The 55314-nt window shown below is 68.0% G+C and carries 61 protein-coding genes and 1 pseudogene (1 of these 62 cut by a window edge); 26 read left to right on the top strand and 36 right to left on the bottom strand.

The window, feature by feature from the left end:
* The 3 genes from ACIBGM_RS22085 to ACIBGM_RS22095 all read right to left on the bottom strand — a co-directional run.
* Positions 1-419 carry the 5' end (the start) of an IS110 family transposase gene (locus ACIBGM_RS22085; protein WP_396386809.1) on the bottom strand. The gene continues 805 nt to the left of window position 1, outside the view, so 419 of the gene's 1224 nt are visible here — the first part of the coding sequence; the start codon lies at positions 417-419; the stop codon falls past the left edge of the window.
* A 424-nt stretch (positions 420-843) separates the two neighbouring features.
* On the bottom strand, positions 844-1521 hold the full coding sequence (locus ACIBGM_RS22090; protein ID WP_396386609.1) for a hypothetical protein: 678 nt from the start codon (positions 1519-1521) through the stop codon (positions 844-846).
* Entirely contained in the window at positions 1518-2024 is a 507-nt protein-coding gene (locus ACIBGM_RS22095) for a SigE family RNA polymerase sigma factor (protein ID WP_396386610.1), read from the bottom strand. Before ACIBGM_RS22095 ends, ACIBGM_RS22090 begins: the two co-directional genes overlap by 4 nt.
* A gap of 1065 nt (positions 2025-3089) precedes the next feature.
* On the opposite strand from ACIBGM_RS22095, the gene ACIBGM_RS22100 reads away from it, so the two are divergent.
* Positions 3090-4034, top strand: a complete 945-nt coding sequence (locus tag ACIBGM_RS22100; RefSeq protein WP_396386611.1) for a hypothetical protein — start codon at positions 3090-3092, stop codon at positions 4032-4034.
* Positions 4035-4285: 251 nt separating this feature from the next.
* On the opposite strand, the gene ACIBGM_RS22105 is transcribed toward ACIBGM_RS22100, so the two are convergent.
* Entirely contained in the window at positions 4286-4603 is a 318-nt protein-coding gene (locus ACIBGM_RS22105) for a hypothetical protein (protein ID WP_396386612.1), read from the bottom strand.
* A gap of 472 nt (positions 4604-5075) precedes the next feature.
* Here ACIBGM_RS22105 and ACIBGM_RS22110 point away from each other — a divergent pair, with 472 nt between their 5' ends.
* Positions 5076-5744 (top strand): Type 1 glutamine amidotransferase-like domain-containing protein, encoded by a 669-nt coding sequence (locus ACIBGM_RS22110; protein WP_396386613.1) that lies wholly within the window; start codon positions 5076-5078, stop codon positions 5742-5744.
* 586 nt (positions 5745-6330) lie between these two features.
* On the opposite strand, the gene ACIBGM_RS22115 is transcribed toward ACIBGM_RS22110, so the two are convergent.
* The 3 genes and pseudogenes from ACIBGM_RS22115 to ACIBGM_RS22125 all read right to left on the bottom strand — a co-directional run bounded on the left by ACIBGM_RS22115 (position 6331) and on the right by ACIBGM_RS22125 (position 8529).
* Positions 6331-6657 (bottom strand): hypothetical protein, encoded by a 327-nt coding sequence (locus ACIBGM_RS22115; protein WP_396386614.1) that lies wholly within the window; start codon positions 6655-6657, stop codon positions 6331-6333.
* A 520-nt stretch (positions 6658-7177) separates the two neighbouring features.
* The gene (locus ACIBGM_RS22120; RefSeq protein ID WP_360539088.1) at positions 7178-7576 is read right to left on the bottom strand and encodes a hypothetical protein; all 399 of its coding nucleotides are present in this window, start codon (positions 7574-7576) and stop codon (positions 7178-7180) included.
* Positions 7577-7637: 61 nt separating this feature from the next.
* Positions 7638-8529: pseudogene (locus ACIBGM_RS22125) on the bottom strand (IS5 family transposase).
* A 380-nt stretch (positions 8530-8909) separates the two neighbouring features.
* On the opposite strand from ACIBGM_RS22125, the gene ACIBGM_RS22130 reads away from it, so the two are divergent.
* Complete coding sequence (locus ACIBGM_RS22130; protein ID WP_360536991.1) at positions 8910-9521, top strand: DUF4240 domain-containing protein; 612 nt, start codon at positions 8910-8912, stop codon at positions 9519-9521.
* 351 nt (positions 9522-9872) lie between these two features.
* Here the strand turns inward: ACIBGM_RS22130 and ACIBGM_RS22135 are convergent, their stop codons facing one another.
* Positions 9873-10598 carry a class I SAM-dependent methyltransferase gene (locus ACIBGM_RS22135; protein WP_360536989.1) on the bottom strand — a complete coding sequence of 242 codons (726 nt, stop codon included), beginning with the start codon at positions 10596-10598 and terminating at the stop codon, positions 9873-9875.
* 135 nt (positions 10599-10733) lie between these two features.
* Here ACIBGM_RS22135 and ACIBGM_RS22140 point away from each other — a divergent pair, with 135 nt between their 5' ends.
* Positions 10734-11369 (top strand): hypothetical protein, encoded by a 636-nt coding sequence (locus ACIBGM_RS22140; RefSeq protein WP_396386615.1) that lies wholly within the window; start codon positions 10734-10736, stop codon positions 11367-11369.
* A complete protein-coding gene (locus tag ACIBGM_RS22145) occupies positions 11366-11779 on the top strand; it encodes a DUF6086 family protein (RefSeq protein ID WP_360536985.1) in 414 nt (137 codons plus the stop codon). Before ACIBGM_RS22140 ends, ACIBGM_RS22145 begins: the two co-directional genes overlap by 4 nt.
* An 844-nt stretch (positions 11780-12623) precedes the next feature.
* Here ACIBGM_RS22145 and ACIBGM_RS22150 read toward each other — a convergent pair.
* Together ACIBGM_RS22150 and ACIBGM_RS22155 are read right to left on the bottom strand one after the other, a co-directional pair.
* Complete coding sequence (locus ACIBGM_RS22150; RefSeq protein WP_360536983.1) at positions 12624-13079, bottom strand: hypothetical protein; 456 nt, start codon at positions 13077-13079, stop codon at positions 12624-12626.
* 73 nt (positions 13080-13152) lie between these two features.
* Positions 13153-14580 carry a cytochrome bc complex cytochrome b subunit gene (locus tag ACIBGM_RS22155; protein ID WP_396386616.1) on the bottom strand — a complete coding sequence of 476 codons (1428 nt, stop codon included), beginning with the start codon at positions 14578-14580 and terminating at the stop codon, positions 13153-13155.
* A gap of 194 nt (positions 14581-14774) precedes the next feature.
* Here ACIBGM_RS22155 and ACIBGM_RS22160 point away from each other — a divergent pair, with 194 nt between their 5' ends.
* A complete protein-coding gene (locus ACIBGM_RS22160; RefSeq protein WP_396386617.1) occupies positions 14775-15728 on the top strand; it encodes a cyclase family protein in 954 nt (317 codons plus the stop codon).
* A gap of 26 nt (positions 15729-15754) precedes the next feature.
* On the opposite strand, the gene ACIBGM_RS22165 is transcribed toward ACIBGM_RS22160, so the two are convergent.
* Positions 15755-16576, bottom strand: coding sequence for a uracil-DNA glycosylase (locus ACIBGM_RS22165; protein WP_396386618.1), 822 nt, complete (start codon positions 16574-16576; stop codon positions 15755-15757).
* A 17-nt stretch (positions 16577-16593) separates the two neighbouring features.
* On the opposite strand from ACIBGM_RS22165, the gene ACIBGM_RS22170 reads away from it, so the two are divergent.
* Complete coding sequence (locus ACIBGM_RS22170; RefSeq protein ID WP_396386619.1) at positions 16594-17115, top strand: flavoprotein; 522 nt, start codon at positions 16594-16596, stop codon at positions 17113-17115.
* Here the strand turns inward: ACIBGM_RS22170 and ACIBGM_RS22175 are convergent.
* Complete coding sequence (locus ACIBGM_RS22175; RefSeq protein WP_396386620.1) at positions 17095-18531, bottom strand: MFS transporter; 1437 nt, start codon at positions 18529-18531, stop codon at positions 17095-17097. The two genes, ACIBGM_RS22170 and ACIBGM_RS22175, sit on opposite strands and share 21 nt — an antisense overlap.
* 129 nt (positions 18532-18660) lie before the next feature.
* Between ACIBGM_RS22175 and ACIBGM_RS22180 the strand changes: the two genes are divergently transcribed.
* Positions 18661-19230, top strand: coding sequence for a helix-turn-helix domain-containing protein (locus tag ACIBGM_RS22180; protein ID WP_360536971.1), 570 nt, complete (start codon positions 18661-18663; stop codon positions 19228-19230).
* A 96-nt stretch (positions 19231-19326) separates the two neighbouring features.
* Here ACIBGM_RS22180 and ACIBGM_RS22185 read toward each other — a convergent pair whose 3' ends face one another.
* The 6 genes from ACIBGM_RS22185 to ACIBGM_RS22210 form a co-directional block, all read right to left on the bottom strand.
* Entirely contained in the window at positions 19327-20232 is a 906-nt protein-coding gene (locus ACIBGM_RS22185) for an exopolyphosphatase (RefSeq protein ID WP_396386621.1), read from the bottom strand.
* 63 nt (positions 20233-20295) lie between these two features.
* A complete protein-coding gene (locus tag ACIBGM_RS22190) occupies positions 20296-20796 on the bottom strand; it encodes a DUF501 domain-containing protein (RefSeq protein ID WP_396386622.1) in 501 nt (166 codons plus the stop codon).
* Positions 20793-21398, bottom strand: coding sequence for a septum formation initiator family protein (locus tag ACIBGM_RS22195; RefSeq protein ID WP_396386623.1), 606 nt, complete (start codon positions 21396-21398; stop codon positions 20793-20795). Before ACIBGM_RS22195 ends, ACIBGM_RS22190 begins: the two co-directional genes overlap by 4 nt.
* Before the next feature lie 6 nt (positions 21399-21404).
* Positions 21405-22685 (bottom strand): phosphopyruvate hydratase, encoded by a 1281-nt coding sequence (eno, locus tag ACIBGM_RS22200; protein WP_396386624.1) that lies wholly within the window; start codon positions 22683-22685, stop codon positions 21405-21407.
* Positions 22686-22764: 79 nt separating this feature from the next.
* Entirely contained in the window at positions 22765-23304 is a 540-nt protein-coding gene (locus ACIBGM_RS22205; protein WP_396386625.1) for an RNA 2'-phosphotransferase, read from the bottom strand.
* Positions 23301-24143, bottom strand: a complete 843-nt coding sequence (locus ACIBGM_RS22210) for a LysR substrate-binding domain-containing protein (RefSeq protein ID WP_396386626.1) — start codon at positions 24141-24143, stop codon at positions 23301-23303. Before ACIBGM_RS22210 ends, ACIBGM_RS22205 begins: the two co-directional genes overlap by 4 nt.
* Before the next feature lie 69 nt (positions 24144-24212).
* Between ACIBGM_RS22210 and ACIBGM_RS22215 the strand changes: the two genes are divergently transcribed.
* Positions 24213-24728: a hypothetical protein gene (locus ACIBGM_RS22215; protein WP_396386627.1), complete on the top strand. Its 516-nt coding sequence runs from the start codon at positions 24213-24215 to the stop codon at positions 24726-24728.
* Here the strand turns inward: ACIBGM_RS22215 and ACIBGM_RS22220 are convergent.
* The 6 genes from ACIBGM_RS22220 to ACIBGM_RS22245 form a co-directional block, all read right to left on the bottom strand.
* Positions 24645-25484, bottom strand: coding sequence for a phosphotransferase enzyme family protein (locus ACIBGM_RS22220; RefSeq protein WP_396386628.1), 840 nt, complete (start codon positions 25482-25484; stop codon positions 24645-24647). The genes ACIBGM_RS22215 and ACIBGM_RS22220 overlap by 84 nt on opposite strands.
* A 151-nt stretch (positions 25485-25635) precedes the next feature.
* Positions 25636-26631 carry a MazG family protein gene (locus tag ACIBGM_RS22225; RefSeq protein ID WP_396386629.1) on the bottom strand — a complete coding sequence of 332 codons (996 nt, stop codon included), beginning with the start codon at positions 26629-26631 and terminating at the stop codon, positions 25636-25638.
* A 9-nt stretch (positions 26632-26640) separates the two neighbouring features.
* Complete coding sequence (locus ACIBGM_RS22230) at positions 26641-27261, bottom strand: hypothetical protein (RefSeq protein WP_360536953.1); 621 nt, start codon at positions 27259-27261, stop codon at positions 26641-26643.
* A 29-nt stretch (positions 27262-27290) separates the two neighbouring features.
* On the bottom strand, positions 27291-30917 hold the full coding sequence (mfd, locus tag ACIBGM_RS22235; RefSeq protein ID WP_396386630.1) for a transcription-repair coupling factor: 3627 nt from the start codon (positions 30915-30917) through the stop codon (positions 27291-27293).
* Positions 30914-31489, bottom strand: a complete 576-nt coding sequence (gene pth / locus ACIBGM_RS22240; protein WP_360536949.1) for an aminoacyl-tRNA hydrolase — start codon at positions 31487-31489, stop codon at positions 30914-30916. The genes mfd and pth overlap by 4 nt, the downstream gene beginning before the upstream one ends.
* A gap of 40 nt (positions 31490-31529) precedes the next feature.
* Positions 31530-32183, bottom strand: coding sequence for a 50S ribosomal protein L25/general stress protein Ctc (locus ACIBGM_RS22245; RefSeq protein WP_360536947.1), 654 nt, complete (start codon positions 32181-32183; stop codon positions 31530-31532).
* Between the two features lie 303 nt (positions 32184-32486).
* Between ACIBGM_RS22245 and ACIBGM_RS22250 the strand changes: the two genes are divergently transcribed.
* Positions 32487-33098 (top strand): hypothetical protein, encoded by a 612-nt coding sequence (locus ACIBGM_RS22250; protein WP_396386631.1) that lies wholly within the window; start codon positions 32487-32489, stop codon positions 33096-33098.
* Here the strand turns inward: ACIBGM_RS22250 and ACIBGM_RS22255 are convergent.
* Positions 33091-33852 (bottom strand): DUF1932 domain-containing protein, encoded by a 762-nt coding sequence (locus tag ACIBGM_RS22255; RefSeq protein WP_396386632.1) that lies wholly within the window; start codon positions 33850-33852, stop codon positions 33091-33093. The genes ACIBGM_RS22250 and ACIBGM_RS22255 overlap by 8 nt on opposite strands.
* A 39-nt stretch (positions 33853-33891) precedes the next feature.
* On the opposite strand from ACIBGM_RS22255, the gene ACIBGM_RS22260 reads away from it, so the two are divergent.
* Positions 33892-34077 carry a hypothetical protein gene (locus ACIBGM_RS22260; protein ID WP_396386633.1) on the top strand — a complete coding sequence of 62 codons (186 nt, stop codon included), beginning with the start codon at positions 33892-33894 and terminating at the stop codon, positions 34075-34077.
* Positions 34078-34080: 3 nt separating this feature from the next.
* Here ACIBGM_RS22260 and ACIBGM_RS22265 read toward each other — a convergent pair whose 3' ends face one another.
* Together ACIBGM_RS22265 and glmU are read right to left on the bottom strand one after the other, a co-directional pair.
* On the bottom strand, positions 34081-35061 hold the full coding sequence (locus ACIBGM_RS22265) for a ribose-phosphate diphosphokinase (RefSeq protein WP_360536939.1): 981 nt from the start codon (positions 35059-35061) through the stop codon (positions 34081-34083).
* A 13-nt stretch (positions 35062-35074) separates the two neighbouring features.
* Positions 35075-36550, bottom strand: coding sequence for a bifunctional UDP-N-acetylglucosamine diphosphorylase/glucosamine-1-phosphate N-acetyltransferase GlmU (glmU, locus tag ACIBGM_RS22270; protein ID WP_360536937.1), 1476 nt, complete (start codon positions 36548-36550; stop codon positions 35075-35077).
* A gap of 175 nt (positions 36551-36725) precedes the next feature.
* Here glmU and ACIBGM_RS22275 point away from each other — a divergent pair, with 175 nt between their 5' ends.
* The 3 genes from ACIBGM_RS22275 (at position 36726) to ACIBGM_RS22285 (ending at position 38466) form a co-directional block, all read left to right on the top strand.
* Entirely contained in the window at positions 36726-37484 is a 759-nt protein-coding gene (locus ACIBGM_RS22275) for a hypothetical protein (protein WP_396386634.1), read from the top strand.
* An 89-nt stretch (positions 37485-37573) separates the two neighbouring features.
* The gene (locus ACIBGM_RS22280) at positions 37574-37993 is read left to right on the top strand and encodes a hypothetical protein (protein WP_396386635.1); all 420 of its coding nucleotides are present in this window, start codon (positions 37574-37576) and stop codon (positions 37991-37993) included.
* Positions 37994-38133: 140 nt separating this feature from the next.
* Positions 38134-38466, top strand: coding sequence for a VOC family protein (locus ACIBGM_RS22285; protein ID WP_360536933.1), 333 nt, complete (start codon positions 38134-38136; stop codon positions 38464-38466).
* Between the two features lie 39 nt (positions 38467-38505).
* On the opposite strand, the gene ACIBGM_RS22290 is transcribed toward ACIBGM_RS22285, so the two are convergent.
* Complete coding sequence (locus tag ACIBGM_RS22290; RefSeq protein ID WP_396386636.1) at positions 38506-38988, bottom strand: hypothetical protein; 483 nt, start codon at positions 38986-38988, stop codon at positions 38506-38508.
* 91 nt (positions 38989-39079) lie between these two features.
* Here ACIBGM_RS22290 and ACIBGM_RS22295 point away from each other — a divergent pair, with 91 nt between their 5' ends.
* Together ACIBGM_RS22295 and ACIBGM_RS22300 are read left to right on the top strand one after the other, a co-directional pair.
* Positions 39080-39625, top strand: coding sequence for a cadmium resistance transporter (locus ACIBGM_RS22295; RefSeq protein ID WP_396386810.1), 546 nt, complete (start codon positions 39080-39082; stop codon positions 39623-39625).
* A gap of 46 nt (positions 39626-39671) precedes the next feature.
* Complete coding sequence (locus tag ACIBGM_RS22300) at positions 39672-40322, top strand: uridine kinase (RefSeq protein ID WP_396386811.1); 651 nt, start codon at positions 39672-39674, stop codon at positions 40320-40322.
* Positions 40323-40565: 243 nt separating this feature from the next.
* Here the strand turns inward: ACIBGM_RS22300 and ACIBGM_RS22305 are convergent, their stop codons facing one another.
* A complete protein-coding gene (locus ACIBGM_RS22305; RefSeq protein WP_396386637.1) occupies positions 40566-41339 on the bottom strand; it encodes a DinB family protein in 774 nt (257 codons plus the stop codon).
* A gap of 251 nt (positions 41340-41590) precedes the next feature.
* Here ACIBGM_RS22305 and ACIBGM_RS22310 point away from each other — a divergent pair, with 251 nt between their 5' ends.
* On the top strand, positions 41591-41824 hold the full coding sequence (locus tag ACIBGM_RS22310; protein ID WP_396386638.1) for a bacteriocin immunity protein: 234 nt from the start codon (positions 41591-41593) through the stop codon (positions 41822-41824).
* A 92-nt stretch (positions 41825-41916) separates the two neighbouring features.
* Here the strand turns inward: ACIBGM_RS22310 and ACIBGM_RS22315 are convergent, their stop codons facing one another.
* A complete protein-coding gene (locus ACIBGM_RS22315; RefSeq protein ID WP_396386639.1) occupies positions 41917-42093 on the bottom strand; it encodes a hypothetical protein in 177 nt (58 codons plus the stop codon).
* Positions 42094-42613: 520 nt separating this feature from the next.
* Here ACIBGM_RS22315 and ACIBGM_RS22320 point away from each other — a divergent pair.
* Positions 42614-42886, top strand: coding sequence for a MafI family immunity protein (locus ACIBGM_RS22320; RefSeq protein ID WP_360525216.1), 273 nt, complete (start codon positions 42614-42616; stop codon positions 42884-42886).
* 84 nt (positions 42887-42970) lie between these two features.
* On the opposite strand, the gene ACIBGM_RS22325 is transcribed toward ACIBGM_RS22320, so the two are convergent.
* From ACIBGM_RS22325 to ACIBGM_RS22335, 3 genes are all read right to left on the bottom strand, one after another.
* Positions 42971-43414, bottom strand: coding sequence for a hypothetical protein (locus ACIBGM_RS22325; RefSeq protein WP_360525219.1), 444 nt, complete (start codon positions 43412-43414; stop codon positions 42971-42973).
* Positions 43415-43547: 133 nt separating this feature from the next.
* Positions 43548-43997 carry a DUF4304 domain-containing protein gene (locus ACIBGM_RS22330; RefSeq protein ID WP_360525221.1) on the bottom strand — a complete coding sequence of 150 codons (450 nt, stop codon included), beginning with the start codon at positions 43995-43997 and terminating at the stop codon, positions 43548-43550.
* A 122-nt stretch (positions 43998-44119) separates the two neighbouring features.
* A complete protein-coding gene (locus tag ACIBGM_RS22335; protein WP_396386640.1) occupies positions 44120-44587 on the bottom strand; it encodes a hypothetical protein in 468 nt (155 codons plus the stop codon).
* Between the two features lie 105 nt (positions 44588-44692).
* Between ACIBGM_RS22335 and ACIBGM_RS22340 the strand changes: the two genes are divergently transcribed.
* Positions 44693-45097 (top strand): NUDIX domain-containing protein, encoded by a 405-nt coding sequence (locus ACIBGM_RS22340; RefSeq protein ID WP_396386641.1) that lies wholly within the window; start codon positions 44693-44695, stop codon positions 45095-45097.
* 169 nt (positions 45098-45266) lie between these two features.
* Here ACIBGM_RS22340 and ACIBGM_RS22345 read toward each other — a convergent pair whose 3' ends face one another.
* On the bottom strand, positions 45267-45461 hold the full coding sequence (locus ACIBGM_RS22345) for a hypothetical protein (RefSeq protein ID WP_396386642.1): 195 nt from the start codon (positions 45459-45461) through the stop codon (positions 45267-45269).
* Positions 45462-46496: 1035 nt separating this feature from the next.
* On the opposite strand from ACIBGM_RS22345, the gene ACIBGM_RS22350 reads away from it, so the two are divergent.
* From ACIBGM_RS22350 to ACIBGM_RS22375, 6 genes are all read left to right on the top strand, one after another.
* Entirely contained in the window at positions 46497-47498 is a 1002-nt protein-coding gene (locus ACIBGM_RS22350; protein ID WP_360525270.1) for an acyl-CoA desaturase, read from the top strand.
* A 57-nt stretch (positions 47499-47555) separates the two neighbouring features.
* Positions 47556-48197, top strand: coding sequence for a TetR/AcrR family transcriptional regulator (locus ACIBGM_RS22355; protein WP_360525273.1), 642 nt, complete (start codon positions 47556-47558; stop codon positions 48195-48197).
* Between the two features lie 125 nt (positions 48198-48322).
* Positions 48323-49507, top strand: coding sequence for a sensor histidine kinase (locus ACIBGM_RS22360; RefSeq protein ID WP_396386643.1), 1185 nt, complete (start codon positions 48323-48325; stop codon positions 49505-49507).
* Positions 49504-50172 (top strand): response regulator transcription factor, encoded by a 669-nt coding sequence (locus ACIBGM_RS22365; protein WP_360525279.1) that lies wholly within the window; start codon positions 49504-49506, stop codon positions 50170-50172. The genes ACIBGM_RS22360 and ACIBGM_RS22365 overlap by 4 nt, the downstream gene beginning before the upstream one ends.
* A 100-nt stretch (positions 50173-50272) precedes the next feature.
* Entirely contained in the window at positions 50273-51052 is a 780-nt protein-coding gene (locus tag ACIBGM_RS22370; protein WP_360525282.1) for an ABC transporter ATP-binding protein, read from the top strand.
* Between the two features lies 1 nt (position 51053).
* Positions 51054-53516, top strand: a complete 2463-nt coding sequence (locus ACIBGM_RS22375; RefSeq protein WP_396386644.1) for an ABC transporter permease — start codon at positions 51054-51056, stop codon at positions 53514-53516.
* Position 53517: 1 nt separating this feature from the next.
* On the opposite strand, the gene ACIBGM_RS22380 is transcribed toward ACIBGM_RS22375, so the two are convergent.
* Both ACIBGM_RS22380 and ACIBGM_RS22385 read right to left on the bottom strand, forming a co-directional pair.
* Entirely contained in the window at positions 53518-53865 is a 348-nt protein-coding gene (locus ACIBGM_RS22380) for a VOC family protein (protein ID WP_396386645.1), read from the bottom strand.
* Positions 53865-54653: a methyltransferase domain-containing protein gene (locus ACIBGM_RS22385; protein WP_360525290.1), complete on the bottom strand. Its 789-nt coding sequence runs from the start codon at positions 54651-54653 to the stop codon at positions 53865-53867. Before ACIBGM_RS22385 ends, ACIBGM_RS22380 begins: the two co-directional genes overlap by 1 nt.
* 96 nt (positions 54654-54749) lie before the next feature.
* Here ACIBGM_RS22385 and ACIBGM_RS22390 point away from each other — a divergent pair, with 96 nt between their 5' ends.
* Positions 54750-55247: a MarR family winged helix-turn-helix transcriptional regulator gene (locus ACIBGM_RS22390; RefSeq protein ID WP_396386646.1), complete on the top strand. Its 498-nt coding sequence runs from the start codon at positions 54750-54752 to the stop codon at positions 55245-55247.
* Positions 55248-55314: the final 67 nt, after the last annotated feature.

Here is a 55314-nt window from a genome sequence, read left to right on the forward strand (position 1 = left end):
GCGTCCTGATGCGCGCGGGCCAGTACCGCGATCGCCTCCACCGCGGCCGTATCGCAGGCCAGCTCCCGATGCCGCGACGCATCGGTGCGCAACAGATTCGCCAGCACCAGCGCATCCGCCGCATCCGACTTCGCACCCGAGACCGCGTAGCGGTCGCGGTACCGGTCCACCGCCTTCGGGTTGATCGCGAACACCCGATAACCCGCGCCCCGCAACGCCGCCACCAACAATCCACGGTCGGTCTCGAGAGCGATGCTGACCTCCGCCGGCTGTCCCATATCGCCACATATCAGCTCGGTAAGTCGTGTGAATCCGGCGATGTCGTCGGTGATGCGACGTTTGACCAGCACCCCGCCGCCTGCATCGACAATCGCCACATCGTGGTGGTGCTCGGCCCAGTCGATCCCACAGAAGATCACCATCCGCCATCCCTCCCTACTCTCCACCCTCGTATGGCTGAGCCGCGGAGCCCACGCGGCGCCCTAATGGACAGCGCTCAGGCGCGACACCCCACCAGCCGTCTGCGGTCTCCAGCGACCGGCGGGGCCACCGTCTTGACGAAGAAATCAAAGGGTTTCTGAGCGCTTGAGTGGTCATCCCGCCGGCGGCTCAAGCCACAGTCTGCGCCCGCCACCGGCGGGGGCCACGCTTCTTAACGAAGAGATCCAAGTCTCCGGGCGCCAAAGTGATCACCCACACCGGCGGCGCGAGCCGCGCCTACACAGACCCATTAGAGCGCTCCGCGTCCCTCCGGGATCTTCGACACTTGACCCGCACCGCACCGAAACGGCAGCTATCGGGGCGATGCGGGAGGAACTGCCCGCGCGCCTTGACACGTAACCGTCAACGATGTGCGAGCCGCAAGGAATCGATCACTCGTTGGGCTGTCGCTAGGTCCTTGCCAAAGAAGTAAATCGTGGTCGTTGTCGTGTTTTCGACTAGCTTCCAGGTGTAGCTCGCTCCACGGGTCTGCCAATGAAAGCCCGGGTCGCCCATCGGCTCGACGAACCCCGAGAGACCATCCCGGTTCAAGGTCTGCAGGACCAGAGGTTTCGGCGGTGGCGCCACTCGGTCTTCACCGCCAAGGAACCAAATGACCACCGGTGCAGGCTTGACTGGCCCGTCGGTATTCGGCTTCCCGCACGAGTGGCCCGCGGTGAGGACGTATGACCGACCGTCCTTCAGGCACACCGAGGGATTGACGAGGGTTCCTGGAGGCAGGCTCATCCTGAGGCCGCTGTCTTCAAGCACTTTCCATCCAACTTGATCTGGAGTAGCGGTTGGACTCGCACTTGGGCTGGCAGCCGGGATGTCTCCGCGGTCCTCGCGATCCACCAGAACGACGATGAGGGACAGCACGAGGACACAGACGGCCGCGATCCCTGCTGTGGCGGTACGGTGCCGGGCGGTACGGGCACGATGCGCTCGGGCAAGGAGGTCCGCCGCGTCGGGAGGAGCGGGAGCGCCGTCCTGGGCAGCGGATGTGATGGATTCACGCACGCGACTTTCCAGGTCCGTCATCGACGGCTCCCTCCACTATCCTGGCCAATCCTGCGGCGGAGCTCGTTGAGAGCTCGGCCCGCGATGACCTTGACCGATCCCACTCGGTAATCCAGCAAGTCCGCGATCTCCCGATCCGACAGGTCCTCGTAGTACCGCAGGACAAGAACCGCACGCTGACGCGGTGGCATCTGGCAGATCAGCGACCACAGGTCCGTCGAGGTGTCTTCCGGCAACAGATCCACAACCGGCGCGTCAGGAACGGCTGGCACCGGAGACTCCCGCGACGAGGCGCGTCTCCGCCAGGTCAGGAACTCGTTGACCAACACTCTGCGGACGTACGCGTTCACCGAACCGGCTGCGCTGACGCGGTCCCACCGGCGGTAGGCCTTCAGCACGGTGTCCTGGACAAGGTCCAGCGCGAGGTGCTCGTCGCCCCCTGACAACACGAAGGCCAGCCTGGTCAGGCTCGCGCCGCGCGCCTCCACGAAACGCACGAAGTCTTCGTCACGGCCTTCGTCCATGTCCACCTCCTACCCCATAGACGTCGACGAGACCATCGGAGGTAACAGACGCCTCCAGGGGAGGGCTGAGACCACATCTCTGGCCACCCCCCTTTGGATACGAAACGCCGCCGAATGACGGCAAGTGGTGGCAACTACCCTGCGTGAGAGTTCCCAGGTCAGACGGCGGTATCGGCGACCGACGCACATCGACCGCAGGTGTCGAGTCCCAATCCGCGGGTAGGGGGTTCGAGTCGCCGGCGGAGCACTAGCCCTCCTGGTCGCAGGCGTCGGTGACGAACACACTCGATGCGGCGCGTCACTACGTCCGAGGACCTTGGAAGTGAAAGTCACCCGCAAGCCAACGGACGAAGTATCGTGACCGATCGACATAGGTGCGAACGGAGTTGTCAGCCAACCCCGCAGCGCGGGCGGCCCGTTCAAACCGCTCCAGTTCCTCGTGCAACTCTGCGATCGTCCAAGTTTGGTCCATCCGTCGATGGTCACCCAGGCCCCGCCCAGGTTGGAGGGGTAGTGGGAGGATTTTGGGAGCGAACCACCGGTAACAACGATCCTCAAGTGGGTCCAACCCGCAAGAACCAGGACGGCGAACCCCTTGTAGATAAGGGAATAGGCGTCGCGCTGTGTGAGCCGCCAAGGTGACCCCGCCCATGGCTTGGAAGAGATCAGGCGGTCCAGCGCGCTGGGGCGGAGGACTGCCATGACGGTTGACGCGTACGCGTCAACCGCGGCCTGGTGAGTCACCTCGCGGAGGTGAATGTCACTTCAACGGCAACGCGTTTCGACTGACCACCTACCAGTCCGAAGCCCAGTTCACTGCAGGAAGGCTCCCTGTCACCCTCCTGCCCCGTCCGGCCTGACCTTCCGCATGGTTGCACTTGTGGTTGCAGTTCGGCGCTGTTCATCCCAGTTCGGACAGCCATACGACGATCCCCACCGTGAGCGCGAGACGGACCCCAGTAGACCTGCCGGAATCGCGGCTGGTCGAACTTCAACCTCGCGGCCGAAAGGCATACGGGTTCGAATCCCGTCCCGGGCACCTCACCCACTGTCAGAATTGCCCTCGTGAGCAAGCGATGGGACGAGACCTGGCATCGACTCCGCGAGTGGACCTCGGGGCAAGTCCAAGCTGAGCGCCTCGCGGTCCAGATTTTGCTGGCCGAACGTTTCATGGAGGTCGACCCGAGCCATCCGCTCGGGGGACGAGACGGCGGTAAGGACGTTGTCTGCGTGCGCGACGGCGTCCGCTTCATCGGGGGGTTCTACTTTCCCCGGGGGGAGCAGTCATTCGTCGACATCAAGTCGAAGTTCACCTCTGACCTCATGGCTGCTCGAGAGCGCAATGACGCTGAGGCGTTCGTGTTCGTCACGAACCAAGAGTTGCGGCTCGCGGAGCGAGAGATCCTCAAGGCCGCGTGGCCGGACCGCGTGACTCTGTATCACCTCGAACGCGTGACCGGTCTTCTGGACCAGCCAGCGCTCGTCGGCATCCGTGCCCAGTTCCTGAACATCGACGACGAGGCGAGTGGCCGCGGCGGCGACGGTGGAAGCGGCACCATCTCCGGAAACCGTGGAACGGTCATCGGAGGCAATGCGGGACGCGGCGGTACCGGCGGTAGTGGTGGCCATGGCGGCAGCGGCACCGTCGTTGGTGACGACGCACTAGTCATCGGTGGCGATGGAGGCGACGCGGGCGGTGGCCGTGGTGACGGCCGCGGCGGCCGCGGAGCCAGGGGGCCGACCGAGCGATACGGGTTCGACACCTCGGTGTGGGGATTCGGCCGCGGAGGACGCGGCCCAGACACACCCGAGTACACCCGCAGAGTAGGGGTCTTGACCCAGATCCGACAGGAGTACCTGGACAGGTTCGCCGAGGACGCGCCGTACAGTCTGGCCGGCATCGGAGCGGTCCCGATCGCATGGGTGAACCAGCGCCTTGACGAGCTCGACGAAGGCTGGCACGTCCTCTGGGGCGACGAAGGATATGTGCTTCCCCAGCTACCACGATGAGCGGGATTGGGTGGCGATCCGTGCAGGCTCATTGTCGCAGATCACGTGGCGGACAAATGTCGCGCACCCTACGCAGGACAGACGGGATCGTCGCTGTGATCCGCCAACAGATCCGCGACACATGTCCGCGAACTGATTCGCGACAGGCTAGAAGCCTGGCCACCACCAGGACGCCGGCCAACGCACGGACTGCCGAGGTGAGGATGTCCCGAATAGCGATGCTCGTGCGTCGTCAAAGTGGCGATACGTGCCTACGCCGAGGGGGATTCGCCGACTAACGCGATGCTGACAGTGTCCTCCGGGGAGAGTGTCGCCAGGTTTGGCGGCTCGCCTCCGCTCCGCGCCACGAGAGCCTCAACTGCTTCCTTGAATCCCTCGAGCCCATCGGTGATCGACAGGAAATCGCCACTGACATGGTCGACCTCCACCGTGATGAGGCGCTTGGCGTCCGGCGGCAGCAGCAACACGGAGATGCCCGCCCCCGTCACCTCCGACCAGGGGTAGCCAAACCTCCTACCGGAATCGGTCAGCCAGATTCCGTTCTCGTCAACATTCACTCGGTCGGTCACCTGTGCACCCTAACGATGCGCCATGGTGATGGCCTCCGTCGCCCGGCTCTCACGCCCTCACGGTGGTCAAGTAGTTGGCAGCCTCTCCGGACACCTGAGTCGCACTCTCACGCCGCGATCCGGGCTTTCAACTGTCGCAGATCACCTGGCGGACGAGTGTCGCGCATCAGTCGACGGAGGACAGCTGTGATCCGCCAGCAGATCCGTGACACATGTCCGCCAACTGATGTGCGACAGGCTAGAAGTCTTTCCACGTGTCGGAGCAGCGCAGAGATCTGCCGATGACAGTGCGGGCATGCGGAGAACCACCGGATCTACTGGCCGGGGGTTGTCGGATCCGGAACGTAGTGTTCGTAGAACAGGTGAATGGCGGCCATTCGAGGGCGCCACAGGGCGAGACGAGGAGTCAGGCGATGACGCGTCCGCGGCGCCTATGTCACACGAATCCGTCGCACTCAACTCGGGAGGCGTTGTGAAGCTCCTCCTCACCTCCGGAGGCGTTACGAACGAGAGCATCCGCGATGCGCTGGTCGATCTGCTGGGCAAGCCGATCTCCGAGTCCAGTGCGCTGTGCATCCCCACGGCGCAGTGGGGCCACCCGATGCTCGGGCCCACCACGGTGCGAAGCTCCGTCGCCGGCGAGCCCCCGTTTCACAGGATGACCAGCCTGGGCTGGGCGTCCTTGGGCGTCCTGGAGCTCACCGCGCTGCCCAGCATCGGCGAGGAGCGGTGGGTGCCCTGGGTCCGAGAGGCCGACGTGCTGCTGGTCGACGGCGGCGACACGACGTACCTGTGCCACTGGATGCGGGAGTCAGGGCTGTCGCGGGTCATGCCATCGCTGCCCGAGACGGTCTGGGTAGGGATAAGTGCCGGCAGCATGGTGATGACACCGCGGATCGGTGACGACTTCGTCTCGTGGCCGTCTGCCCCGGACGACCGCACGCTCGGGGTCGTCGACTTCTCGATCTTCCCGCACCTGGACCACGAGCAGATGCCGGAGAACACCATGGCCGATGCGGAGAGATGGGCCGCCGACATCGCAGGTCCGGCGTACGCGATCGACGACCAGACCGCCATCAAGGTGACCGACGGCACCGTCAAGGTCATCTCCGAAGGACACTGGAAGGCCTTCCCCGCATAGCCGTGGACTGCTATCGGATGTGCCAGCGCCCCTCCTGTGCGTCGTGCTGGGTCACACCGCCGACCGACGGCATAGCCCTGACCGCTCATGCCGCGAGCCCTGCCTTTCGGCTGTCGCAGATCACCTGGCGGACGAGTGTCGTGGCCACCAACAGTCCACGGTTGGTCTGCAGCGCGATGCTGACCTCCGCCGGTTGTCCCGCATCGGCGCACAACAGCTCGGTGAGTCGTGTGGACCCGGCGATGTCGTCGGTGAGCCGCGGAGGCCAAGCGGCGCCCTAATGGACAGTGCTCATGGCGCGACACCCCCAACCGTCTGCAGTCTCCAGCGACCGACGGGGCCACCGTCTTGACGAAGAAATCCAAGTCTCCAAGCGATCGAGCAAGCTCGACCCTTGACCCGCACCGGTCCAAACGCTGAGGTCGGCAGCTATCGGGGCGATGCGGAGGACTGCCCGCGCGCTTCACACGTACCTGTCAACAGCGAGCCAGGGTCGTAGCGGCGGACAGGAAAGCCCGGCGGACGAGCCCTAGCGGGGTGGGAAGCCTGGTTCAGCCGGTTCGACGGCTGGCTGGATTGGCGCTGTTCACTGGACGCGCAGGTCATCGACCTGCGTTTCGAACAGTCCTGGAGCGAACTCGAGCAGCGTGAGAGACAAAGTCAGCTCAGAAAGCCCTTCCTCTCTGGACCACAACGGCACATCGACACTGAACCTCGGCGCACTGCTCGACTCGACTCGATAGATCTCAACCGCGTTCCATCCATCCTCCGGCGGAGCTATCAGCGTTCTGCCGTAACGCTCTATCGCCGTCTGGATATCCTCTGCGCTCAGCCGATGTCCACGCGTCATGGCCTCGATTACGTCGTACTCCTGCCGTACGAGCAGGTCGACAACGATGCGGACGGTGGTCATGAGAGCAGTCATGGGAGCCGCCTGGTTTCCAGGAATTCGTAGCGAGCTGTCGAACGCCAACCCTAGAGGGCCCCCATGAAAAGGTGGTCCGCTCGAGGCCATGACGCGTGCAGAAACGGAGCACGGCAGGCGGGCCAACGAGGATCGCCCGACTACGCCACCAGGCGACCGGTGTTCGCGCTTGGGCGGTCTGTGCTGACGTCCTTGCGCCGAGTCGCAGCGAGGGCCTGGTTGCAGTAGCGGTTGCAGATCACCCCCGTGCACCAGTAGTCGGAGGGGTACCGCCCTGGCGGCGACCCCCACGGACGATCCTGAACGGTCGAGGATGGGCTCAGGTCGAACTTGAACCCCGCGGCCGAAAGGCATCCGGGTTCGAATCCCGTCCCGGGCACAGCCGGCTCTCACCAGCAGATATCACTCGCGACAAACCAATCGCGTTAAAAGCAAAGACTCTGCGGACGGAGGCGAACAGCTCCCAACCCAAGGATGGCCAAGCTCATACCTTGCTGGTCGGCACTGCTCAGGATCGTGGCTCTTCGGCGCGTCCGGCGGCTAGCTCTTCGGCGAAACGATATGTCGCCACGATGACTGCGCCGGTGGCGATGAAGCACGCCAACGCCCCCCAACCGACTACGCGTAGAGAAGGCAGTGTTGTGTCGAGCGCGGTGATGCTCGCCCACACCAGCGCGATGCCCAAGAAGGCGAACACGAATGCTCTGCTGGCAGCGGCCGTTCGCACTGGCTGCCGGCGTGCGATCAGTGGCATCAAGCCTCGCGCAGGCATGACATGACCCGCTGAGACGAAGGCTATGGCCGCCGCGAACGCGAGAACGAGAGGATCGTCGCCCGTGACTGCTGTTGCACCCAGGCCTGTAGCGAGAACCACCCCACCCAGGAACGCGAGAATGCGCTTCGACACAGCGCAGACTGTACGGCCAGGCTGGCCGTTGTCGCCAGTGACTCGACTAGGGCGTGTCTCCTTACTGGCGTAGCCAGGCGATGATTGCGCATAGGACGGCTCCTCCGCGGTAGGTGAGGGCGAGTTTGTCGTAGCGGGTGGACAGGCCGCGCCATTGCTTGAGGATGTTGAAGGATCGCTCGACGACGTTGCGGCCCTTGTAGGTCTCGGCGTCGAAGCGGACCGGTCGGCCGCCGCGGCGGCCGCGGCGTTGGCGGTGGGTTTGCTGGTCGGAGGGTTCGGGGATGACCGCGACGACTCCACGCGCGCGGAGCAGTGCACGGTTCGCGCGGGAGGAGTACGCCTTGTCGCCGAGGACGCGGTCGGGTCGGGTGCGTGCCCTGCCCGGCCCGATCCGTGGGACCGCGATCGCGGCGAGCAGGTAGGCAAACATCGGTGAGTCATGGCCCTGGCCGGGGCCGACGAGGATCGCCAGCGGCCGGCCCTTGCCGTCGCTGGCGTGGTGGATCTTCGTGCTCAGGCCACCGCGTGACCGCCCGATCGCATGATCAGGGGGTTCACCGCGCGGATTCTTGTAGTTCGATCGTTCCCCCTGTGCCGGCACCATCGCGCGGCAGGTTCGTCGCGTGCTGATGCGCGCGATTGATCGTCGAGTCCACCGACACGTCCCAGTCCACCTCGCCTATAGCGTCCGCCTCGGCCAGCAACCGCGCGTGGATCCGGTCCCAGGTGCCGTCGGCGCTGAACCTGCGGTGCCGCTTCCAGACCGTCTGCCACGGACCGAACGCCGCCGGCAAATCCCGCCACGGAATCCCGGTACGGAAACGGAACACGATGCCCTCGACCACCTGCCGATGATCACGAAACGGCCGCCCCCGCTGACCATCCGACGACGGCAGCAACGGCTCGACCCTCGCCCACTGAGCATCGCTCAACACAGCCACACGCGACATCCCACCAGCATCACCGACCAACCAGCCACCATTTAGGAGACACGCCCTAATCGGCGTAGTTGCAGCAGTAGCGCCTGATCAAACTCAAAGCCGAAAGGTGTACGGGTTCGAATCCCGTCCAGGGCACATCATGCTCTGACCTGAATAGCTGCTGCATCAGCAACGTAGGCCACAGCTTCAGCAGACTTGCCCTGGCGGCACCAGCGGTTGCTGTTGCCGAGATAATCATGCCCACAGCGCCTTCCGATCTTGGCGCCCCGCGATCGAGGGAGCTCGAACCTTGACCCGCACCGATCCGAACCTGGGATCGGCAGCTGGCGGGGCGATGCGAGAGGCCTGCTCTGCGAATCGCGACGCCACCGTCGTGGATACTCTTGCGCGTGGATATCGATGGATTTTGGCGTGTCGTTGAGTCTGCCAGGGTTGCAGCCGGTTCGGACGCGGATCAAGCTCGAAGAGACGGCCGGGCAAGTGCGGTCGCCGAGGCGTTGGTGGCAGAGCTCGCACGACTTCCTCGACCAGAAATCATCTCATTCGACCAGGTGTTTCGTGAGGTGCGCGCCCAGGCTGATACATGGAACAGCTGTGCTGCGTGCTGGATCATCGAGTACGGGTATCTCTCGGACGACGGATTCTCTGATTTCCGCGCAGGACTCGTCGGAATGGGCCGCAGCACGTTCGAGGCAGCTGTCAACGACGCTGACTCCCTGGCACGGCATCCCGCAGTACGAGAGATCAGCGCGACCACCGGCCGCGATCGATGGATTGGCGACGAGCGGCTGCTGGCCGCCGCGCCGTCAGCGTACGAGCTGCTGACTGGAGACGCTGACGCCTTCTGGGATGCCAGCGAAGCCGCCGCGGCAAACGTGGGGCGACCGGGCGGGCACCGAATGCCTGACGACGAGCGCTGGGATCTACTCAGTGAAGCCGAATGGAGCAACCGCCTGCCGAAGCTGAGCGAGCTGTTCGCGGATCGGCTCCGATCCAGCTGACGGCACCTCGACAGCTGTCGATGCCTAAGCGCGACCCGCGCCCATGACATGGAAGTACTAGCCGAGTCGAAGCGGTGGACAACCCGTCCGATGACACGTAACCGTCAGTCGTCGACGATCAACCACAGCACACAACGGCATCCGGTGCGACTTACGGGTCGGATTTCAGCCGTCAGCATCACACGTGGAGCAGCGGCAGCAACGAACGATCTCCACGCGGCGAATATCAATGAGATAAGGCCTTTCGGGCCACAACCAGCGGATCGGCCCGATCATCAGCGGACTCGGAGTTCGCCGGCATCCCTCCCGCTCGGAGGCCTACGCCTACTGGCACCATTGCCGCTGTGGATCTCAGGCGGCCTCGAGGGTGAAGAAGAGGAAGCATATGAAGGGCTCGCCTTCGTTCAGGGTGGGTGGGAGGAGTTGCGGAGGGGTGTTGGGGGCGGGGGGTGGTTCGCTGAGGGCGGCTATGCGGAAGCCTGCGGCGGTGAAGGCGTCTGTCATGGCGTGCAGGGGGCGGTGCCAGAAGGTCAGCCACACAGTCTGGCCGTCCATGACGTGGTCCTCGGAGTACTTGGTGACCGCGAAGTAGTTGGCCTCGGGATACACGATCGCGTAAGCGCTGGGATGGTTCACCGAAAGGATCAGGCGACCTCCCGGCTTCAGCACACGTCGCAGCTCAGCGAGAGGGCCGGACCAGTCCTCGAGGTAATGCAGGACAAGGGATGCGACGACGTCATCGAACTCGGCGTCGTTGAACTTCAGCGGCTCGCGGAGGTCCGCCACGTGCAGGTCGGCGTCTTCACCCAGCCTCTGACGCGCCAGGTCGAGCATGGCTGCGCTCGCGTCGAAGCCGGTGACCACGGCCCCCGAATCGCGAAGCGCAGCTGTCAACGGCCCTGAACCGCACCCAGCGTCGAGGATCCGGCGGCCCGAGACATCGCTGGCGAGGCGGAGCATCTCCGGGCGCTCGTAGTGCGCGTTGAAGAGATTGGACTCGTTCTGGGTCGAATATGCCCGTGCAAAGCTGTCGTAGTCAGTCACGTCGGTTAGCCCGCTCCCCTTCATCGGCTGCATTTCTCTCGAGGCCACACCCTTTGACGACGACAACAGGCACACGGTTCGATCGCACACATGCCGCGATTCGCGCGTCGACTGCCGCAGACCACGTGGCGGACCAGTGTCGCCAACTGAAGTGCGGCAGGCCCCTCAATGGCGAAGGCTGTCAGCGGTCAGGCAGACTTCTGGTTCGTGGGTGGTGTGATCGACGGACTCGTTCTCTTTGCGGCACCGCGGTCCGGCTATCAGGAGCGGGTGCTCGTTCCTCTCGACGTGCCCGGCCTGTGTTTCGTACCGGCAGCCGAACTCGGGGAACGGACGACGGACAAGGACCTGGTGCCAGGCTTCCTCGATCTGACGAAGGACCGTGCGGGAGAGGCGGTCCAGGCGTCAGCGCACGGGCCGATTCTCTACATTCACATGGAGTTCCACGGAGGCGAAGGAACTCACGACGCCGTCGGCTGGCAAGACGGTGAGGTCGCGTTCGGCCCGCTGTTCACCAGGACTCCCCGGGAACAGGCGCCCGATCACTATGCCGCCGTCCGCTCCGGACGCGATATGGCCATCAACGCAGGCTTGCGCTGGCTTGGTGTCACGGCTGCGGGCCTGGCGGACGAGTACGCAACCGTTGGTCTGGATCGCTACCGAATGGCTCGCCTCTGCGAGATAGGGAGTCCACCAGGCCGCGAGTGTCCGCACAGCCGCGTTCCGAGCTCGTGGCGAACGAGGGGGCAGGACGCCGGCGATGCACCTATCCTCGTTCGGGTGAACGAAGAGGCGGTCGGATGAGCCAGTACTACCGGGCTCGTGACATCCTGCTGTGGAACCCGTCATCGGGGGTGTCCGGAGTGTTTCGCGCCCGGGTCCGCCTGTTCGAAGACGAACTGTCATTGGCATCCGGCGTGGGGCCAATGGAGTCCGACGCGTGCGCAGTCGATGTGGAGCAATTCGGCACGTTCGCTGCGGCGCTCCTCACCTACCGTGGAACCTCGAACCACCAGATTCTCCGCGCGATGATGGACGGGTTCGTCATCACGGTCCTTGCCCTCGCCGAGCGAGCTGGTGTCGAGGTCCGGCCATCCGGCCTCGTCGGCCATCAACACGACGTCCAGGTTGGCCGTGGGCAAGCACCCTTTGCCGAAACCGAGGACGACCTGCGTCAGCGAGCGCATGCCATGCTCCGCTTCATGCCGCGCTAGGCGGCAAGCGCAGTCTCATGCCGCTGATCGCGCGACTCTGCCGATCTCAGACCGGCATCGCTGACAGACTGACTCCGTGCCAAGTCGCGAGGATCCGATGCTGCCGCATCTTGTCGATCTCTAGACAGAGTTTGACCCCGCGATCCATCGCGAGTACGACCCCATCGAGCTCGTCCCGTACGCGCTTGGAACCTCTGACTACTGGGCCGATCTGGCGCTCGGGTGGCTGGAGCAGAGGCTACCTGCACGAGAAATGACGCGCGCTTTGTTCGGGCTCGAAGAGCAGACAGCTCGACCCCAATCGCTGCGCCACCGAGCGCGGCGTGCACGGACGACTTCCTAAGCCGAACGCACGGACATGCCGCGGTCCGTGCTTCGGGGCGATCCCGCTCCTTTGACAGGTAATCGTCAGCGCTAGCTCGGCGGGCATTCCCGTTCGGAGCATGGCCGGCGGGGGAAAGACGTGATGTCGAGGATGCCGTGGAACTCTATTGGGTGCGGGCTTTGTGCTATCAGCGTCGCCAGTGTGGTCTGTGGGGCCTTGGAGCTGAGCGTGATGGCTACTGCGGAGAAGTCACGTTTGGTGCGGCTGAGGTAATGGTGCCCTTGTTGGTGGCCATGAGTGATTCGGGTGTTGGCTCCGGGACCTGGTCTTCAGGGTCCATTGGATCGCCCCCTGGGGATCGCCGCGAAGGCTGTCAGATCCAACGTAGAACGTCGCAGCGGAAAGGCATGCGGACCGCAAGCGGCGGGGCCGCTGTCGTGGCCGAAAGCTGGCAAGCCGCGGTTGGGCGGGAGCGGACGCCCAGACAAGCGGAGCGACGAGGGGTGCCGGCACGGTCGGCTAGTCGCCGGAGTGGCCCCAGAAGGTCAGTTCGGTGGGGGTGCCGTGGTCGTCGTGGAGGGTGGCGCAGCGGCCGACCCAGCGGGCTCGGGGGAGCTTGTCGTCGAGCTCGGCGGTGTGACCTCGGGTTGGTCGGTCTGTGCCGATGGCAGCTCGGACCTCGTCGGCGGTGGCCGGGATGATCGTGCCCTGGTCGTACCAGTCCCGCGGTTGGTCAGGGTCGACCACTCGGTGGATATCGAGGATGGAGTGCGTTCCCTCCTGGCGAACGTACTCGTCCTCGAACAGGTCTTCCAGGCGTGCAGGCCGGGGTGTTCGGTTGGCGGGCGAGAGGTATTCGCTGTCGCCGTACCACCAGTAGTCGCGATTGGAGAACACCTGCTGCCGCAGGTCCTGCAGGGCTTGGCTGAGGTCCTCCTGGTAAGGGACGAAGTATCTCCACTCTGACGCACCCATGCACGACTCCCTACTAGCTCGGCGGCAATCTCACCAGCGCGGAGCGACACTACAGGACTGCTGAGCGCGCTCGTCATGCCTTTCGTTCGGCGGGCTCTTCTTCGCTCGGCGCGGGGGCGGTCAACGCGCGGTTCTGCGTGGATGGGCCCAGGAGGCGCCAGCGGCGGTAGGGGTCTACAGGGCGGTGGGTTTCGATGTAGCCGCCGGATGGGAGGCGGACTACCTGGCCGGTTTCGATGCCGTGGGTTGCGATTTGGGCGTCGCTTGCCTGGAGGCCCAGGCAGATTCGGCGGGTGATCAGGAAGGCAGCGGGTGGGCCGAGGATCAGGAGGATCTGGAAGAGGTGGATGAGGGAGTTGACTGAGAGGTGGAAGAGGAGGGCCATGGTGTCGGCTGCGGCCGCGGCCCAGAGAACGCCGTAGAAGGTCATGCCGGCGACGCCGATGCCGGTTCGGGTCGGGTTGTGGCGCGGGCGCTCCAGGAGGTGGTGATTCCTGCGGTCGCCGGTGAGGCGTTCCTCGATCCACGGGTAGAAGGCGACGAGCGCCAGGAACAGCGTGCAGATGGCGACCGGCAGCAGTACGGCCACGGTGAAAGTCTTGCCCCACAAGACGAACTCCCAGCCTGGCGCCAGCCGGAGCGAGCCGTCCAGGAAGGCGAGGTACCACGCTGGGCCGACGCCTGCCGAGGCGTTCGCCGGGTCCGCAGGACCGTACAACCACACCGGGTTGATGGTCGCCGTCGCGGCCATCAGGATCGCGACCCCTGCGACGAAGCAGAACAGGCCGATGCTCTTGACCGCGGCCACGGCCGCCGGGCGTCCCACGACGTTGTCTTCCGTTCGCCCGGGTCCGCTGGGCTGCGCGGGCTGGCGCTTCAGCGCGAGGACCGCTCCGGCAACGAAGAGGCCGATCAGTACGGCGGGCAGGACGACGACATGCAACGGGTAGAACCACGCGATCACGTTGCCTGGGAAGTCTCCCCCGAACAGCAGGGCCGAAAGGGCAGTACCGACGAGCGGAGTCGCCTGCAGAACACCATCGAGTACGGCGAGGCTCATGCCGGACGCCATGTCGTCCGGCAGTGAGGTGCCGGTGAGCGCCGCGCCCAGCGTGACGATGAGCAGCCCGAAGACAACGAGCCAGTTCAGGCGCCGCGGCCGACGGAACCCGCCGGTGAAGAACAGCCGCAACAAGTGCAGCGTGATCGCCGCCACCATGATCAGCGTGGACCAGTGGTGGATCTGGCGGATCAGCAGTCCGCCGCGGATCTCGAAGGTGATCGCCATGGTCGAGTCGAGTGCCCGGGACATGCCGACGCCGTTCAGCGGTGCGTACGGTCCGTCGTACACAACGTGATCGACCGACGGTTCGTAGTACGCAGTCAGGAAGACGCCGCTGAGCACGATCATGACGAAGCTGTAGAAGGCGATCTGGCCGAACAACAGCGACCAATGGTCGGGGAATACTCTCGCTCGCAGGCTGCTCCATGGACGGTGCATGGCTCGACCTCCCTGGTCCTCCTCCACGCCGGCCGCAATCCGCGGTCATCAATACGACCCCGCAGCCACCCCTCCTGTGACGCCCCGTGTCGCACATCACGGTCACGCCCGCCCCAGGCCTGCCCCGTGCGTAGGATCAACGGCTGCACAGGGGCGTCGCACCGCGCCTCGTGACTGAGGGAGTCCATGCTGGGATGACGGCAGAGCGAGCGATGCCTACACAGGACGACGTGCTCGGGTACTTCGACACGCTGTCGAACTGGGGACGGTGGGGCGACGACGACGAGCGCGGCACGCTGAACCACATCACCGACGACGTCCGGCTGGCGGCGGCGCGGGCAGTGCGTCACGGCAGGAGCGTGTCGTGCGCGTGGGAGGTCGCCGTACCGGACGAGATGGAGCGGTCAACGACGACGTGCCCGTGCGCCGCCGACATGCCGGGTGCCGAGAACATGCCGGCCCTCTTCCGCAACGACCGGCGCTGGGGCTTCTCGAACGAGCGGCTCGGCATCATGTTCCACGGCAACACGATCACGCACGTCGACTCGCCGTGCCACCTCTTCTGGGACGGCAGGATGTACAACGGGCGGTCGCACGCGATGGTCGACGCGGCGACGGGATCATCGTGGGCAGCCGTCACCGCGGCGGCGAACGGGATCAACACGCGTGGTGTCCTGCTGGACGTTGCGAAGGTCCGCGATGTGCCGTGGCTGCAGCCGGGGCAGGGTGTGTTCCCCGAGGATCTCGAGGAGGCAGAGCGTCGCCAGGGCGTGCGGGTGCGATCCGGCGATGCGGTACTCCTGCGGACCGGCTACGGTCGCGCCCGGCACGAGGCCGGTGCGGCCGGCGGCGTCACGCAGGCCGGCTGGCACGCGTCCTGCCTGTCGTGGCTCCATGAACGGGAGGTCGCGCTGATCGGCGCTGACACTCCCCAGGACGTTCAGCCGTCCGGGTACGACGACGTGTTGATGCCGGTCCACGCCGTGAGTCTCGTTGCGATGGGTCTATGGCTGCTCGACAACTGCGACCTGGAGGCGTGCGCGGCAACGGCTGCCGAGCTCGACCAGTGGGACTTCCACCTCACAGTCGCACCGGTCCGCTTCGCCGGCACGTCCGGGAGCCCGGTCAACCCGATCGCCACCTTCTGACCGCATGCCGCGCACCACTCGGGCCGTCAGGTGAGGTCGGCAATGGATTTTGCTCGGGTGAGGACTGCGTCGAGCATGGGGGCGGTTAGTTTGCCGGTGAAGGTGTTTTGCTGGCTGGGGTGGTAGCAGCCCAGGACGGTGAGTGGGCCGATCTGGTGTTCTACTGCGTGGCCGAAAGGTGGGCGGGGTTTGGGGACGGGGAGGCCGGTTGCCGCCAGGGCGGTCAGGAGGGCGTCGTAGCCGAACTTGCCCAGGCAGATGATGGCTCGGGTGGTGGGAAGGGCCAGTTGGAGTTCGCGGCGGAACCAGGGGGCGCAGGTGTCGCGTTCGGTGGGGGTGGGTTTGTTGGCGGGTGGGGCGCAGCGGACGGCGGCGATCATGCGGGTCGCGATGAGGTGGAGGCCGTCGCCGGCGTGTTCGCTGGTGGCTTGGTTGGCGAGGCCGACGCGGTGGAGGGCGGCGAACAGCCAGTCGCCGGAGCGGTCGCCGGTGAAGACCCGGCCGGTACGGTTGCCGCCGTGCGCCGCCGGAGCGAGGCCGGCGATCAGGATCCGCGGCTCGGCGGCGCCCCAGCCGGCGATCGGGCGACCCCAGTAGGGCTGATCTTCGAACGACTTCCGCTTGCCTAAGGCAACTTCCTCCCGCCACTCGACCAGTCGCGAGCAGGCACGGCACACGGACACGCGTGCCTCGAGCTCCCCCAGCTCGTCGGTCTCCGCGAGGCGCAGTACGTCGGCAGCGTCCAGAGCCACCGGAGTACGTCGTACGGCGGGATCCTCCGGCCACCCCGTACCGGGCGGGACCGGGCTCTCGAACAACTCACCCGTCAACGGATGCGGCAGCTTCATCCCCTCAGACTAAAGACATGAGCGTCATAGGAGTCGTCGCATCGGCAGCCGGCGGAGTCGAACAGCTGCGCGAGCGCCTCGTCCAGCCGTTGATCGCCCGAGGCCACCAAGCAGCGGTGACGCTGACACCAACCGCAGCTGACTGGTTGGCACCGGCTGAGAGGCGGGAGCTGGAGCGGATCACCGGGCTGCCGGTGCGGTCGCAGCCCCGGCGGCCGGACGAGCCTCGGCCGCATCCCCTGGCCGACCTGTTCATTGCCGCGCCGGCAAGTGCAAACACAGTCGCCAAGCTGGCGCTCGGGATCGGGGACAACCAGGCGCTGACCGTGCTGTGCGAAGGGCTGGGCAGTACGCCGATGGTCGTCTTCCCCAAGGTGAACGCGGCCCACGCGAGGCATCCCGCGTGGGCCGGTCACTTGGACGCCCTCAGGTCGGCGGGCGTCGTCCTGGTCGAGTGGGAGTTGGTCGAGCCGCGGTCCGAGGATGGGCGATCGTTGCCCTGGGACCGCATTCTCGAGTCAGCTGACAAGCTCCTCTAGCGCGGGCTCGGCGGGGGCAGCGTGCTGGGCCCGGCGGGCGGCCGGGATTGCGAGAGCCAGCAGTACGGCGACGGCGCAGAAGCCGGCCAGGAGCAGGAAGGTGTCGGTGAAGCCGGACTCGGCGGGCAGGCCGCTGGTCTGCACGTGACCCGTGATGATCGAGCTGGCGATCGCCGTACCGATCGAGCCGCCGATGGTGCGGATGTTGGCGTTCATGCCGGTCGCGGCACCGGTCTGCTCCCGCGGCACGTTCTGCACGATCAGGCTGGTCATCGACGCGTAGGCCAACCCCAGCCCGAGGCCGAACAGCGCGGTCGACAGCGCCACCTGCCACGGCCTGTCGTGGAACTCGGCGAAGGCCACGGACGCGACCAGGCTGAGCGCCGACCCCCACACGACCTGCGCCTTGACGCTGAACCACGGCGCGATCGGCCCGCTCAGCGAACCGCTGATCGCCATCGTCACCAGCATCGGCAGCATCAGCAGCCCGGCCTGGGTCACACTCGACCCGAACCCGAATCCGGCGTCCGTCGGGATCTGCATGAACTGCGGCACGAACGCGTACACCGCGAACATCGCCGCGCCGAACAGCAGCGCCACCAGGTTCGTCGTCCAGACCGCCGGCAGCCGCATCATCCGCATGTCGATCAACGGGTTCCGCGACCGGACCTCCACGGTGATCCAGGCAACGAGCAGTACGGCGGCCGCCGCAAACAATCCGATTGTCGACAATGAGCTCCAGCCCCACGACCTGCCCGCGCTCAGCGGCAGCAGTAGCGCGACCAGCCAACCCGAGAGCAACACGGCCGCCAGCCAGTCGATCCGGCCCGGGACGCGATGCGGCGACTTCGGGATGTAGAAGCGAACGAGCACGCCGGCCACGGTGATCACGACCAGCGGGATCCAGAACAGCCAGCGCCACCCGAGCGCCTCGACGATCGGGCCGGCCAGCACGATCCCGAGCCCGCCGCCGACCGCGATGACGGCGGACAGTACGCCGACCACCGACGGCACGCGCTCGGCCGGGAACTCGTCCCGGATGATGCCGAACGCCAACGGGAACGCCGCCCCGCCCAGGCCCTGCACCACCCGGCCTGCGATCAGTACGCCGATGTTCGGGGCGACCGCGGCGATCAGACAGCCGACCGCGAGCGCAGCCAGCGCGATCAGCAGGGTGCGTTCCTTGCCGGCCATGTCACCGATCCGGCCGAGCAGTGGGGTCGCCACCGAGACCGACAGGAGCAGTGCGGTGAATACCCAGGTGACGGTGCTCGCCGTCGTACCCAGGTCGTGCTGGATGACCGGGAGGGCCGGGGTGACCAGCGACTGCAACATCGAGAACGCGGCCACGACGGTGGCCAGCACCGCCAGCGTGAGTCGCGTTGAAGTGCCATTTCTGCGCACGATTCTGGGCATGCAGAAGTCCTTCAAAGAGGTAGGAGTCCGCCGCAAGCGCGGCGTGCGAAGTCCCCGGCCTGGTAAAGTCGAGGTATGCCTCCACTATAACGGAGGCGTACCTCCGGTTCCAAGTCGATAGGGTGAAGTGTGGATCAGACCAGGCCGGCGTTGCAGGTCGACGTACGGCGGCCGCAGCGGGCCGACGCGCGGCGGAACTTCGACGCGCTGCTCGCCGCCGCCCGGGACGCGTTCGCGGCCAAGGGCGTCGAGGCGTCGCTCGAGGAGATCGCGCGCCAGGCCGGCGTCGGCATCGGCACGCTCTACCGCAACTTCCCGACCCGGCAGGACCTGCTGAACGCGGTCTACTTCGGCGAGATCGAGGAGTTGTGCATCGCGGCGGAGGAGGTCGCGGGCCTGCCGCCGTGGGAGGCGCTGACCACGTGGCTGCGCCGGTTCGTCGGGTACGCCGCCACCAAGCGGGCGATCTGGGAGTCGTTGAACCGCGAGTCGGAGAGCTTCAAGGCCGCTCGGGAGGCGATGTACGCGGCCGGGACGCCGTTGTTCGAGCAGGCGCAGAAGTCCGGCGACGCCCGCGCCGACGTGAACTTCGACGACGTACTCCGGATGGTCAGCGGCCTGACCGCGGGCAGTTTCGTCGACGAGGCCCAGCGCGACCGGGTGCTGGCGATCGCGCTGGACGGGATCCGCGTCCGCTGACCTGCGGACGCCCAGGCCATCACAATCAGGCCAGCTGGGCGCACGCGCGCTGCGCGACGCGAGAATCGGCGCATTGTGATGGCCTGGCGGTCCGGCTCAGCCGATGGAGAGCGCGACGCCGTCCAGGATGTCGTGCTCGGAGACCAGGACCTCGTCGACGGCCATCCGGTCGTAGAGCCGCTGCAGGATGAGCGCTCCGGCGCCGATTACGTCTACCCGGCCGGGATGAATCGACCGTACGGCGGAGCGCTCGGCGCGGGTGGAGTTCGTCAGCCAGGCCGTGGTGGCGCGGAGGTCGGCTCCGGAGATGCGGGCGTGGTGGATACGCGATCGGTCGTACTCGGGGAGGTGGAAGGCGACGGCGGCGACTGTGGTGACGGTGCCGGCGACGCCTACCAGGGTCCGGGCCTGGTTGATCGGCACTGAGGTGGTGTCGAGGAGGGCGTCGACGTCTTTGGTGATGGCGGCCAGCTCGGCGGGGGTTGTCGGGTCAGAACTGACGTGGCGTTCGGTCAGGCGGACGGAGCCGATGTCGAGGGATTCGGCGGCGATGACGCCGGTGGTGTTGCCGAGGACCAGTTCTGTGGATCCGCCACCGATGTCGGCCACCAGGTACGGGCCGGGGACGTCGAGTGCTTCGGTCGCGCCGCGGAAGGTGAGCTCGGCTTCCTCGGCGCCCGAAATGATGTCGGGCTCGACGCCGAAGCGCGCGGAGATGCCCCCGAAGAACTCGTCCCGGTTGCTCACGTCCCGCGCCGCCGACGTCGCCACGAACCGAGTCCGCACGACCCCCGCCGCCTGAATCACTCCAGCGAACTCGTCAGCAGCCGCGAACACCCGCTCCAGAGCCTCCGGGGCAAACGCTCCGGTCGCATCCACGCCTTGCCCGAGCCGCACGATGGTCATCCGCCGATCCACCTCGCGAAGCCGCCCGTCGACGAGGTCCGCAAGCAACAGGCGGATCGAGTTGGTGCCACAGTCAACCGCCGCAACCCGCATCACACCGCCCCCTGCGGGGGCGAGAAGAAGGCAGGGCCAGCGGGGGTGGGGGCCGGCGAGGGGTTGTCAGACACAGGGGCCTCGGTGGCCCCAGTCGTCCAGGGCTTGCAGGGTTTCGTCGCCCAGGGGGTTGGTGCCGGGGCCGGTGGCCAGGGAGTGGCCGGCCAGGACGTGGAGGCACTTGACCCGGGTGGGCATGCCGCCGGCGGAGATGCCGGCGATTTCTGCTACGTGCTCGATGGATTCGCGGTGGGCGAGGTAGGAGTCGTGGGCCGCGCGGTAGGCCGCCGCGAGTTCAGGATCCTCGGCCAGGCGGTCGGTCATCTGCTTCATCAGGCCCTCGGCCTCGAGGGTGCCGATGGCGGAGGCGAGGCGCGGGCACGTCACGTAGTACGTGGTGGGGAAGGGCGTGCCGTCCGGCAGCCGGGGCTCGGTTTCGACGACGTCGGGGAGGCCGCAGGTGCAGCGGTGAGCGATCGAGCGGATCCCCCGCGGGGTCCGGCCGAGCTGCCTGCCGATCGCCTCGATGTCCTCCGGGCCGACGCTGTCTTCTGGGCTGACGCTCAACGGGTTGCCTTCGGCGACGGGGTGAGGATGGGTTTCGGGGTCGGCTTGGCCGGGGTCGGCTTCACCGGGGTCGTGGGTTTGCCGGCGCCTTCGACGCTCCCCCACAGCTTGGTGTACCAGGTCGGCTGCTCGGCTTCCGTCGAACCGTCCGAGGGTGTCGCGGGCTCCGGCGGCGCGCCGACCGGCTTGCCGTCGGCGCCGATCACCCGGTAGCCGACCTCGCCCGGCATCACCCAGCCGAGCCGCTGCCGCGCCTGCGCCTTCACGTAGGCGTCATCGTCCCAGCGGGCGATCTCGTCGTTCAGCTCGGCGACTCGCTTCTCCCGGTCGCGGATCTCCTGCTGCAGCGCGGTGATCTGCTGGTGCTGGTCGAACCACACCCGCAGGCTCTGCGCGTACGACACGATCAGCGCACCGAGCACGAGCAGCACGACAGCCGCCCGGCCGGTGAGATTGCGGGAGCCGCGGGTGCGGGGCGGGCCGGGCGTGGTTCCCGTCGTACGGCGTTTGGGCTGGTCGCCCCGCCGGGCCGGTGGACGCGACTGGGTCCGGCTCGACGGACGCGAGCCGGGGCGCGAACCGGATTCCCGACGGGGCGGCACGTCAGGTCAGCCCTTGAACCGCGGGAAGGCCGAGCGGCCGGCGTACTTCGCCGCGTCGTCGAGCTCCTCCTCGATCCGGAGCAGCTGGTTGTACTTCGCGGTCCGGTCGGACCGGGCCGGGGCGCCGGACTTGATCTGGCCGCAGTTCGTCGCGACCGCGAGGTCGGCGATGGTGGTGTCCTCGGTCTCGCCGGAGCGGTGGCTCATCATGCAGGTGAAGCCGCTGCGGTGGGCCAGGTCCACCGCGTCCAGGGTCTCGGTCAGCGAGCCGATCTGGTTCACCTTGACCAGCAGCGAGTTCGCCGCCTTCTCGGTGATGCCGCGCTGCAGCCGCTCGACGTTGGTGACGAACAGGTCGTCGCCGACCAGCTGTGTCTTGGCGCCGAGCTCGGCGGTGATGGCCTTCCAGCCGTCCCAGTCCTCCTCGTTCAGCGGGTCCTCGATCGAGACGATCGGGTACGACGCGACCAGGTCGGCGTAATACGCGATCATCTCGTCGGCCGACTTCTTGCCGCCCTCGAACGCGTAGACGCCGTCGGTGTGGAACTCGCTCGCGGCCACGTCCATCGCCAGCGCGATGTCGGTGCCCAGCTGCAGGCCGGCCTTCTCGATCGCGATCACGATCAGGTCCAGCGCGTCCCGGTTGCTGGCCAGGTTCGGCGCGAAACCGCCCTCGTCACCGAGGCCGGTGGACAGGCCGCGCTCCTTCAGCACCGCCTTCAGCGCGTGGTAGACGCCCGCGCCCTGCATGACGGCCTCGGCGTACGTCGGCGCGCCGATCGGGGCGATCATGAACTCCTGCACGTCGACGTTGCTGTCCGCGTGGGCGCCGCCGTTGAGGATGTTCATCATCGGCACCGGCAGGACGTGCGCGTTCGGGCCGCCGACGTAGCGGAACAGCGGCAGGCCGGTCGAGTCCGCGGCCGCCTTGGCGACGGCGAGGCTGACGCCGAGGATGGCGTTCGCGCCCAGCTTGGCCTTGTTCGGGGTGCCGTCCAGGTCGAGGAGGGCCTGGTCGATCAGCCGCTGCTCGTGGACGTCGTACCCGACGATCTCCTTGTCGATGTCCTCCAGGATGGCCGTGACGGCCTTCTGGACACCCTTGCCGCCGTACCGGGCCTTGTCGCCGTCACGGAGCTCGACGGCCTCGAACTGGCCGGTGGACGCGCCCGACGGCACTGCGGCCCGGGCGACGGTGTCGTCGTCGAGGAGCACCTCGACCTCGACAGTGGGGTTGCCGCGCGAGTCGAGGATCTCGCGGGCGCCGACGGCCTCGATGGTGGCCACATTGACTCCCAAGTTCTCGATGACGAATCGGTTCTGAGCCTAGCTGGCAGACCAGCGGGCAGGGTGGACTGTGTCCTCGCTAGCCCACCCCACCGCCCCGGTCAGGGTCGGCCTCCACGATCGCATCAGGTGGCACGAAGCGCGTCAGTAACACTCCGTTGGGAGCCCGATAGACGGCCAAATCACCTGGATCCACACCCAGCAAGACTTCCACAGCTGACCGCCTGCCGACGTGGCTGTTCTTGGACGGTGCCAAATGGACATGCGTACGCCGTCCCGGCAGCAGCCCGTGCGCCTTGATCCCGTCCAATGCCTGGTACGTCGTCCCGTGCCAGAGCAGGTGGTCGGGGTGGACCCGTTCCCAACTGTTCTCCAAGGCTTCACGTGTCACCGGCATCCCGTCCAGCGAGTGCCCCTGACAGGCCCGGATCAGCTCCCCGTCGACCTGCAGCCGCTGCTTGTCGTTCTGCTCGACGGCCGCGTCGAGGGCTGGCCGATCCATCGCCAGCACCTTCAGGACCTCCCCGATCGAGGCCCACCCGTCCGCACTCATCGTGAGGCCGCGCTCACCTGCTGTGTGCCTGAGCAGCCTGGAGATCCTCCGGCTGTCCCTGCTCACACCAACATCCCCTTCAGCTCCTCCACCCGCTCCCCCACGTCGTCGCGCGTCACGATGTAGTACCGCACCGGCGGCAGGTCCTTCACCGGGATCTTCCGTACGGCGCTCGACACCTTGACCGACCCGTTGACCACGGCCGGACCCACTCCTAGACGGACGAAGTGGACCAGCAGTTCCCACCCCTCCGCCTCCACCGCGACGGACCACCGGATGCCTTGGTCCAGCATGCTCCGCTCCAACTGCTGCCGATGCGGACGCCCCTTCGGCGGTACGACGAGCGCCTCGTCCTGCAGATCCTTCAACCGCACGCTCCGCCGGTCGGCCAGGCGGTGATCGGCCCGCGTGATCAGGGTCTGCGGGTACTGCGCCAGCAGTGTGCACTCGAGGTCGTCCGGCGGCACGGTGAGCGCGGTGACTCCGAGGTCCGCTGTGCCTTCGCGCACCGCTCGGAGCGTCTCGCCGGCATCGCCGGTGCGCAGTCGCAACTCGCGGCCCCGGGCCAGGTATCGCCGGACTGGATCGCCGAGCAGGTACAGGTAACTCCCCGATCCCGCGATCAGGACGAGCGGTCGCGGCGGAGCGGCGTCCAGGGTGGTGAGGAAGTCGGCGGCGCGGTCGCGCGTCTCGTTGGCGAACGCGGCGAGCCGCTCCCCGGCCTCGGTCAGGCGAAGCAGCCGGCCCTGCTTGGCGTAGAGCGGCCGTCCCAAACGTCCCTCGAGTTTGCGGATGCGGGTGTGCAGCGCGGGCTGGCTGACGTGCAGTTCCTCGGCGGCGCGGGTGAAGTTGCGGTGCTGCGCGAACACCGCGAACGCTTCCAGATCCTCCGCGACGAGTTCCATTGGCAGAAACTATAGCTGGCGGAGTGATTACTAGTTCTGCTGAAGAGTTACCGCGGTCAGCCTGGTGACATGAACAGATGGGGAATCGACATCGGCCGGGTGATCATCGACGGATCCCACGGCGCCGGTGACACGTCGTTCTTCTCCGGCGACACCGTGGCCATGCTGCGGACCCCCGCCGTACCGGGGGCTTTCGAGGCGATCGCGCGGCTGGTGCCGTCGTTCGAGGACGCGTGGCTGGTCTCGAAGTGCGGGCCGAGGGTGCAGCAGCGGTCGCTGGAGTGGTTGCGGCACCACCGGTTCTTCGAGCGGACCGGGATTGCCGAGGGCAACGTCCGCTTCTGCCTGCAGCGACCGCAGAAGGCGATCCACTGCGCCGAGCTCGGCATCACGCACTTCGTCGACGACAAGCCGGACGTGATCGCCGCCATCACCCCGGTGGTGCCGCACCGCTACCTGTTCAAGAACTGGCGTGCCACCGAGGAGGCGATCCGGCGCGACCTAGGCTCCGAAGGCGCGGCGGGCGTCGTCGAGCCCCTTGCGGTTCTCGGCCGGGTCGGCGATCCCGGTCCGGACGTCGTTTGAACACCGCCACGCGAAGTACCCGGCCTGCACGGCATACCGCACCTGCAGGAACGCGTCCAGCCCGCCCGCGACCTCGTCCCGCAACTCCGGCCGCTCCTCCAGGTACGCCGGAACGACGACAGCCGGCCCGCCGACGTACATGACGGCCGAGGCGAGGTCGTACAGCACCGGCCCGTGCATCGCCGAGCCCCAGTCGATCAGCCCGACGGTCCCGTCCCCCTGCCGCAGGAACGCCTCCGGCGCCGGATCCCCGTGCAACCAGGCCCACGTCAACGCCCCGAGCCGCCGTACGCCGTCCAGCGCGCCTTCCACGGCCGGCCGGATCCAGGGCTCGAGGTCCAGCCACGGATCGAGCTGCGTCACCAGTTGGAGCCAGTCCTCCAGCTCGCCCGCGGGCTCACGGGACATTCCGTGCACACGTCCCAGCAGATCGCCGACGGCGCTCGCATCGGCCTGGGTCAGTGGCTCCCCGTCCACGAACTCCAGCAACCCGATCTGCCGACCGTCAACGCGCTCGACCAGTCGGCCGGCGTCGCTCGGCAGCGGCCGACCTGTCACCAGCCCGGCGTCACTGAGCCGCGCAGCCAGCTCCAGGCCGGGTGCGAACGCGCCATCGCCGGCATCGACCGATTTCAGCACGACCCGGCGGCCGTCGACCGCGGCGGACCAAGCCGCCGAGTTCATGCCACCCGTCAGCGCCTCGAAGTGAGTTGCGGCCAGACCCCAGCGGTCCTGCAGAAGCTGCGCGATGTCCACCGGCGTCACCCTGCCAGCGCCCCGGCAGCAGCGCACCCGGTTTTAGGCGCGGACCGCCAGCCCATCACAACAGGCGGGCGGGGACCCCAGGCCCCGCACGCGGCCGGCCAGCGCGGCCGATTGTGATGGCCTGGGCGTCCGGCACTCCGCCTCAGCCGGCGGATTCGGTGGTGCGGATGTCGTCGGCGAGGTGGTGGACGGTGGTGCGGAGGGCCTGTTCGGCGTCGACGCCGAGCGTGCGCGCCTCGCGGACGAGCTCCAGGAGCTGCGCGCCGATCCGGTCGGCGTCGGTGGTCGGCTCGGTGGGCTCGGCGTCGGCGGGGAGGAGTTTGGCGGCGCGGCCGAGGACCTTGTCGGCGAGGGCGAGTGCCGGGAGCGCCAGCGGGATGCCTTCGAGGACCGAGGAGCGCTGCTTCTCGGCGGCCTTGATGGTTTCCCAGTTGGCTTCGACGGCAGCGGCGTCGGCCGCATCGACTGTGCCGAAGACGTGCGGGTGGCGGCGGACGAGCTTTTCGACGATGTCGGCAGCGACGTCGTCGATGGAGTAGCCCTCGTCGGGGTGTTCCTCGGCGATGCGGGAGTGGAACGCGACCTGCAGGAGAAGGTCGCCGAGCTCCTCGCGGAGGTGGTCGCGGTCGCCGGTGTCGATCGCTTCGAGGGTCTCGTAGGTCTCCTCGAGCAGGTACTTCGCCAGGCTCTCGTGGGTCTGCTCCTGGTCCCACGGGCAGTTGCGCCGCAGCCGGTCCATCACCCGCACGAGGTCGATCAGCCGCGCGCCCGGTACGTCGTACGAGCCGTGCAGGATCTCCACGTCGTACGACGGCCGCGGCTCACGACTCACCTGGTCGGCCACCACCCGCAGGAGCCCGGGCTCGCCGTCCTCCCCCACCAGCCAGGCAACCTGGCGACCCTGCCCGGCCGCTGCCGAGAGCCAGGCCCAGTGCTCTGCAACTCCACCGTCAACCTGCGTGACGACAACGCCAGAGCCCACCAAGGCCTGCACATCCGGCCGCAGCGTACCGGCACCGGCGGCGCCGACTGCGTCAGCGGATGCGAAGGCTTGCCAGGCGGCGCGGGTGAGGAGGCCTGGGGCCACTCGGGGGCTGGTCAGGACGACCTTGATCGCGCCGCCCGTGTCACCAGGCATGCAGGGGCCTCAGCCCTGGCCCTGCTGGGCGTTCTCGGCGGCTTCGCGCTTGGCCTTGGCCTGGGCGGACTCCTCGGACAGCGAGCCGGAGATCTTGTTGTCGATCGCGCCGTCGGTCCATTGGCCGAAGCGCGGCGAGATCTCGACGTTCACGTCCTTGGAGGCTTCCTTGACCAGCTGGATCCCGGCCTGCTGCGCCTGCTGCACGTTCGGGTCCTTGACGCCGCTGCCGCCGCCCAGCTTGATGGTGGCGACCGCGGACGCGGCCACCTCGTGCAGGAAGCCGCGCGCCACCGGGTCCGCCTCGAACTTGGCGAACGCGGTCGGGTCGTTGACCACCAGCTTGGCCGCCTCGGCCGTCTCGGCGTCGCTCACGGTGATCGACCGCTGCTCGCTGACCTGCGACACCAGCGCGTTGTTCACGAGCTCGCTCAGCGCGACCGCGGTGCTGAACTGCTGCCCGAGCGCAGAGCTGACCGCACGCGAGGTCTCGTCGACGTCGCCGACGGTGATCTCGGTCTCGCCGACCACGGCCGCCGCACCCGGGTGCGTCCCCGCCGCGCAGCCGCCGACCAGCAGCACCGACGCCACTGCCGCACCGATGGCCCGAAGCCGTCGCCCTCTGCTCACCGAAAGTCTCCTCGTCTTGTCCGTCGAACCTACACCGAGGCCCCGACCGGCTCGGCGATCACGTCGTCGATCAGCCGGGTGCACCACTGCAGCAGCTCCTGGTCGCGGAGCGGCTGGCCGGCGACCGGCCGGGTGGCAGGTCTCGGCACCAGGATGGTACGCAGTTGCGGCTTGACCAGACTCTTCGGGTACAGCCTGTTCAGCCGCAGCACCTTCGAGTCGGGCAGCTCGACCGGCCCGAACCGGATCAGATTGCCCTGCAGCGTCACGTCGTGCAGCCCCGCCCGGCGGGCGTGGGTGCGGAACTTCGCCACCTCGATCAGGTTCAGCACCGGCTGCGGGATGTCGCCGTACCGGTCGTGCAGCTCCTCGACCAGCTCGGCGATGCCGTCATCGTCACGTACGGCGGCCAGCCGCTGGTACATCTCCAGCCGCAGCCGCTGCGACGGGATGTAGTCGTGCGGCAGGTGCGCGTCGACCGGCAGCTCGATCTTGACCTCGGGCTCCTCGGCCTGGGTGTCGCCGCGGTACTCCGCGACCGCCTCGCCGACCAGCCGGACGTACAGGTCGAAGCCGACGTCGGCGATGTGCCCGGACTGCTCGCCGCCGAGCAGGTTGCCGGCGCCGCGGATCTCCAGGTCCTTCATCGCGACCGCCATGCCGCCGCCGAGGTCCGCATGCTGGGCGATAGTGGCCAGCCGGTCGTGGGCGGTCTCGGTCAGCGGCTTCTCCGGCGGGAAGAAGAAGTACGCGTACGCGCGCTCGCGGCCCCGGCCGACCCGGCCGCGGAGCTGGTGCAGCTGGGACAGCCCGAGCAGGTCGGAGCGCTCGACGATCATCGTGTTCGCGTTCGAGATGTCGATGCCGGACTCGACGATCGTCGTACAGACGATCACGTCGGAGCGCTTCTCCCAGAAGTCCTGGATGACCTGCTCGAGGGTGTGCTCGTTCATCTGGCCGTGCGCGACGCTGACCCGCGCCTCGGGGACCAGCTGGCGGATCCGGGCGGCCGCCTTCTCGATCGTGTTCACCCGGTTGTGGACGACGAAGACCTGGCCCTCGCGGAGCAGCTCGCGCCGGATCGCGGCGGTGATCTGGCCTTCCTCGTACGCGCCGACGAAGGTCAGCACCGGGTGCCGCTCCTCCGGCGGGGTGGCGATCGTGGACATCTCCCGGATGCCGGTGATCGACATCTCCAGCGTCCGCGGGATCGGCGTCGCCGACATGGTCAGTACGTCGACCGCCGTCCGCAACCGCTTCAGCTGCTCCTTGTGCTCGACGCCGAACCGCTGCTCCTCGTCGACGATCACCAGGCCGAGGTCCTTGAACTGCATCTCGCCGGACAGCAGCCGGTGGGTGCCGATCACGACGTCCACGGTGCCGTCGGCCAGCCCGTCCAGCGCGGCCTTGGCCTCCTTGTCGGTCTGGAACCGCGACAGCGGCGCCACGTTCACCGGGAAGGCGGCGTACCGCTCGGCGAAGGTCGCGTAGTGCTGCTGCACCAGCAGCGTCGTCGGCACCAGTACGGCGACCTGCTTGCCGTCCTGCACGGCCTTGAAGGCGGCCCGGACGGCGATCTCAGTCTTGCCGTAGCCGACGTCGCCGCAGACGATCCGGTCCATCGGGATGACGCGCTCCATATCGCGCTTCACGTCGTCGATGGTGGCCAGCTGGTCCGGCGTCTCCACGAACGGGAACGCATCCTCGAGCTCGCGCTGCCACGGGGTGTCGACCGCGAACGCGTGCCCCTTGGTCGCCTGGCGGGCGGCGTACAGCTTGATCAGCTCGCCGGCGATCTGCCGGACCGCCTTGCGGGCGCGGCCCTTGCGCTTGGCCCAGTCGGCGCCGCCCATCTTGTCCAGGGTGGGCTGCTCGCCGCCGACGTAGCGGGTGACCTGGTCGAGCTGGTCGGTCGGCACGTACAGCCGGTCGCCGGGCTGGCCGCGCTTGCTCGGGGCGAACTCGATGACGACGTACTCGCGGGTGGCTTTCTGGGCGCCGGAGCCGACGGTCCGCTGCATCATCTCGACGTACCGGCCGACACCGTGCTGCTCGTGCACGACGAAGTCGCCGGGCTGCAGCTCGAGCGGGTCGATGGTCTTCTTCCGCCGGCTCGGCATCCGTTGCTGCGAACGCCGTTCGGCCGCCGACCGCTGACCGGCCAGGTCGTTCTCGGTGAGCACCGCGAGCTTGATGCCGTCGGCAATGAACCCGTGGTCGAGCTGGCCCTGCGAGATCAGGACGACGCCCGGCTCGGGGATCTCCTCGATGCCCTCGACCGCACGGGCCGGCAGCTCAGCCTCGGAGAACACCTCGGCCAGACGTTGCGCCGGACCGTGGCCCTCGGTGACGCAGACGACGCGCCAGCCGTCCCGCAACCAGCCGCGGATGTCCTCGACGGCAGCCGAGGTCTCACCGCGGTACGGGTCGACCTCGTGCGCCTCGATGGCCCGGCTACGGACCGCACCGGCCTCGGTGTCGATGTCGAACGCGACCCGCTCGCCCATCGAGTCCCGCAACTCCGGGCCGTCGGTGGGCGCGGCCGCGAACGGCGACATGCTCCACCAGGCCAGGCCGTTGCTCAGCGCATGCGACCGGACATCGCCGAGTGACATGTACGCCGCCGCGCCCAGGTCGATCGGCGCCTCGCCACCACCGGCAGCAGCCGCCCAGGACGCCTCCAGGAACTCCTGGCTGGTCGCAACCAGGTCATGTGCACGCGCCCGCACCCGCTCCGGATCGCTGACGACGACATGTGTGCCGGCTGGCATCAGGTCGACCAGCAGCTCCATCTCGTCGACCAGCACCGGCGCCAGCGACTCCATGCCCTCGACGGCATGCCCCTCAGCCAGCTTCTCGAACAGCTCGGCGAGCTCCGGGTGCTCCTTCGCCAGTACGGCGGCCCGCGACCGGACCTGGTCGGTCAGCAGCAGCTCGCGGCACGGCGGGGCCCACAGGCCGTGCTCGGCGATCTCCAGCGAGCGCTGGTCGGCGACCGCGAAGTACCGAACCTCCTCGACGTCGTCGCCGAAGAAGTCGACCCGCAGCGGGTGCTCCTCGGTCGGCGGGAACACGTCGATGATGCCGCCGCGGACCGCGAACTCACCGCGCCGCTCCACCAGGTCGACCCGGTGGTATGCCGCCCCGGCCAGCGCCTCGACGACCTCCTCCAGCTCGACCGTGTCGCCGACATGCAGCTGGACGGGCTTCAGGTCGGCCAGACCGGCGACCTGTGGCTGCAGCACGGACCGCACCGGCGCGACCAGGATCTTGATCGGCCCGGTCGTCTCGTCCGACGGGTCCGGATGCACCAGACGGCGCAGTACGGCTAGCCGCCGGCCGACCGTGTCCGACCGGGGCGAGAGCCGCTCGTGCGGCAGCGTCTCCCAGGCCGGGTAGTACGCGACGGTGGCGGGGTCTACCAGGCACTGCAGGGCCTCGGTGAGCTCCTCCGCCTCGCGGAACGTCGCGGTGACCGCGAGCACCGGTCGATCGGCGCCGTTCTGCTCAGCGGCCAGCGCCGCGAGCAGGACCGGGCGGATCGGGCCCGGGGCGCTCAGGTCGAGCGCAGTGACGGTGTCGGTCTTGGCATCGCGAACGGCCTCGGCCACCACCGGATCGGTGACCAGGGTGTCGACGAGGCCGCCCAGTTTCACGAGTTGTACTTCCCTTGGGTTGCTTCCAGGCCGTCGGTGAGCAGTGACTCGACCGCGTCCGCGGTCCGGTCGACGGCGAAAGGAAGGTCCTTGCGCTCGGTCGAGGAGAACTCGTTCAGGACGAAGTCGGCGGGGTTCTGCCGGCCCGGTGGACGACCCACACCGAACCGGACTCGATAGTACTCACCGGTGCCAAGCGATTTCCGCAGCGACTTCAGCCCGTTGTGGCCGTTGTCGCCCCCGCCGAACTTGGCCCGCAGTACGCCGAAGTCGATGTCCAGCTCGTCGTGCACCACGACCAGGCCGGTGGGCTCGACCTTGAAGAACTTCAGCAGCCCGGACACCGGGCCGCCGGACTCGTTCATGTACGAGCGCGGCTTGGCCAGCACGGTCCGGATCCCGCTGATCCGGGTCTCGATCACCTCGGCCCGGACCTGCTTGTGCTGCTTCCACTTGCCGCCGGCCCGGGCGGCCAGCTCGTCGGCGACCAGGTGGCCGACGTTGTGCCGGGTGCGGGCGTAGGAAGGGCCGGGATTCCCCAGTCCGACGACCAACCACACGTCGTCCGCCACGGATCCCGGCCCTCCTGAAGGTTCTGCTGCGCTGAGGAGACTACTCCGCGGCGGCGGCCACCGGCTCCTCGGCCGGAGCCTCCTCGGTCTTCTCTTCCTTCTCGATGCCGGCCTCGGCCTCGGCGCCGGCCAGCTCGGCCTCGAGCTGCTCGGCGGTCTGCTGGGCCGTCACGTTCACGATCAGGGTGTCCGGCTCGGTGACCAGCGTGGTGCCGCTCGGCAGGGACAGGTCGGAGGCGTGGATCTGGGCGCCGACCTCGAGGCCCTCGATCGACACGGTGATGCTCTCCGGGATGTGGGTGGCCTCGGCCTCGACCAGCACGGTGGCGTGCTCGGTGACGACCAGAGTCTCGCTGACGGCCTCGCCCTCGAGGTGCACCGCGACCTCCACCTGGACCTTCTCGCCGCGCTTCACGATCACCAGGTCGACGTGCTCGATGAAGCCCTTCAGCGGGTCGCGCTGGACCTGCTTCGGCAGCGCCAGGTGGCTCTCGCCGCCGGCGACCTCGATCAGCAGCAGGGCGTTGGCGGTCTTCAGGGCCAGCATGGTGTCGTGGCCGGGCAGCGTGATGTGCACCGGGTCACTGCCGTGGCCGTACAGGACTGCGGGAACCTTGTTGTCCCGGCGGATTCGGCGGGCAGCACCCTTGCCGAACTCCGTGCGCGATTCGGCTTGGATCTTGACCTCGGCCACGAGATGGACTCCTCAGTGCGTTGCGGTGATCTGTTGTCTAGGTGGAACTCGGCTGCGGCCTCAGCGGGCGCCTTGTGACCCCGGAGAAGGCGTCAGGCAACGAACCACCGCGTCGATCACGGAGCCGCGCCCAACAGTTCTCGGGGGGCGTCCCTCGCCGAGGCAACCAAAACAGTCTACCCATCACCCCGCCCGGACAGGAAATCCGTTCCTCGGCTGCGCAATCACGGGCCCGGACGGTGAATTTCCCCCAGCGGGCTATACCGGAACCGGGTGGCCCGGCGGTTCGGCTACTTTGCTGGCGTGTTGGCTCCGATGCTCGTGCTCCCGCTGATCGTTGCCCTGCTGATCACGCTGCTGGTCGTGTTCATCGTGGTGATCCACAAGAAGGGCTCCGCCGTCCTGCGTCGGCGCGCTGCGGAGGCAGCCCAGGCCGGCTGGGTCCTCGCGCCGCCGAACCCGTGGCTGATGGAGGTCGCGGCGCGGTTGTTCACGTACGGCGAGCCCGGGGAGATGTTCGCCGGGGAGTTCCGCGGGCGCGGGATGTGCGTGCTGGACTACGTCTTCTCGACCGCCGGGGCGAACGGTCAGCCGCAGCGGCGGATCGTGCACCTGGTCGCGCTCACCCTGCCGGTCGCCCTCCCACCGCTGACGCTGAGCCAGGGGTTCAACGACAAGTTCAAGGTCGACTGCGCGGACGAACGGTTCGCCTCGGCGGTGCTGACGCCGCGGATGATGGAGTGGATGCTGTCCAACGGCGGCCTGGAGTGGCAGGTCGCCGGAAACGCGCTGGTCTCCTGGGGCGACAACTCGTTCGTCGTCCGCGACGTGCTGAACCGCCTCGAGGCGTTGAACGGCGTGATCGAGCGCATCCCGCCGGACGTCTACCGCGCCTACGACCCGCGGGCTATGTGAGCTTGGTCCAGACCTGGCGGAGGGCGCGGGCGGCGTCGCCTTCGAGCCCGGCCTCGTCCAGGGTCTCCGCGAGCTCGTCGAACTCCGGTCCCCAGCGCCAGGCAACCCGGCGGAGCTGATCGGGCAGAGCCGGGTCGCTCAGCGAGCCGGCGTCCCCGCGGACCTGCTGTGCGGTCAGCGCCTCCGTCACTCCGTGCTTCTCGGCCAATTGGAAGGCGAGAACGGCCAGCGCCGCCTTGCCCTTGTTGTAGAGCGCGTACGACGACTTGGCCGCACTGGCCGCACCTGGTTCGACGCCGACCACCATGGGCGTGACCGCGGTCCCTGCCCACAGCCCGGCTGCCTGCTCAGCCGCTGCGCCGGACAGCATCAGGTGCGTCGGGCTCGGCCCACCCGTCGGCGGCGGGCCCACCACTCCGGCGTCCACGAACGTCGCCCGAGCGACCGCTTCCTGCGCCTCCCGCAGTGACTTCGGCGACAGCGGGTTCGCCTCGATGTACAGCCCGTCGAACCCGGCCTGCCCTACCTGCACGGCGATGTCCACCGCACCCTGGGGCGCGCACGAACATAGCACCGCCTCAGCCAGTCCGACGGCCTCGGCGAACGGTGTGCCGATCAGGCCGGCGTCGGCGGCGCGCGCCGTACTCTCCGGGCTGCGGCCGTCCGGGACCCAGTGCACTTCGTGGCCCGCGGCAACCAACTGCGCGGCCAGCTTCGAACCCATCGCGCCGGGGTGGAACACAGCGATCCGCATGGAGTGTCCTCAGGGTGAGCGGTCAATGCTCCCCAAGATATGCCAGTACGGCGAGCACCCGCCGATGCTGCTCGTCGTTCGTCAGCAGGCCGAGCTTGGCCAGGATGGCTGACGATCGTCGCGACGTTCGTCGTACTCGGGAATGGCGTCGCAGGCCTGATCACCGCGCTGCCGATGACGGCAGCGTCGCTGGGTACGGCGTATTTCGCGTGGCGGCGCGCCTGACGGTTAGGCGCGGCCGTCGAACAGGCTGGTCACCGAGCCGTCCTCGAAGACCTCGCGGATGGCCCGGCTGATCAGCGGCGCGATCGAGAGCTCGGTGAGCTTGTCGAACCGGCGGTCCTCCGCGATCGGCAGCGTGTTGGTGACGATCACCTCGCTGGCCTGGCAGTTCTTCAGCCGGTCCACCGCCGGGCCGGACAGGATCGCGTGCGTCGCCGCGATCACGACCCCGGCGGCGCCGTCGGCGTACAGGGCGTCGGCTGCCTTGGTGATGGTGCCGGCGGTGTCGATCATGTCGTCGACCAGGATGCAGACCCGGTCCTTGACCTCACCGACGACCCGGTTCGCGACGGTCTCGTTCGGCCGGTCGATGTCGCGGGTCTTGTGGATGAAGGCCAGCGGTACGCCGTTCAGCCGGGCCGACCACTGCTCGGCCACCTTGATCCGGCCGGCGTCCGGCGAGACCACGGCCAGCTTCTGGTCGCCGTACTTGTTCTGCACGTACTCGCTCAGGATCGGCAGCGCCATCAGGTGGTCCACCGGGCCGTCGAAGAAGCCCTGGATCTGCGAGGTGTGCAGGTCGACGCAGATCAGCCGGTTCGCGCCCGCGGTCTTGAACAGGTCGGCCATCAGCCGGGCCGAGATCGGCTCCCGGCCACGGTGCTTCTTGTCCTGCCGCGCGTACCCGTAGAACGGCAGCACCACGGTGATCCGCTTGGCCGACGCCCGCTTCAGCGCGTCGACCATGATCAGCTGCTCCATGATCCACTCGTTGATCGGCGAGGTGTGGCTCTGGATCACGAACGCGTCGCTGCCCCGGACCGACTCCTCGAACCGGACGTAGATCTCGCCGTTCGCGAAGTCGTACGCCGACGTCGGGACCAGGCCGGCGCCGAGCTGCTCGGCGACCTCCTCGGCCAGACCGGGGTGAGCCCGGCCGGAGAACACCATCAGGTTCTTCTCGGTGGTTCGCTTCATGCCGCTCATGGCCGGCCTCCCGTTACGCCTTCTCGCCAGTGTCGCCCACAGCAGCGTCGTCCGTCTGCTGCGCGGCCAGGGCCTCCTCGGCAGCCTTCGCCGTCTTGGTACCCGCCCGCTTCCGGGCCACCCAGCCCTTGATGTTGCGCTGCCGGCCGCGCGCGACCGCGATCTCACCCGGGCCGACGTCCTCGGTCAGCGCCGTACCGGCGGCCAGGTAGGCGCCGTCCGCGATCGTCCGCGGCGCGACCAGCACCGAGTTGCTGCCGATGAACGAGTGCTTGCCGACGTGCGTCGGGTGCTTCTTGACCCCGTCGTAGTTGGCGAAGATCGTGCCGGCGCCGATGTTCGCGCCCTCGCCGATCGTGGCGTCACCGGCGTACGTCAGGTGCGGCACCTTGGCGCCGTCGCCGATGCTGGTGTTCTTGGTCTCGACGAATGTGCCGATCTTGCCCTTCACGCCGACGCTCGTGCCCGGGCGGAGATAGGCGAACGGGCCGACCGAGGCCTGCGGACCGATCTCGGACTGTGATCCGTGCGTCCGGATGATGGTCGCCTGGGCACCGACCTTCACGTCGGTCAGCGTAGTGTCCGGGCCGATCGTGGCGCCCTCGTCGACCGTGGTGGCGCCGTGCAACTGGGTGTTCGGCAGCAGGGTGACGTCGCGGGCCAGCTGGACGGTCTGGTCGACCCAGGTGGTGTTCGGGTCGACGATCGTGACGCCGGCGCGCATCAGCTTGTCGAGCGTACGGCGGTTCAGCTCGGCGCGGAGCGCGGCCAGCTGGACGCGGTCGTTCACGCCCTCGGTCTGCATCGCATCCTCGATCACGTACGCACCGACGCGCTTACCTTGGGATCGGGCGATCGCGAGGACGTCGGTCAGGTACAGCTCGCCCTGCGCGTTGTCGGTGGTGATCTGGCTCAGGCCGTCGCGCAGCGTGGCCGCGTCGAACGCGTAGATCCCGGCGTTGATCTCGTCGATCTGGCGCTGCGCCGGCGTCGCGTCCTTGTGCTCGACGATCCCGGCGACAGTGCCGTCATCGCCCGGGATGATCCGCCCGTACCCGGTCGGGTCCGGCACCCGCGCGGTCAGCACGGTCACCGCGTTGCCCTGCTTGTCGTGCTCGGCGACCAGCTCCTGCAGCGTCTCCGCCTCCAGCAGCGGCACGTCACCCGAGGTGACGACGACCGAGCCCTCGAAATCCTGCGGTACGGCGGCCAGGCCGCAACGGACCGCGTCACCGGTGCCCAGCTGCTGCTCCTGGACGGCGGTCTTCACCTCGGGGTCCACGGTGGCGAGGTGCGCCTCGACCAGCTCGCGGCCGTTGCCGACCACGACCACCAGGTGCTCCGGGGCGAGTGCACGGGCGGTGACCACGGCGTGCCCGACGAGACTGCGCCCGCCGATCTCGTGCAACACCTTCGGGGTCGCCGATTTCATCCGGGTTCCCAGACCGGCGGCCATGATCACGACCGCCGCGGGACGATGGGAAGTCACGCGGTCTTCTCCTCGAGTTCCCTGCGAGTTTCTGGAGCCAGTATCAGCATGGGCACTCGAAACGGTGCCCGCGCAAGCCTACTTGCTCCCCCGCGCGCCCCCGACCGGCCCCACCCGAACGCCGTGACCCGCCTCACGCGGTGCTGACTCTCCGTATCTTCCCTACCATCACCCTGTGGACTTCGCCGCCGCCCTCACCACACTCATCGCCCTGGCCGCTGCCCTGACCACCGCAATAACCCTCACCCGCCAGTCCCGCCGCCCCCGCACGATCCCCCTCCTCACCCGCCACCAGCCGGACGCCCGGGCCGTCCCATCCCAACCGCAGCAGGGCTGGGAAAAGCCGAAACGCCGCCCGGACCCGTGGCCGCCCGCCTCCCAGCCACGTTGGCAACCGCCTGGCCAGCCGCAGCAGGGTGGGCAACTGCCCGGCCAGTCCCAGCCAGGTTGGGAACCACCCGGCCGATCGCAGCCAGGTTGGGAATCACCCGGCCAATCGCAGCCGCCGAAGCCGGCGGGCGAACCACCCACCTCCCCGGGTCCGTGGCAGCCCCCAACCGAACGCCGCCGCGCCCCCGCCCCCGGCAGCGGCGTTCCCGGCAGCGGCGCCCCTGGCAGCGGCGCCCCCGCCCCCGGCGGCGCTCCCGCTCCCACCCCCGGCACCAACGCTCCCACCGCCAGCACCAGCGCTCCCGCTCCCACAAACGGCGGCAGACCCCCAACCCTTGCTCCAGCTCCGGCTCCGGCCCCACCCACCGACCCCCTCGCCGCCCTCACCCCCACCCAACAGACCGCGATCATCACCGCCCTCCGCGCCGAACTCGCCGCCGCCGCCAAAACCGCCGACCGCAAAGCCCTCTACGCCAACCTCCTCTTCTTCACCGCCGGCCTCCTCGCCAGCATCCTCATAACCCTCCTGATCCAACCCCTCTGACCGCGCCCAGATGCTCGGCACCTGCCATGCCAGACTTGCCCGATGGACTGGGGGACCTTGCTGTCGACGGTCGTCGGAGCCGTCATCGGGTGAGCTCGACACTCATCGCAGAACGGGTTCGCTGGCGTCGCGAGCGCCAACAGCGCGCCAAAGACAGCAGGCGCGAACTGTATGGGCAGTTCCTGACCTCGCTCAACGAAGCTGCCGAGTCGCTGTGGGCCGTCAGCCTGGGCGACCGCCGCGGCACGGACGGAGCACCTTTCGACGAGACTCTCCGCGGCGAGGTGCACCGCACCGGCCTGTACTCCTACCGCGAGCAGGTCATGATCCTCGCGCCCGAGGGCGTGCGGGCGAGCGCTGACCAGGCAGTCGATCGCGTCCGCGAGTACCGCGACTGCCTGATGAGCGGAAGCCAGACCGGCTCTCCAGTGGAGACCGCGGCAATGAATGCGTACAAGGCAGCCGTCAAATCACTGCGCCAAGCAATGCGCTCCGACCTGGAGCGCTAACCAGCCCTCACCCCGTCACGAGCGCACACCAAGGCGCCCGGACGCCGGCCCCATCCGACGGCCTGCACCCGAGGATGCTCGCACCCGCTGGCTGCCATGCTGAGTGGGACAGAGTCCGGCCTACCAGGCAAGGAGCTTTCATGAGTTTGTCGCTCGGAGCAATCGTTTTGAACGTCCCGGATCGAGTGCGGTCGGCGGCTTTCTGGAGCCAGGCGCTCGGGTACGACCCTGACCCGGGCAACCCGGACTTCCTCGGTCCCAGGAACGGGCACGGGTCCCGCATTCACCTCGACGAAACCGACCGCACCCACCTCGACCTCTGGGTAGACAAGACCACCTCCACCCCCGAGGCCGAAGTCGAGCGCCTCGTCGCCCTCGGCGCCCGCCGAGTCGAGGACTGGGTCTATCCCCCGGACGCCGACTTCATCGTCATGGAAGCCCCCGACGGCACCACCTTCTGCATCATCGGCTGACCCCCAGCCTCGCAACTCCGTGACTACGGCTACTCGGATTCAGGCGAATGAGTGCTCGGCGAAGCTGAGGCCGCCGCGTTCGGCCGGCGTGAGCAGTTGGCGGCGTACGTGCTGGGGCGGTCGGCGGAGGTACTGCGTGAAGCCGGCCGAGCGGAGGCGGAGGTCGAAGTTGTGGCCCTCGAGGTGCAACAACGGATCAGGAGTCGCGTCCGGCGGATCGAGACCGTGCAGTGCGTCGATCTCCAGCAGCTCGTGCAGCGGCCCGAAGTCACCCCGGATCTCCCAGACACCCTCGAACACGAGCGTCGCCGGCGCAATCCAGAAACTGAACGCCTGACCATCCACCCGGCGAACGATGTAGTCGACGTCAAGCAGCACACGCGCCGGCGGCAGCGTCCCGTCGTCGTACTCAGCGATGCTCACCGCATGGATCCGGCAGTCATGCCACCCCATCACGGCGAAGTCGGCATCCGTCCAGGTCGCCTTGGTCAACCCCGACGGCTCATGCGGCAGCGCGATCACCGCGCCAGTATCCAGCCACTAGGGTGTGCCGGGTCCGTTCGTCGCGGTGGGGAGGGTTGTGGAGCTCGGGTTGGTGGGGCAGGCGATCGGGATGTTCGCGATCACCAACGTCGACGACCTCGTGATCCTCGCGCTGTTCTTCGGACAAGCACAACGCGCCGGCCGGACCGGCGCCGTACGGATCGTGGTCGGACAGTACCTCGGATTCATCGCCATCCTCGCGGCGTCCGTCCTCGGCGCGCTCGGCGCCGGACTGCTGCCTGACGCCGCGATCCCGTTCCTCGGCCTGCTCCCGCTGGCACTCGGCCTGCGCGCCGCCTGGTCGGTCTGGCGCGACCGCGGCAAGCCGGAGGAGCACAACGTGACCGCCGTGACGAGCTGGCAGGTCGCCGCGGTCACGTTCGCGAACGGTGGCGACAACATCGGCGTCTACGTCCCCGTCTTCGCCACCGCAGGAATCGGCCATACGACGATCTTCGTCGTGGTGTTCCTGGTCGGCGTAGCAGTGTGGTGCGCCGCCGGCCGCTACTTCGCCACGCGCCCCGTGATCGCCCAAGCCCTCGCCCGCTGGGGCCACATCCTGCTCCCCATCGTCCTGATCGCAATCGGCCTCGCCATCCTCGCCGAAGCTCTCTGATCGTTGTGTCCCCGCCCCTCGTCGTCGAATAAGATCCGGCTGAGTGATGCGCTCGGAACTTCTTCAGCAGGTGGCCGACCTCGTGCCGACCGCGGTCGGCGACGACTGTGTGCGCGTAGGCACCGACGGTCCCGACGCCGCCGGCAAGACCACCTTCGCTGACGAGCTGGCCGACGTACTGCGCTCTCTTGGGCGACACGTCATCCGCGTCTCGGTCGACGACTTCCACAACGTCCGCGACCTCAGGTACCGCCGCGGTCGCCTGTCACCAGAAGGTTTCTGGCTGGACGCGTTCAACTACGACCGTCTCCGCTCCGACGTCCTCGTCCCTCTGGGCCCGGCCGGCTCCCGCCGCTACCGCCGAGCCGCCCATGACCTGACCACGGATCGCGTCTTCACCCCGCCGTACGAAACTGCTCCGCCCAACGCAGTCCTCGTCACCGACGGACTCTTCCTCCACCGAGACGAACTCGCCACCTGCTGGGACTTCTCGATCCTCCTCACCGTCCCGTTCGACGTGACCACCCAAAGAATGGCCACCCGAGACGGCACCAACCCGGACCCCAACCACCCCACGATCCAGCGCTACATCGCCGCCCAACACCTCTACACCAACGCCTGCAACCCCCAGTCCCGAGCCACACTCATCATCGACAACACCACCCCCGAAACCCCACACCTCGTCCACCGCCCCTAGCAGCCGAAACCAGGAGCCCACAGCAACGGAGCATGCCTCCTTCGAAGAGTTGTCGGCCCACGTGCCCCAGTGCCCCGCGTGCGTCAATGGGACCTTGGTCCGCGCGTACGACGCCCAGCTCGACACAACTCCCCCGACGGCCTGAGCCTGTCCCCGAACGATCCAGCCCATGCAGCGACTGCCGCCGCGCTGTGGTTCGCCGTCCACCTCACCCGTTGGAAGCCACCCAACCGCTGACCGCGCTCAGCCGCGCGCCTCGATGGTGTCGAGGTCGCGCAGGGCGAACCGTTGGTGCTCCCACTCCTCCTCGAGGATCACGTGCAAACAGGACCGTACGGTCTCGGGATGGTCAGGGTTGTGCGGATTCCTGCACTCCGTATCCAGCACCTCCGGCGTCACCGTGGCAATGAAGTCGCGCACCATCGCGACCCGACTGGCGCGGGCCTCGAGCACCTCGCCGTACGACGGCGTGCTCGTAGCGGCGACCGATCCTCCGAGCTCCCGATCGTCATACGGCTGACCGAGTGGATGGAACGGCTCCTCGATCTGCAGAACTGCCTTCCCGAACCACAAATCCGTCGCATGCACCAAATGCCGCAACGTCTGCGCAAACGACCACTCGCCATCCACCGACACGTCAACCGTCCCGTCCGGCATCCCCGCGACCCGCTCGAGCGCCGCCGCCCAGGCCCCCTCGACCGCACCCCAAGCCGCCCGCAATCCCACCGGATCCCCCGCCCGCCGCTCCGCCCGCCCCGGAAACCGCCGATCAAGCTCACCCTCGACGAACGCGGTCACATCAACCCCGTTCACCCGAAAGAAGCTCTCCCCGTGGGCGATCCAAGGCGCGTCGATATCCACCTCCCGCATCTCCACGCCCCGCATCACCACCCCCGACAAATCAGCCTCGACAAACCGAGCCCCCCGCAGATCCACCCCCACAAACTCCGCCCCCCGAAGCTCATCACCCTTACCAAACCGCGCCACAACCTCTCCCTCCATCGCCGACCACAACATCGTTCCACCCCCCACCGACAACCCCCACAACCCAACCGCCACCGCTGGTCGAATCCGGCACAGCGTCCACGACGCGGCCCCTCAGCCCGCCCCTTGCCCCGCTCGCGACCGCGACGCGCCAGACAACGAGCAGATGTGCGACACCTGCCCGCCAAGCGATCTACGCCAGAGCGCAAGCACGAATCGCGGCATAGAAAGACGTTCTGCGTCGCCTGGCATGATCGGCCAGTCCACAGAAATGGGAGACGGCCATGAGTCCTCCACCAAGCGAGCGCGCCGAACTGATCCGGATCGTGCACCGGATCATGACGGGCGACTACACAAGCGAGGAGGAAGTCGATCGTCTCGTTGCTGACTTCCAGGCCGCTGTGCCGCATCCTCGCGCTACTGGGCTCATTTTCTGGCCTCGCGATGAGTTCGACCACGACCCAACCCCGGAAGAGGTGGTCGACCGGGCTCTCGCCTACCGCGCGATCGAACTCTGAGCGATTCTCTCGGCGAGTAAACGACGGTGCCCCGGGTGGACGCACATCGGCTGAGCGCGCTTCAGCAGCGCTGGGCGCCTACGCGAGGCAGCTTACTTCGCGATGTCGTAGTGGGCGGTGAACCATCGGCGAAGCCGGTCCGGGTCGGCGACGTAGGCCTGGCCGGGCCAGTGCGGCCACTCGACGCGGTTCGGGAAGTCGAGTCGGACAACCGCGAGCAACTTGCGGTCGTCGTCGAAGAACTCGGCGGCAACGTCGCCAGTGCACATGCACAGAAGGTCGGTGACCTCAGTGACAGAAAGCGCTTCGACCAGATCCCCGACGGCTCCGGGTTCGTCAATGAGCGGGCCGTCTTCGCTGCGCACAACGGATACGTACTTCGCTGTCGTGTCGTCGAGGACGTCAGCGTGCCGATCCGTGGCGAAGATCAGGAATCCGCCGCGCGACAGTTGCAGATCGCGCAGTGGAGAGCGCGTCGCGAAGGGCAGACGGATCCCACGAGGGTGCGCCGGAGAACCGGTAGACAGGCTGCTTGGGACCTCGCATGGCGTCCAGTGTCGTTCCGCTGCCCGCGTGGATCAACCGAGATCCGCGGACCCGAGCCCGTTCGTCCGTACGTCGTCGGTTGACGTGTCCGCGATCCAGCTGCTTGCGTTGCTTCGACACGTGGACAGACTTCTAGCCTGTCGCACATCGGTTGGCGGACATCTGTCGCGGATCAGTTGGCGGACATATGTTGTCCTCCGTCGACTGCTGCGCGACTCTCGTCCGCCAGGTGATACTTCTTGCGTGGATCGCGCTTACTACGAAGAGATCGCCGGACTTCTGCACGGCCTCCTCATCCGGCTGGATGACCGGCTTCGAGGCAAGGACATCGCGTTGATCGCTGAGTTCGTCGACGCGAACCAACTCGGCCTGGCACTCGAACAGTTAGCGGACGTCCTCTCCGAGGATGAGTTGCCGCTCGCACGCGACGAGCGAGCCGACCTGCTCGCGCTCGCCGACCGGATGCATCTGGGTGATCGCGTTCCGAATGCGCTGTCGTTCCTTCCGGAGAGCTGACGGCGAACGCCGGGCCCATCCGCATGACACCGCCTTGCTGACCCGCGGCTACCGGACGTCCGCGTTCGGGCCCGAGCCTGCGGGTCACTTCTTCCGGAAGAGGCTCTTCTTGGGCTTGAAGATGGTGGCGAACATGCGCTCCGCTTCGTCCAGCAGCGACGAGTCCGGCACCGCATTGCAAGAGCAGATCAGAAACCGTTCCCGCCACAACACGAGGAACACCAGCCAGGCGTACGCCGATCCGTCGCCGTCGGAGGTGAATCGGGCGACTGCACGGTGCTGGCTCTGATCCTCCTTCAGAACGGTGACTGCAACGGAGTCTGACACGACGGCCCGTTCGATGAACCTCGACGCAAGACGACCCGCCTCGTCCTCCCCCAAGGGCGATCCATCGCGGTCGTAGACGGACACATGGACCGCGCCGTCCTCTCCGGGTCGCGTCAACTCGTAGGTCCGCCCGTCTTGGCTGGCGTTCCAACCTTCTGGGACGAGCATCGTAAAGGTCCCAGGGACCTCAAGCATCGGCATGGACGGATGCTAGCGGCTCGTCAAATCTCCCGAGAGAACTCGGTGCAGAGGGCGGTGCGTCCGCACATCGGAGCCATGAGCGCGTTTCGGCAGCGCTGGGTGCCTACGCACTACGCCGCTGAGTCAGCTGGCGCTACGTCCGCGCCGAGAGTTGTTGCTTCCAGAACGGCCCTGCCTGCGACTCGACAGATCGCATCACTTCGGCAGCGAGCGCCTCGTAGACCTCAAGGCGCTGCAGCTTCTCCGCGCCCGGCTCATAGTTTCGCGGGCCAAAGACGAACCAATGATCGCCATGGGGAAAATCCGCACTTCCAAGTCGCGGCCGAGGCGCCGGGACATCCCAGGCCTTTACCTTGTGAGGTGGTTTGTGTTCGCCCCAGGAGGTGGTGAATCCGTCGGGCCCGCACTCAGCCGCCTCGACGGCGAAGCTTCCGCCGGCCGAGTAGAACTGGAAGCTGATCAAACAGATTTGGGCGTCGGAACGGCGACGCAGATGCGGTAGAGATCCGGTGAACCCCATTGGACGCAGGTACTGCGTGATCGCATCCTTCAAGGCGCCATCCATCGCCTCACGCGGCGTCATTGCCCTCCGCCTTCCACGCCGTCGATCCAAAGATCCTCGTCACGGTCGCCCGCAACAGTAGGTGAAGGCCGGCGGCGAGCTTGATCCGGGCGTTGGTGTGGCGCCGAAGGTCCCGGGCCTGGCTATCGTAACGCGTCGAGAACGTCTGCGCTGGTGAGGTGGCCGGCAGCGACGAGCTTCGCGCCGAAGGAGCGCGCCCGGTCAGCGCCGCATCTCGTGGCGAAGCCACTGACCATCCTCTGAAAGTGCCGGACCGTCCAACCGGCAGGATCCTCGTCAACGACATCCAGCTCTTGTAACCATCGACTGAGCGCCGTAGCCATGTCCGCGTCCGATACCAAGTACTCGGAGGCGGATCCGGACCGATGTCGGGGCGTGTCCCCCGGGGCGTCAACGCCAAGGTCCAACGCCTGCAGGTAGAGGAGGCCCTGAAGCACCAGCTCCTCCCCCATGAAGTTGGCCTGCAGCCACGGCTGGGCCAACTCCGATGCCTCGGTTCGGGTACGACGCCCCGCAACGACGTCCTCCCACCAGGCGTGCACCTCAGCGCGGGTCGGCTCGTGCCGACCGGCTCCCGGGTTCGCTGCCACGAGGGCAGTCTCGCAGACGCGGCGATCGAACATCGCCGGCTGAGACCACGCTGTCCGCGGCATGAGCGAGGCTCGCTTGTCGGATGTCGATGCTTTGATACGCGAATGCATAAGGTCGTCGTCGGCGCGCTGGTTCGTGAAGGTCGAGTCCTACTCGTGCATCGGAGGCCGAACAAACGTGCGTACCCAGACGTGTGGGATTTGCCCGGTGGACTCATGGAGGCCGGCGAGTCAGAACTGGGCGCGCTCACGCGGGAACTGCAAGAGGAGCTCGGCGTGCAGATAGCGACGGACTCGGCGTCTCATCTGTGTCGGGTGACCGCAGGACCTGCAGAAGAGCCGGCACTCCTCAGCGCTTGGCTGGTGCGTGACTGGCAGGGAACGCCGGCGAACGTCGCTCCCGAGGAACACGACGACATCGGATGGTTCGGCCTCGAGGAGCTTCCTCCTCCCGCCCACGTACTCGTGCGCACGGCCCTGGTGGACGCGATACGGAGCCAGCACGCCTGAACTTCAACGCTGCTCTGTCATCGGCAGCTGAGTGCGCTGCCGGCGCCAGTCCGGGCGTCGTACTAGAGAACGCCCAACTTGCGACGGAATAGCCACCGCCGAGCCGTGTGGGCGGACGTGTGTCAGTGCGAATCCGGGGGTCGCGGCGGATAGGTGCGGCTTTTGTGGGTCAGGGGCGTGTGACCGTGAGCCACCAGTCGAGGGTGGCGCTTCCGGCCTCCAGGCGGTCGAACTGCTTGCGCGCGTGCTCGACGAGCTCGGCTGGTAGACGAACGGCGTGGTCGTAGACGTAATGGGCCAAGCCTTCGGGCCACTGATAGGTGCCGTCGGAGAACTCCAGCGCGCCGTTCTGGTTGCCACACACGCGGCAGGGCGAGAGCCCATGTATGAGACGACTGTTGTTGCACTGGACAGGTAGGACGAGACCATGTGGGTTCGTCCGCATCCCAGGACTCGTCGACAAGATCCGTCGGGTCTGGGTACTCGGGATGCCTCGTTGCGCCAGTAGCCGATGAGCCGCCGTTCCGTCACGGGCACAGTCTGCTCGCGGAGCCCTTCGTGCTCCAATCTGCCGGGCCATTTCGAGCCGGGCATCCTCCCCGGGACATCAGGAGCAACCTCTTGTCGGTGCTCAATCGGCAGTACGACGTGCCGGCTCGTCCGAGCACAATGCGCCGTGACCATGCCCGTCACCACCTGGGAGCCCACCACCCGACCGCAGCCGGCAGCACGTCGCGAGTCGACGGGATCACGGGGCGGTCGAGGGCGCGCGGCAGCGCGCAGGTGCGGGCGAGAGCGCGCAAGCTCCCCGCGCGATAAGCGGCAAGGAGCGCGCGGAGCACGCACCGTCGCCGGGTGGGTGGGAGCGGTGGCGAGCACGGCGACGGAGGAGCCGGGCGTAGCGGCGCGTGGGATGCATCACTCGACCACGCAGGCCGCAACACACCACGAGTCGGCGGGACCACGGGGCGGTCGGGGCGCGCGGCAGCGCGCAAGTGCGGGCGGCAGCACGCCAAGGCCCGCGCGGCAGCGCGAAACGGCGGGCGGGAGCACGCGACAGGCCGCGCGATAAGCGGTAAGGAGCGCGCGGTAGCACGCACCGTCTTCGGGTGGGTGGGAGCGGTGGCGAGCACGGCGACGTAGGAGCCGGGCGTCGCGGCGCGTGGGTAGGACCCGTGAGCAACACGGGTCCTACGTGAGAAAGCTCCCCCGCCTGGTTTCGATCCAGGTCTTCGAGATTCAAAGTCTCGCGGGCTGCCGAGTACCCCACGGGGGATCGTGGTCGCCGGGACAGTCTGCCATGGAGTGGGGTGAGCGACACGCTGTGGGGTTCCTTACCTACGGCTCCGTAGGTTACGGTGGCGTAGGTAAGCAGTCCTCCAGCTGAGGGAATTACGCCATGACTCCACCCGCCGTAGCCGCACCGGAGGCGCCCGAACGCGCCGCGCAGGCCGACGAGCTCGACGTGCACACCGGGACGCTCGGGGGTGAGCAGAAGCGCCCGTGGGAGCAGGTGGCGCTGGCGTTGTTCATCGGGATCCCGTTCCTCGCCGTGCTGGCCGCCGTACCGATCGCCTGGGGCGGGTTCCTGGGCTGGCGGGACGTGATCCTGGCCGTGGTGTTCTACACGGTCGCCGGGCACGGCATCTCGATCGGTTTCCACCGGCTGTTCACGCACAAGTCGTTCAAGCCGAACCGGCCGATGAAGTACGCGCTGGCCATCGCCGGTTCGCTGGCGATCGAGGGGCCGGTGATCCGCTGGGTGGCCGACCACCGCAAGCACCACAAGTTCTCCGACCGCGACGGCGACCCGCACAGCCCGTGGAAGTACGGCACCAGCCTCGGCGCGCTGACCAAGGGCTTCCTGCACGCACACATCGGCTGGCTGTTCGACACCGAGCAGACCCCGCAGCGGCAGTACGCGCCGGATCTGCTGAGGGACAAGGACATCGTCAAGGTGTCCCGGATGTTCCCACTGCTGGTGACGATCTCGCTGCTCGCGCCGGCGGTCATCGGCGGGCTGTGGTCGTGGTCGATCGAGGGCGCGCTGACCGCGTTCTTCTGGGCCAGCCTGGTCCGGATCGCGCTGCTGCACCACGTGACCTGGTCGATCAACTCGATCTGCCACACGATCGGCGACCGGCCGTTCAAGAGCCGGGACAAGTCCGGCAACGTGTGGTGGCTGGCGATCCTGAGCCAGGGCGAGTCGTGGCACAACCTGCACCACTCGGACCCGACCTGCGCGCGGCACGGCGTCCTCAAGGGACAGCTCGACACGTCCGCCCGGTGCATCTGGTTCTTCGAGAAGATGGGCTGGGTGAGCGATGTCCGCTGGCCGGTCAAGGAGCGTCTGGAGGCGCGCCGTGCCGATGCCACCACGCGTACTCTGAAAGCAGCCTGACCGTAAACCTCCGACTTGCAACACCGAAGTACGGCATGATGCTGACGTGATCTCGACGTGACGGAACCCAAACCGCGGCGGTCCGGCCGGATCCGGATGACGAGTGCCGAACGTCGCGAACAACTCATCACCATCGCCCGCGGCCTGTTCGCCCAGCGGGGGTACGAGGCGACGTCGGTGGAGGAGATCGCGGCGCGCGCCGAGGTCTCCAAGCCGGTCGTGTACGAGCACTTCGGTGGCAAGGAAGGCCTGTACGCCGTCGTCGTGGACCGCGAGGTCCGGGCGCTGCTCGACGGTGTCACCCAGTCGCTGACGGCCGGGCGCGCGCACGAGCTGGTCGAGCAGGCGGCGCTCGCGCTGCTGGACTACATCGAGAACAACTCCGACGGTTTCCGGATCCTGGTCCGGGACTCGCCGGTCGGGTCGTCCAGCGGCTCGTTCATCTCGATCCTGAGCGACGTCGGCACCCGGGTCGAGCACATCCTGGCCGAGGAGTTCAAGCGCCGCGGCCTGGACCCGAAGAACGCTCCGATGTACGCGCAGATGCTGGTCGGCATGGTCGCGCTCACCGGTCAGTGGTGGCTGGACGCCCGCAAGCCGAAGAAGCCGGACGTCGCCGCCCACCTGGTCAACCTCGCCTGGAACGGCCTGTCCGGCCTGGAAGCCAAGCCCACGCTCTCGACCCGGCCGCACAAGTAGACCCCGGCAGACACGTAGACCCCGGCAGACACGTAGACCCCGGCAGGACAGGTAGACCCCGGTAGGACACGACATCCGCCCGTGGCATGACCACCCGGGCGGCGCTTCCCCGTACCCTGGCCCGCATGACGGGGATCCTGACCGCGCGGCCCGTGCCTGCCCGCAGCAAGGCGTTCGACCTGCTGCTGGCCGGCGCGATGTGCCTGATCCTGGGGTTCCTGGGCATCGCGCAGACGGGCTTCGAGGGCATCCTGGGCTTCGGCATGCTGGTTCCGCTGGTCTGGCGCCGCACCCATCCCGAAGTGGTCTTCTTCGGCGTCTGCGCGGTCGCCGTCCTGCAGTGGCTGTCCGGCACCCAGCTGATGCCGGCCAACTTCGGCCTGCTCGTCGCCCTCTACACGATCTCGGTGTACGGCGAGGTGCGGTACAGCCGGATCGCCCTCGGGATCGGCGGCCTCGGCGTCCTGATGGCGGTCTCGCGCTACTGGTCGAACTCCGACTGGAAGCAGCAGGTCACGATGATGGTCGCCCTCGGCGCGCTCGTCTTCGGCGTCTGGGCGACCGGCGAACGACGCCGTACCAGAGGCCTGTACGTCGCTCAGCTCGAAGATCGGGCCGCCCAGCTCGAACGGGATCGCGACCGCGAGGCCAAGCTGGCCGTCTCCAACGAGCGGACCCGGATCGCCCGGGAGATCCACGACGTGGTCGCGCACGGGCTGTCGATCATGATCGTCCAGGCCGACGGCGGCCTGTACGCCGCGGACCAGTCGCCGGAGCAGGCGAAGAAGGCGCTGGCCACGATCGGCGACACCGGCCGCGCGAGCCTGACCGAGATGCGCAAGATGCTCGGCCTGCTCAAGCAGGAGGAGCAGCTCGAGCTCGACCCGAACCAGCCCCGCCCGCAACCGGGTGTCTCCAGCCTGCCCGAGTTGATCGAGAACGTCCGTGAAGCCGGGCTCTCCGTCGACTACCAGGTGACCGGTGCGCCGCGGGACCTGCCCTCGGTGCTCGGCCTGACGGCGTACCGGATCGTCCAGGAGGGCCTGACCAACACGCTGAAACACGCCGGGCCGGGAGCCCGGACCTCCGTCGCGCTGGACTTCGGCCGCGAGATGCTGACCGTGGTGGTCACCGACGACGGCCGGGGCGCCGGGGTCGCGCCGAGCTCCGACCCGGGTCACGGCCTGGTGGGGATGCGGCAGCGAGCCTCGATCTCCGGCGGTACGGTGAACGCCGGCCCGAAGGCGGGTGGCGGTTACGAGGTGATCGCCAGGCTGCCGTACCACCTGCCCACTGGAGGAGAGCAGTGAATGACGACGTGATCAGGGTCTTCCTCGTGGACGACCAGGAACTCGTCAGAGCAGGTTTCACGATGCTGGTGGACTCCCAGGCGGACATGCGGGTGGTCGGCCAGGCCGGTGACGGCGGCGAGGCGATCGAGAAGATCCAGGTGACCGCCTGCGACGTCGTGCTGATGGACGTCCGGATGCCGCGGCTGGACGGGGTGGAGGCCACCCGCCGGCTCCAGTCGTTGCCGCAGGCTCCGAAGGTGATCGTGCTGACCACGTTCGACCTCGACGAGTACGCGTTCGCCGCGATCAAGGCCGGCGCGGCCGGCTTCCTGCTCAAGAACACACCGCCCGCCGACCTGCTGTCGGCGATCCGGCAGGTGCATTCCGGTGACGCCGTGGTCTCCCCCAGTACGACGAAACGCCTGCTGGAGCACTTCGCCGGGTCCCTTCCGGACGGCGAGGTGGAACGGCCGGACCTGGCCGAGCTGACCGCCCGGGAACGCGAGGTTCTGGTCGAGGTCGCCCGCGGTCTGTCGAACACCGAGATCGCCCAGCTCTTCACGTTGTCCGAGGCAACGGTCAAGACGCACATCGGCCGGATCCTGGCGAAGACCGGGCTCCGCGACCGGGTCGCCCTGGTCGTCCTCGGGTACGAGACCGGCCTGGTCCGGCCGAACAAGTAATACCCAGGTACTACGCCAACTGCAGTCCGCAGTCCGACGAGATCACCGGACGAAATCACTAACTTCTTGGCCAACGTCAGTTTTTGAGCCGAGGAGTGACATGAGTTTGCAGACCGGTCAGCTACCGGTGGGGCGGCTGCCGCAGGACGGCGCGCCGCGGACCGCGATCCGGGCGCACGAGCTGCGCAAGGTGTACGGGCAGGGCGACACGGCGGTCGCCGCGCTCGACGGCGTCTCGGTCGACTTCGGGGTCGGCCGGTTCACCGCGATCATGGGCCCGTCCGGGTCCGGCAAGTCGACGCTGATGCACTGCCTGGCCGGCCTGGACACCCCGACCGGCGGCCAGGTGCTGCTCGGCGAGACCGAGCTCACCCAGCTCCCGGACGCCGAGCTGACCCGGATCCGGCGGGACCGGGTCGGGTTCGTGTTCCAGTCCTTCAACCTGCTGCCGATGCTGTCCGCGAAGGACAACATCCTGCTTCCGCTCGAGCTCGGCAACCGCAAGCCCGACCAGCAGTGGCTGTCGACGCTGGTCGACGTACTCGGGCTGCAGGACCGGCTCACGCACCGGCCGTCGGAGCTGTCCGGCGGTCAGCAGCAGCGGGTCGCGGTGGCCCGCGCGCTGGTCGGGCGGCCCGAGGTCGTGTTCGCGGACGAGCCGACCGGCAACCTGGACTCCCGGTCCGGCGCGGAGGTGCTCGGCTTCCTGCGCCGCTCGGTCCGCGAGTTCGGCCAGACGGTGGTCATGGTGACCCACGACCCGCTGGCCGCGTCGTACGCCGACCGTGTCGTGATGCTTGCTGACGGCAAACTCGCCGGCGAGCTGCACGAGCCGACTCCGGAGACCGTGCTCGACGCGCTGCGGCAGCTGGGAGCCTGAGGTGCGACGCTCCATCCTCTCCTCGCTGCGCGCCCACCTGGGCCGCCTGGTCGCCGCCTGCCTGGCGATCGTGCTCGGAGTCGGTTTCGGCACCCTCGCACTGACCGCGCACGCCTCCGCGTCGAACGGCATCGACGAGTCGATCGGCGCGCAGTACCGCGGGGTCGACACGATGGTCTACCCGGAGAACGCGCAGATCACCCCGGCCGACGTGGCCAAGCTCCAGAAGCTCCCGCAGGCCGACTCGGTCGTCGCATTTACCACGGCGTACATGACGGCTGCCTTCCCGGACCTGGTCCGGCCCGACGGCCTCGCCGTCGAGGCCCTGTACGACACCACCCGGATCGCCGGCCCGGGTACGTCGTCCGGCCGCCTGCCGACCGCCACGAACGAGATCGCCCTGCCGGCCAAGCTGGCCGCCAAGCACCAGGTCGCGATCGGCCAGACGCTGCGACTGAACGCCTACACCGGCAAGTCCTTCACCGTCACCGTCGTGGGTCTGCTCGACGACTCGAAGGCGATCGGTTCGGCGTCCGCAGTGGCGACCGCGGCCGCGGTGAAGACCTTCGAGCCGGATGCCTTCATCCAGTCGGTCGGGCTCGCCGCCAAGCCCGGCGTCAGCCCGGCGACCCTCGCCTCGGCCGCGCAGGGCGTCGTCTCGAGCGACCTGAAGGTGTTCACCGGCGAGGCCTGGATCGACCACGAGGTGAAGAGCTACACGAACGGCATCGACGTGCTCGGCGGGGTGTTCGGCATGTTCGCCGTGATCGCGCTGTTCGTCGCCTGCCTGGTGATCAGCAACACCTTCACCATCGTGATCGCCCAGCGGACGCGGGAGATGGCGTTGCTGCGCTGCGTCGGCGCGTCCCGCAAGCAGGTGTTCTCGTCCGTCCTCGCCGAGGCGTCCGTGGTCGGGGTGATCGCGTCCGCGATCGGTGTCGTCTTCGGCGTCGCACTGTCCGCGCTCGCCCTCACCCTGGCCCGTGAGTTCGACTGGGGCCTCCCGCCGATCGCACTCCACCTCGACGTGTGGTCGGTGCTCATCCCGCTCGCGCTCGGCACCGTGGCAACCGTCCTCGCGGCCGTCGTACCGGCTCGGCGGGCGACCAAGGTGGCTCCGCTGGCCGCGCTTCGGCCCGAGGTCGCCCCGGTCGCCGCGTCGAAGGCCGGCGTCGTGCGGCTGATCCTCGGCTTCCTGCTGCTGGCCGGCGGCGGGCTGTTGCTGGCCGTCGGCGCGTCCGGTCACCAGGTGCTGGTCGGTGTCGCGGGCGGTGTGCTCTCGTTCCTCGGCGTACTGGCCATCGGTTCGCTGCTGGTCCCGGCGTTGATCCGGCTGATCGGCGCGCTGCCCGCCAAGGGCGGCGGAGTTCCGGCCCGGATCGCCGTCGCGAACGCGATTCGGAATCCGAAGCGTACGGCTGCCACGACGTCGGCGCTATTGATCGGCGTCACGCTGATCAGCCTCACCTGTGTCGGGATCGCGTCGGTGCGGAAGACGTTCGACGTGTCGATGGACGGCCAGTACCCGGTCGACATCATCGTGACCGCGTACAACGAGAAGATGCCGGCCGGCGCCGAGCAGCAGCTGCGCGACATCAAGGGCGTCACCCAGGTCGTCCCGGTCAGCAAGGTGATGGCGAAGACCGCCGGCCAGGAACTCCCGGTGACCGGGATCGACCAGGCCGCGGCCGGATCCGTCATCCACAACCCGTCGCTGGCCGCGCGGCTCGAGCCGGGCACCGCCCTGCTGGACTCGCCGACGATGACCATGCTCGACCTGAAGGACGGCGCGCCGCTGACCATCGTGGCTGCCGGGCAGAAGCTGACGCTGACGGCGTACCGGGCGACCGGGCTGGATCCGATCACAGTCACGTCGACGGACCTCCGCAAACTGGCGCCCGCGGCGCAGGTCACCGGCTTCTGGCTGGCGTCCGACCCGAAGGCCGACGGGTCGGCGGTCATCGACTCGGTGGAGCAGTCCATCCCGACGGTCAAGGAGCTCGGGGTCGAGGGCGGCCTGGCCGAGCGGAACAGCTACACCCAGGTCTTCGACGTCCTGCTGCTTGTCGGAGTCGGGCTGCTCGGGGTGTCCGTGCTGATCGCGCTGGTAGGGGTCGGCAACACGCTCAGCCTGTCGGTGCTCGAACGGACCCGGGAGAACGCGTTGCTGCGGGCGATGGGCCTGACCCGCCGCCAGTTGCGCAGCATGCTCGCGGTCGAGTCGTTGCTGATGGCACTGGTCGCGGCAGGCCTCGGGATCGCGCTCGGCCTGATCTATGGCTGGACCGGCACCAGTGCGTTGATGGGCGGCCAGACCGTCGACGGCAGCGTGGAGTACGCCGTACCCGTGAGCCTGCTGGTGATCATTGCCGCAGTCGCCGCCGTGGCCGGCCTGCTCGCCTCGGTCCTCCCGGCTCGCCGGGCCGCCAAGGTGGCGCCCGCCGGAGCCCTGGCGACCGAGTAGCTCAGACGATCTCCACCCTGTTCCCGTGGCCGTCGGCGGTATGGAACCGCCGGCGGCCCGGGATCGTCTCGTTGTCCCAGGTCACCGGATAGCCGAGCTTCTCGAGCTTCTCGGCCAAGGCGTCGAGGTCGTCGACCGCCAGCGCCGGATGCGCCTTCTTCGCCGGCTGGAAGTCCTGCTCGACCCCGATGTGCACCTCCGCCGCGCCCGCTCGGAACCAGCAACCGCCGCGAGCCTGCAGCAACGGCGGCTTCTCCACCTCGGTCATCCCCAGCGCGTCCCGGTAGAAGGCCCGCGCGACGTCCTCCCCACCGGGCGGACAGGACACCTGCACATGATCGAGCCGCATCAGGCCTCCTTCTTCTGCGCGACCGCGAAGATCCGGCGGAACGGCAGCAGCGTCCCGTAGTCCTTTTGCTGGTACACATCCGCCAGCCGGGCGCCGTACTCGTCCTCGAACCGCTGGCGCATGTCATCCGGCAGCGACTGCAGCACCGGCCGCGCACCCGTCCCCTTCACCCACTCCAGTACGGCGTTGTCGCCCTGCAGCAGGTGGTAGTACGTCGTCTCCCATGCGTCGACGACACACCCTTCGGCCGTGAGCGCATCGACGTACGTGTCCGGGCCGGGGACCTCCGCCCGCAGCGACGCGTTCTTCGCGTACTGCGCATAGGGCTCGGAGGCGGCCAGATCGCGCAGGATCGAGTGCGACGGGGCGTTGCCGTTGCCGGGGATCTGGATCGCCAGCCAGCCGCCCGGCCGCAGCGCCTTGACGAAGCCGGGCAGCAGGTCGAGCTGCTCCGGGATCCACTGCAGGACCGCGTTGGTGACGATCACGTCCAGCGAGCCGGGCTCGGCGGTCCACTCGAGCAGGTCGCCGATCTCGAAGGTGAGCTTGTCGTCGGCGTACTTCTGGGCCGCCTCGATCATCTCGGGTGAGCTGTCGATCCCGCGGATGGTGGCCTCCGGCCACAGCTCCCGCAGGGTGACGGTCAGGTTGCCCGGACCGCAGCCGAGGTCGGCGACCGTTCGGACTGTGTCGGCGCGCACCCGGCCGACCAGATCGGCGAACGGGCGGCCGCGCTCCTCGGCGTAGGTGCCGTACTGGCGCGGGCTCCAGACCGGTGACGTTCGCATGCTGCCGCCTCTCCCAGGATTTATCTTGATGTCGAGATACTCTAAACCTGGAAGTTGTCTTGATGTCAAGAGTCTTGATGGCGTAATCTCGACAGCATGGAAGACGAGGTCGATCGGCTGCTCGAGGCCTGGCGCCGGGAGCGCCCAGACCTCGACGTCGCGCCGATGGAGGTGCTGTCCCGGGTCAGCCGGCTCGCGCGGCACCTGGACCGCGCGCGCAGCCAGGCGTTCTCGACACACGGCCTGGAGTCCTGGGAGTTCGACGTCCTCGCGGCGCTGCGGCGGGCGGGAGCGCCGTACCAGCTGTCCCCCGGCAAGCTGCTGAAGGAAACCCTGGTCACCTCGGGCACGATGACGAACCGGGTCGACCGGCTCACGGCTCGCGGCCTGGTCGAGCGGCTTCCCGATCCGGCCGACCGGCGCGGGGTCCTGGTGCAGCTGACCGACGCCGGACGCGACGCGGTCGACGCCGCGATGGCCGACCTGCTGGCCCACGAGCGGCAGTTGCTCGGGTCGATCAGCGACCGCGACCAGGCGAAGATCGCGCGGGTGCTGCGCGAACTGGTCCGGCCGTTCGACCTCGAAAAGCACTGAATTCCCAGGCCCCGGACAAACCCGCCGGAATTCGGCCGGAATTATCCGAAAAGACGACCCGTCACTT

Source organism: Kribbella sp. NPDC050470 (assembly GCF_044458365.1).
Classification (GTDB): Bacteria; Actinomycetota; Actinomycetes; order Propionibacteriales; family Kribbellaceae; genus Kribbella.

Excerpts from the sequence above, each read along its gene's own strand:
- ACIBGM_RS22090 (WP_396386609.1), bottom strand. The coding sequence starts at position 1,521 with ATGACGGACCTGGAAAGTCGCGTGCGTGAATCCATCACATCCGCTGCC.
- ACIBGM_RS22095 (WP_396386610.1), bottom strand. The coding sequence starts at position 2,024 with ATGGACGAAGGCCGTGACGAAGACTTCGTGCGTTTCGTGGAGGCGCGC.
- ACIBGM_RS22115 (WP_396386614.1), bottom strand. The coding sequence starts at position 6,657 with ATGACCACCGTCCGCATCGTTGTCGACCTGCTCGTACGGCAGGAGTAC.
- ACIBGM_RS22135 (WP_360536989.1), bottom strand. The coding sequence starts at position 10,598 with ATGCAGCCGATGAAGGGGAGCGGGCTAACCGACGTGACTGACTACGAC.
- ACIBGM_RS22140 (WP_396386615.1), top strand. The coding sequence starts at position 10,734 with ATGGCGAAGGCTGTCAGCGGTCAGGCAGACTTCTGGTTCGTGGGTGGT.
- ACIBGM_RS22145 (WP_360536985.1), top strand. The coding sequence starts at position 11,366 with ATGAGCCAGTACTACCGGGCTCGTGACATCCTGCTGTGGAACCCGTCA.
- ACIBGM_RS22150 (WP_360536983.1), bottom strand. The coding sequence starts at position 13,079 with ATGGGTGCGTCAGAGTGGAGATACTTCGTCCCTTACCAGGAGGACCTC.
- ACIBGM_RS22155 (WP_396386616.1), bottom strand. The coding sequence starts at position 14,580 with ATGCACCGTCCATGGAGCAGCCTGCGAGCGAGAGTATTCCCCGACCAT.
- ACIBGM_RS22160 (WP_396386617.1), top strand. The coding sequence starts at position 14,775 with ATGACGGCAGAGCGAGCGATGCCTACACAGGACGACGTGCTCGGGTAC.
- ACIBGM_RS22165 (WP_396386618.1), bottom strand. The coding sequence starts at position 16,576 with ATGAAGCTGCCGCATCCGTTGACGGGTGAGTTGTTCGAGAGCCCGGTC.
- ACIBGM_RS22170 (WP_396386619.1), top strand. The coding sequence starts at position 16,594 with ATGAGCGTCATAGGAGTCGTCGCATCGGCAGCCGGCGGAGTCGAACAG.
- ACIBGM_RS22175 (WP_396386620.1), bottom strand. The coding sequence starts at position 18,531 with ATGCCCAGAATCGTGCGCAGAAATGGCACTTCAACGCGACTCACGCTG.
- ACIBGM_RS22210 (WP_396386626.1), bottom strand. The coding sequence starts at position 24,143 with ATGGAACTCGTCGCGGAGGATCTGGAAGCGTTCGCGGTGTTCGCGCAG.
- ACIBGM_RS22215 (WP_396386627.1), top strand. The coding sequence starts at position 24,213 with ATGAACAGATGGGGAATCGACATCGGCCGGGTGATCATCGACGGATCC.
- ACIBGM_RS22225 (WP_396386629.1), bottom strand. The coding sequence starts at position 26,631 with ATGCCTGGTGACACGGGCGGCGCGATCAAGGTCGTCCTGACCAGCCCC.
- ACIBGM_RS22255 (WP_396386632.1), bottom strand. The coding sequence starts at position 33,852 with ATGCGGATCGCTGTGTTCCACCCCGGCGCGATGGGTTCGAAGCTGGCC.
- ACIBGM_RS22260 (WP_396386633.1), top strand. The coding sequence starts at position 33,892 with ATGCCAGTACGGCGAGCACCCGCCGATGCTGCTCGTCGTTCGTCAGCA.
- ACIBGM_RS22265 (WP_360536939.1), bottom strand. The coding sequence starts at position 35,061 with ATGAGCGGCATGAAGCGAACCACCGAGAAGAACCTGATGGTGTTCTCC.
- ACIBGM_RS22285 (WP_360536933.1), top strand. The coding sequence starts at position 38,134 with ATGAGTTTGTCGCTCGGAGCAATCGTTTTGAACGTCCCGGATCGAGTG.
- ACIBGM_RS22295 (WP_396386810.1), top strand. The coding sequence starts at position 39,080 with ATGTTCGCGATCACCAACGTCGACGACCTCGTGATCCTCGCGCTGTTC.
- ACIBGM_RS22300 (WP_396386811.1), top strand. The coding sequence starts at position 39,672 with ATGCGCTCGGAACTTCTTCAGCAGGTGGCCGACCTCGTGCCGACCGCG.
- ACIBGM_RS22305 (WP_396386637.1), bottom strand. The coding sequence starts at position 41,339 with ATGTTGTGGTCGGCGATGGAGGGAGAGGTTGTGGCGCGGTTTGGTAAG.
- ACIBGM_RS22310 (WP_396386638.1), top strand. The coding sequence starts at position 41,591 with ATGAGTCCTCCACCAAGCGAGCGCGCCGAACTGATCCGGATCGTGCAC.
- ACIBGM_RS22315 (WP_396386639.1), bottom strand. The coding sequence starts at position 42,093 with ATGTGCACTGGCGACGTTGCCGCCGAGTTCTTCGACGACGACCGCAAG.
- ACIBGM_RS22325 (WP_360525219.1), bottom strand. The coding sequence starts at position 43,414 with ATGCCGATGCTTGAGGTCCCTGGGACCTTTACGATGCTCGTCCCAGAA.
- ACIBGM_RS22330 (WP_360525221.1), bottom strand. The coding sequence starts at position 43,997 with ATGACGCCGCGTGAGGCGATGGATGGCGCCTTGAAGGATGCGATCACG.
- ACIBGM_RS22340 (WP_396386641.1), top strand. The coding sequence starts at position 44,693 with ATGCATAAGGTCGTCGTCGGCGCGCTGGTTCGTGAAGGTCGAGTCCTA.
- ACIBGM_RS22350 (WP_360525270.1), top strand. The coding sequence starts at position 46,497 with ATGACTCCACCCGCCGTAGCCGCACCGGAGGCGCCCGAACGCGCCGCG.
- ACIBGM_RS22360 (WP_396386643.1), top strand. The coding sequence starts at position 48,323 with ATGACGGGGATCCTGACCGCGCGGCCCGTGCCTGCCCGCAGCAAGGCG.
- ACIBGM_RS22370 (WP_360525282.1), top strand. The coding sequence starts at position 50,273 with ATGAGTTTGCAGACCGGTCAGCTACCGGTGGGGCGGCTGCCGCAGGAC.
- ACIBGM_RS22380 (WP_396386645.1), bottom strand. The coding sequence starts at position 53,865 with ATGCGGCTCGATCATGTGCAGGTGTCCTGTCCGCCCGGTGGGGAGGAC.
- ACIBGM_RS22385 (WP_360525290.1), bottom strand. The coding sequence starts at position 54,653 with ATGCGAACGTCACCGGTCTGGAGCCCGCGCCAGTACGGCACCTACGCC.
- ACIBGM_RS22390 (WP_396386646.1), top strand. The coding sequence starts at position 54,750 with ATGGAAGACGAGGTCGATCGGCTGCTCGAGGCCTGGCGCCGGGAGCGC.